This window comes from Acinetobacter sp. C26M (genome assembly GCF_023702675.1).
Classification (GTDB): Bacteria; Pseudomonadota; Gammaproteobacteria; order Pseudomonadales; family Moraxellaceae; genus Acinetobacter.
Map to the genome: position 1 here is coordinate 1,554,978 of NZ_CP098478.1, position 57,671 is coordinate 1,612,648.

Annotated in this window: 52 protein-coding genes (2 of these 52 cut by a window edge); 38 read left to right on the forward strand and 14 right to left on the reverse strand. The window is 40.8% G+C overall.

Annotation, left to right across the window (positions count from 1 at the left end; genetic code table 11):
• Together NDN11_RS06990 and NDN11_RS06995 are read left to right on the forward strand one after the other, a co-directional pair.
• Positions 1 to 158 carry the 3' portion of a helix-turn-helix transcriptional regulator gene (locus NDN11_RS06990; RefSeq protein ID WP_251111200.1) on the forward strand. The gene continues 907 nt to the left of window position 1, outside the view, so only the last 158 of its 1,065 coding nucleotides appear in the window; its start codon lies beyond the left edge, outside the window; the stop codon is at positions 156 to 158.
• Between the two features lie 81 nt (positions 159 to 239).
• Entirely contained in the window at positions 240 to 563 is a 324-nt protein-coding gene (locus NDN11_RS06995; protein WP_251111201.1) for a hypothetical protein, read from the forward strand.
• A gap of 170 nt (positions 564 to 733) precedes the next feature.
• Here NDN11_RS06995 and NDN11_RS07000 read toward each other — a convergent pair whose 3' ends face one another.
• Genes NDN11_RS07000 through NDN11_RS07010 form a run of 4 tightly spaced genes read right to left on the reverse strand, consistent with a single transcriptional unit; the run spans position 734 to position 4,779 of the window.
• Positions 734 to 2,140, reverse strand: a complete 1,407-nt coding sequence (locus tag NDN11_RS07000; RefSeq protein WP_251111202.1) for an aminotransferase-like domain-containing protein — start codon at positions 2,138 to 2,140, stop codon at positions 734 to 736.
• A gap of 60 nt (positions 2,141 to 2,200) precedes the next feature.
• Positions 2,201 to 2,323, reverse strand: coding sequence for a hypothetical protein (locus NDN11_RS18195; protein WP_266096178.1), 123 nt, complete (start codon positions 2,321 to 2,323; stop codon positions 2,201 to 2,203).
• A gap of 13 nt (positions 2,324 to 2,336) precedes the next feature.
• The gene (cydB, locus tag NDN11_RS07005) at positions 2,337 to 3,341 is read right to left on the reverse strand and encodes a cytochrome d ubiquinol oxidase subunit II (RefSeq protein ID WP_251111203.1); all 1,005 of its coding nucleotides are present in this window, start codon (positions 3,339 to 3,341) and stop codon (positions 2,337 to 2,339) included.
• A complete protein-coding gene (locus NDN11_RS07010; RefSeq protein ID WP_251111204.1) occupies positions 3,334 to 4,779 on the reverse strand; it encodes a cytochrome ubiquinol oxidase subunit I in 1,446 nt (481 codons plus the stop codon). The genes cydB and NDN11_RS07010 overlap by 8 nt, the downstream gene beginning before the upstream one ends.
• 359 nt (positions 4,780 to 5,138) lie before the next feature.
• Here NDN11_RS07010 and NDN11_RS07015 point away from each other — a divergent pair, with 359 nt between their 5' ends.
• The 5 genes from NDN11_RS07015 (at position 5,139) to NDN11_RS07035 (ending at position 10,674) form a co-directional block, all read left to right on the forward strand.
• The gene (locus tag NDN11_RS07015) at positions 5,139 to 5,957 is read left to right on the forward strand and encodes a hypothetical protein (protein ID WP_251111505.1); all 819 of its coding nucleotides are present in this window, start codon (positions 5,139 to 5,141) and stop codon (positions 5,955 to 5,957) included.
• A 44-nt stretch (positions 5,958 to 6,001) separates the two neighbouring features.
• Positions 6,002 to 6,175 (forward strand): cbb3-type cytochrome oxidase assembly protein, encoded by a 174-nt coding sequence (locus NDN11_RS07020; protein WP_167251438.1) that lies wholly within the window; start codon positions 6,002 to 6,004, stop codon positions 6,173 to 6,175.
• Positions 6,176 to 6,402: 227 nt separating this feature from the next.
• Entirely contained in the window at positions 6,403 to 8,811 is a 2,409-nt protein-coding gene (locus NDN11_RS07025) for an FdhF/YdeP family oxidoreductase (RefSeq protein ID WP_251111506.1), read from the forward strand.
• A 48-nt stretch (positions 8,812 to 8,859) separates the two neighbouring features.
• Positions 8,860 to 9,648: a formate dehydrogenase accessory sulfurtransferase FdhD gene (gene fdhD, locus NDN11_RS07030; RefSeq protein WP_251111205.1), complete on the forward strand. Its 789-nt coding sequence runs from the start codon at positions 8,860 to 8,862 to the stop codon at positions 9,646 to 9,648.
• A gap of 84 nt (positions 9,649 to 9,732) precedes the next feature.
• Entirely contained in the window at positions 9,733 to 10,674 is a 942-nt protein-coding gene (locus NDN11_RS07035; protein ID WP_251111206.1) for a Dyp-type peroxidase, read from the forward strand.
• Between the two features lie 44 nt (positions 10,675 to 10,718).
• On the opposite strand, the gene NDN11_RS07040 is transcribed toward NDN11_RS07035, so the two are convergent.
• The 4 genes from NDN11_RS07040 to NDN11_RS07055 all read right to left on the reverse strand — a co-directional run bounded on the left by NDN11_RS07040 (position 10,719) and on the right by NDN11_RS07055 (position 16,959).
• Complete coding sequence (locus NDN11_RS07040) at positions 10,719 to 11,114, reverse strand: acyl-CoA thioesterase (protein WP_251111207.1); 396 nt, start codon at positions 11,112 to 11,114, stop codon at positions 10,719 to 10,721.
• Between the two features lie 85 nt (positions 11,115 to 11,199).
• On the reverse strand, positions 11,200 to 12,600 hold the full coding sequence (adeC, locus tag NDN11_RS07045) for an AdeC/AdeK/OprM family multidrug efflux complex outer membrane factor (RefSeq protein WP_251111208.1): 1,401 nt from the start codon (positions 12,598 to 12,600) through the stop codon (positions 11,200 to 11,202).
• A 79-nt stretch (positions 12,601 to 12,679) separates the two neighbouring features.
• The gene (adeB, locus tag NDN11_RS07050; RefSeq protein WP_251111209.1) at positions 12,680 to 15,790 is read right to left on the reverse strand and encodes a multidrug efflux RND transporter permease subunit AdeB; all 3,111 of its coding nucleotides are present in this window, start codon (positions 15,788 to 15,790) and stop codon (positions 12,680 to 12,682) included.
• Positions 15,790 to 16,959: an efflux RND transporter periplasmic adaptor subunit gene (locus tag NDN11_RS07055; RefSeq protein WP_251111210.1), complete on the reverse strand. Its 1,170-nt coding sequence runs from the start codon at positions 16,957 to 16,959 to the stop codon at positions 15,790 to 15,792. Before NDN11_RS07055 ends, adeB begins: the two co-directional genes overlap by 1 nt.
• A 146-nt stretch (positions 16,960 to 17,105) precedes the next feature.
• Between NDN11_RS07055 and adeR the strand changes: the two genes are divergently transcribed.
• Positions 17,106 to 17,834, forward strand: a complete 729-nt coding sequence (gene adeR / locus NDN11_RS07060; RefSeq protein WP_167251450.1) for an efflux system response regulator transcription factor AdeR — start codon at positions 17,106 to 17,108, stop codon at positions 17,832 to 17,834.
• Positions 17,835 to 17,852: 18 nt separating this feature from the next.
• Here the strand turns inward: adeR and NDN11_RS07065 are convergent, their stop codons facing one another.
• On the reverse strand, positions 17,853 to 18,125 hold the full coding sequence (locus NDN11_RS07065; protein ID WP_167251452.1) for a transporter suffix domain-containing protein: 273 nt from the start codon (positions 18,123 to 18,125) through the stop codon (positions 17,853 to 17,855).
• Positions 18,126 to 18,272: 147 nt separating this feature from the next.
• On the opposite strand from NDN11_RS07065, the gene adeS reads away from it, so the two are divergent.
• From adeS to NDN11_RS07145, 16 genes are all read left to right on the forward strand, one after another.
• Entirely contained in the window at positions 18,273 to 19,343 is a 1,071-nt protein-coding gene (gene adeS / locus NDN11_RS07070) for a two-component sensor histidine kinase AdeS (protein ID WP_251111211.1), read from the forward strand.
• A gap of 236 nt (positions 19,344 to 19,579) precedes the next feature.
• Entirely contained in the window at positions 19,580 to 20,935 is a 1,356-nt protein-coding gene (locus tag NDN11_RS07075) for an LLM class flavin-dependent oxidoreductase (RefSeq protein ID WP_251111212.1), read from the forward strand.
• Between the two features lie 89 nt (positions 20,936 to 21,024).
• Positions 21,025 to 22,074, forward strand: coding sequence for an NADP(H)-dependent aldo-keto reductase (locus NDN11_RS07080; protein ID WP_251111213.1), 1,050 nt, complete (start codon positions 21,025 to 21,027; stop codon positions 22,072 to 22,074).
• Positions 22,075 to 22,534: 460 nt separating this feature from the next.
• Positions 22,535 to 24,031: a putative porin gene (locus NDN11_RS07085; protein WP_251111214.1), complete on the forward strand. Its 1,497-nt coding sequence runs from the start codon at positions 22,535 to 22,537 to the stop codon at positions 24,029 to 24,031.
• A 24-nt stretch (positions 24,032 to 24,055) separates the two neighbouring features.
• A complete protein-coding gene (locus NDN11_RS07090; RefSeq protein ID WP_251111215.1) occupies positions 24,056 to 25,123 on the forward strand; it encodes an ABC transporter substrate-binding protein in 1,068 nt (355 codons plus the stop codon).
• A 77-nt stretch (positions 25,124 to 25,200) separates the two neighbouring features.
• Positions 25,201 to 26,454 carry an MFS transporter gene (locus NDN11_RS07095; RefSeq protein ID WP_251111216.1) on the forward strand — a complete coding sequence of 418 codons (1,254 nt, stop codon included), beginning with the start codon at positions 25,201 to 25,203 and terminating at the stop codon, positions 26,452 to 26,454.
• A gap of 1 nt (position 26,455) precedes the next feature.
• Positions 26,456 to 27,295, forward strand: a complete 840-nt coding sequence (locus NDN11_RS07100) for an ABC transporter permease (RefSeq protein WP_251111217.1) — start codon at positions 26,456 to 26,458, stop codon at positions 27,293 to 27,295.
• A 13-nt stretch (positions 27,296 to 27,308) separates the two neighbouring features.
• A complete protein-coding gene (locus NDN11_RS07105; protein ID WP_251111218.1) occupies positions 27,309 to 28,097 on the forward strand; it encodes an ABC transporter permease in 789 nt (262 codons plus the stop codon).
• 12 nt (positions 28,098 to 28,109) lie between these two features.
• On the forward strand, positions 28,110 to 29,195 hold the full coding sequence (locus tag NDN11_RS07110; protein WP_251111219.1) for an ABC transporter substrate-binding protein: 1,086 nt from the start codon (positions 28,110 to 28,112) through the stop codon (positions 29,193 to 29,195).
• Entirely contained in the window at positions 29,192 to 30,022 is an 831-nt protein-coding gene (locus NDN11_RS07115) for an ABC transporter ATP-binding protein (RefSeq protein ID WP_251111220.1), read from the forward strand. Before NDN11_RS07110 ends, NDN11_RS07115 begins: the two co-directional genes overlap by 4 nt.
• A gap of 41 nt (positions 30,023 to 30,063) precedes the next feature.
• Positions 30,064 to 30,921, forward strand: a complete 858-nt coding sequence (locus tag NDN11_RS07120) for an ABC transporter permease (RefSeq protein ID WP_251111221.1) — start codon at positions 30,064 to 30,066, stop codon at positions 30,919 to 30,921.
• Between the two features lie 13 nt (positions 30,922 to 30,934).
• Complete coding sequence (locus tag NDN11_RS07125) at positions 30,935 to 31,957, forward strand: ABC transporter substrate-binding protein (RefSeq protein WP_251111507.1); 1,023 nt, start codon at positions 30,935 to 30,937, stop codon at positions 31,955 to 31,957.
• Between the two features lie 138 nt (positions 31,958 to 32,095).
• A complete protein-coding gene (locus tag NDN11_RS07130; protein WP_251111222.1) occupies positions 32,096 to 33,223 on the forward strand; it encodes a sigma-54 interaction domain-containing protein in 1,128 nt (375 codons plus the stop codon).
• Positions 33,224 to 33,420: 197 nt separating this feature from the next.
• Positions 33,421 to 33,636, forward strand: a complete 216-nt coding sequence (locus tag NDN11_RS07135) for a TOBE domain-containing protein (RefSeq protein WP_004654121.1) — start codon at positions 33,421 to 33,423, stop codon at positions 33,634 to 33,636.
• A 70-nt stretch (positions 33,637 to 33,706) separates the two neighbouring features.
• Complete coding sequence (locus NDN11_RS07140; RefSeq protein WP_251111223.1) at positions 33,707 to 34,531, forward strand: ABC transporter ATP-binding protein; 825 nt, start codon at positions 33,707 to 33,709, stop codon at positions 34,529 to 34,531.
• Between the two features lie 174 nt (positions 34,532 to 34,705).
• A complete protein-coding gene (locus tag NDN11_RS07145; RefSeq protein WP_251111224.1) occupies positions 34,706 to 35,638 on the forward strand; it encodes a TauD/TfdA dioxygenase family protein in 933 nt (310 codons plus the stop codon).
• A gap of 29 nt (positions 35,639 to 35,667) precedes the next feature.
• On the opposite strand, the gene NDN11_RS07150 is transcribed toward NDN11_RS07145, so the two are convergent.
• A complete protein-coding gene (locus tag NDN11_RS07150; RefSeq protein ID WP_004806319.1) occupies positions 35,668 to 36,285 on the reverse strand; it encodes a TetR/AcrR family transcriptional regulator in 618 nt (205 codons plus the stop codon).
• A gap of 492 nt (positions 36,286 to 36,777) precedes the next feature.
• On the opposite strand from NDN11_RS07150, the gene NDN11_RS07155 reads away from it, so the two are divergent.
• From NDN11_RS07155 to NDN11_RS07175, 5 genes are all read left to right on the forward strand, one after another.
• Complete coding sequence (locus NDN11_RS07155) at positions 36,778 to 37,737, forward strand: metal-dependent hydrolase (protein WP_167251458.1); 960 nt, start codon at positions 36,778 to 36,780, stop codon at positions 37,735 to 37,737.
• A 202-nt stretch (positions 37,738 to 37,939) separates the two neighbouring features.
• Positions 37,940 to 38,911 carry a metal-dependent hydrolase gene (locus NDN11_RS07160; protein ID WP_251111225.1) on the forward strand — a complete coding sequence of 324 codons (972 nt, stop codon included), beginning with the start codon at positions 37,940 to 37,942 and terminating at the stop codon, positions 38,909 to 38,911.
• Positions 38,912 to 38,949: 38 nt separating this feature from the next.
• A complete protein-coding gene (locus tag NDN11_RS07165; protein WP_251111226.1) occupies positions 38,950 to 39,774 on the forward strand; it encodes an SDR family NAD(P)-dependent oxidoreductase in 825 nt (274 codons plus the stop codon).
• A 93-nt stretch (positions 39,775 to 39,867) separates the two neighbouring features.
• On the forward strand, positions 39,868 to 41,388 hold the full coding sequence (locus tag NDN11_RS07170; protein ID WP_251111227.1) for a flavin-containing monooxygenase: 1,521 nt from the start codon (positions 39,868 to 39,870) through the stop codon (positions 41,386 to 41,388).
• Positions 41,389 to 41,483: 95 nt separating this feature from the next.
• On the forward strand, positions 41,484 to 42,362 hold the full coding sequence (locus tag NDN11_RS07175; RefSeq protein ID WP_251111228.1) for a class I SAM-dependent methyltransferase: 879 nt from the start codon (positions 41,484 to 41,486) through the stop codon (positions 42,360 to 42,362).
• Between the two features lie 68 nt (positions 42,363 to 42,430).
• On the opposite strand, the gene NDN11_RS07180 is transcribed toward NDN11_RS07175, so the two are convergent.
• Positions 42,431 to 43,207 (reverse strand): M48 family metallopeptidase, encoded by a 777-nt coding sequence (locus NDN11_RS07180; protein ID WP_251111229.1) that lies wholly within the window; start codon positions 43,205 to 43,207, stop codon positions 42,431 to 42,433.
• Positions 43,208 to 43,406: 199 nt separating this feature from the next.
• Positions 43,407 to 44,114, reverse strand: a complete 708-nt coding sequence (crp, locus tag NDN11_RS07185) for a cAMP-activated global transcriptional regulator CRP (RefSeq protein WP_004654102.1) — start codon at positions 44,112 to 44,114, stop codon at positions 43,407 to 43,409.
• Between the two features lie 148 nt (positions 44,115 to 44,262).
• Here crp and NDN11_RS07190 point away from each other — a divergent pair, with 148 nt between their 5' ends.
• Complete coding sequence (locus tag NDN11_RS07190) at positions 44,263 to 44,685, forward strand: OsmC family protein (RefSeq protein ID WP_167251467.1); 423 nt, start codon at positions 44,263 to 44,265, stop codon at positions 44,683 to 44,685.
• 72 nt (positions 44,686 to 44,757) lie between these two features.
• On the opposite strand, the gene NDN11_RS07195 is transcribed toward NDN11_RS07190, so the two are convergent.
• Positions 44,758 to 45,558 (reverse strand): M23 family metallopeptidase, encoded by an 801-nt coding sequence (locus tag NDN11_RS07195; protein WP_251111230.1) that lies wholly within the window; start codon positions 45,556 to 45,558, stop codon positions 44,758 to 44,760.
• A gap of 263 nt (positions 45,559 to 45,821) precedes the next feature.
• Between NDN11_RS07195 and clpB the strand changes: the two genes are divergently transcribed.
• Positions 45,822 to 48,401 (forward strand): ATP-dependent chaperone ClpB, encoded by a 2,580-nt coding sequence (clpB, locus tag NDN11_RS07200; protein WP_251111231.1) that lies wholly within the window; start codon positions 45,822 to 45,824, stop codon positions 48,399 to 48,401.
• A 167-nt stretch (positions 48,402 to 48,568) separates the two neighbouring features.
• Complete coding sequence (locus NDN11_RS07205; RefSeq protein WP_251111232.1) at positions 48,569 to 49,009, forward strand: hypothetical protein; 441 nt, start codon at positions 48,569 to 48,571, stop codon at positions 49,007 to 49,009.
• Here NDN11_RS07205 and rlmKL read toward each other — a convergent pair.
• Positions 49,002 to 51,206 carry a bifunctional 23S rRNA (guanine(2069)-N(7))-methyltransferase RlmK/23S rRNA (guanine(2445)-N(2))-methyltransferase RlmL gene (gene rlmKL, locus NDN11_RS07210; protein WP_251111233.1) on the reverse strand — a complete coding sequence of 735 codons (2,205 nt, stop codon included), beginning with the start codon at positions 51,204 to 51,206 and terminating at the stop codon, positions 49,002 to 49,004. The genes NDN11_RS07205 and rlmKL overlap by 8 nt on opposite strands.
• A gap of 254 nt (positions 51,207 to 51,460) precedes the next feature.
• Between rlmKL and NDN11_RS07215 the strand changes: the two genes are divergently transcribed.
• From NDN11_RS07215 to NDN11_RS07240, 6 genes are all read left to right on the forward strand, one after another.
• A complete protein-coding gene (locus tag NDN11_RS07215; RefSeq protein ID WP_167251476.1) occupies positions 51,461 to 51,832 on the forward strand; it encodes a hypothetical protein in 372 nt (123 codons plus the stop codon).
• Positions 51,833 to 52,068: 236 nt separating this feature from the next.
• Positions 52,069 to 53,085 carry an aspartate carbamoyltransferase catalytic subunit gene (locus NDN11_RS07220; protein ID WP_251111234.1) on the forward strand — a complete coding sequence of 339 codons (1,017 nt, stop codon included), beginning with the start codon at positions 52,069 to 52,071 and terminating at the stop codon, positions 53,083 to 53,085.
• Between the two features lie 12 nt (positions 53,086 to 53,097).
• Entirely contained in the window at positions 53,098 to 54,330 is a 1,233-nt protein-coding gene (locus NDN11_RS07225) for a dihydroorotase (protein WP_167251480.1), read from the forward strand.
• 198 nt (positions 54,331 to 54,528) lie between these two features.
• Positions 54,529 to 55,101, forward strand: a complete 573-nt coding sequence (locus NDN11_RS07230) for a hypothetical protein (RefSeq protein WP_251111235.1) — start codon at positions 54,529 to 54,531, stop codon at positions 55,099 to 55,101.
• A gap of 245 nt (positions 55,102 to 55,346) precedes the next feature.
• On the forward strand, positions 55,347 to 56,762 hold the full coding sequence (locus tag NDN11_RS07235) for an OmpA family protein (RefSeq protein WP_251111236.1): 1,416 nt from the start codon (positions 55,347 to 55,349) through the stop codon (positions 56,760 to 56,762).
• Between the two features lie 178 nt (positions 56,763 to 56,940).
• Positions 56,941 to 57,671, forward strand: the 5' portion of a protein-coding gene (locus NDN11_RS07240; RefSeq protein WP_251111237.1) for a DUF1311 domain-containing protein. The gene runs 322 nt beyond the window's last position; 731 of the gene's 1,053 nt are visible here — the first part of the coding sequence; the start codon lies at positions 56,941 to 56,943; its stop codon lies off the right edge, out of view.

The window sequence follows — 57,671 nt, forward strand, 5'->3', positions numbered from 1 at the left end:
AAGCCAAAAAGTTACTGCAACAGCCACAATATAGTATTCAGGACGTTGCAGCTCTGGTGGGTTATGAAGAAGCCACTAATTTTATTCGTGCTTTTAAAAAGATGTTTGGGGAAACACCGAGTCAGTATCGGAAAAGGTATTTCCCTATAGTGAGTTAATCTTTAGATTTTTTAATAATTTAGTAAGTATTGAAAAATCCAAGAAAATCGATTTATATTTTTTGTTGAGAGTGTCAGAGCATGGGTATTGCCATTATTATTTATAATGAAGGGGATAGTATTCAATCATTTTATTTAGGAAACTTTAGCGCTTTTTTCTCACAAATCACTAGCACTCAATTAGCAAAGATGCCTATATTGAGTGATTTAATTGATAATTCTAATACTGAAGATGATTTCTTTATTGAAAATATAGATTTAATTAAATTTATAGATGAAATAACACAACTTTTGAAAAGTGATGATGCTATTTATTTATCAGAAAATTTGAGATGTTCTTTACAAGAATTTTTGTTGTTTTTTAATGGCAAAGTGCTGACTGGTTATAAATTATCACTAGTTTGATGCATTTTTATAAATAAAATATTAAAAGGCTAATAGTAAAATTTAGATAAGCAACTTTTATAACGGTCATATAAGTAAAAAGTTGCTTGAAATATATTTTCTCTGGTCGTGAATGATGTTGCTGCCTATCAAACTTTCGGTATGATCTTCAAAGATCAGTTGTGTTAATCCTATACAGCATTTTGAACCGTTACAATAAAGAGTTCCAGTGAATGCTGAATCTGTTCGGTCCATTCAAAGGAACAATTCATACGAATAAAATGTTGATGTGAGGGCAACACATTAAATAAAGGGCTTGGAGCAACGCCGACCTGTTGTTGAATCAGCTGTTCATAGATTTGCATACTGCTGACTTTGTCTGGCAACTGAATCCAGAGAAAATAGCCACTTGGATAGTTATATACCTTACAGTCTTTCGGTAGATGTTGTTTGAGATATTGAAAGAATTGTTTTTTATTCTTTTCCAAAGCCCGTCTAAGCGTTCTTAAATGCTTTTCATAATGATGATGGGAGAGAAACTCCACCAGTGCATTCTGGATCAGTGCATTGGCTGAAATGGTGCTCATTAATTGCAAATGCTGAATATGTTCGGAAAATTTGCCAGCATAGACCCATCCCATACGGAACCCCGAACCCAAGGTTTTGGAAAAAGAAGAGCAGTGCAACACCAGATTTTGCTGATCGAAATACTTCATGGGTAGCGGCTTTTGATTGCCATAAAACAGTTCTTCATAGACATCATCTTCGATCAAATGAATTTGATGTTCATGCAATAGCTTGGCAATTTTATATTTGATCTCATCGCTGACGGTAAAGCCAATCGGGTTATGTGCGTTCAACATAAACCAGCACACTTTGATCGGATAGTTTTTAATGACTTGTTCAAAAGCTTCAATATCAAAGCCATGTTGTGGATGTTCTGGGAGGGTAATCACCTTGAGTCCCAAACGTTCAGCTGCCTGCCATGCGCCATAGAAGATGGTTTGCTGCAATAAAATATAATCGCCTGGTTGAGTAATCGCTTGCAGGGAAAGATTCAAGGCTTCTAAACCACCTGATGTAATGACAATGTCATCTGCATCGGTTGGAATTCCTTGCATACAATAGCGTTGCGCGATGAGTTTTCTGAGTGCTAAATTCCCAGGTGGTAGGTTGGTGGTCTGATCATAACTATGACGATTACGGGAAAGTTGCCCCATGATCTGAATCAATTTGGGCGGATAGAGTAACTGACTATCTGGAAATGCAGAACCTAGTGGGCTGACCTGTTTGGATTGGATCGATTTCAGGTATTTAAACACCAATGAGTTAATTTCAATTTTGGGGTTTAGTGAGACCACCGAATAAGCTTGTGGAATCTGGATATTATTTTGCTCAGCGACAAAATAGCCTGACTTTTCTTTGGAATAAATCAATCCTTGCGCTTCCAGTTCTTGGTAAGCGTTCATCACGGTAATTAAGCTAAACCCTGAGCGCTGCACTTGCTCTCGCAAAGAAGGCAGTTTGCTGTGTGGCTGCCATGATCCATTTTCAATGAGAAGTTTCAGGTTGTGCGCTAATTGTTCTGATTTATACATAAAGTAAAGTGAATCCATCGTGATGGAACAGCTTGGTATGCAAGCTGCTCCATCTCTTTTTTAATAAGCAAACATCAATAGCAGTCTAAAGAGACCTGCAATGATGGTGAGTGCAAAAAAACCAACTAACCATAAGATTATAAACCATTGCGTTTGGCTTAAATGCAGAGATTTAATTTTCATGCAAAGCTGCTCCTTAGTGATAACCCGTATCTCCAACCCGTACTTTATCTCTAAATACCCAGTACGACAGGATGGTATAGGCGATAATGATCGGGATCAGAATTACCGCACCAACCAATGCAAATTTCTGACTAGAATGTGGTGCTGCTGCTTCCCAAATGGTGACCGATGGTGGAATGATATTCGGCCAGAGGCTGATTACAAAACCAGTAAATGCCAAGAATACTAAGGCTAAGGTAAAGATAAAGGGCTTTAATTCCTGACGCGCTTTACATGCTTTTAAAATCAAGAATGTAAATAGCAGTACCAAAACTGGTACAGGGCTAAAATAAAGTAAATTTGGCAAAGCAAACCAACGCGCTGCAATTTCAGGATGGGTCAGTGGGGTATACAGGCTGACTCCTGCAAAGACCACAAACAAAACAATGATCAGTTTAGGCATCAGTACATACATTTGATCTTGTAGTTCATGGTCTGTTTTCATAATCAGCCAGCCACAACCAAGCGCTGCATACATGGCAACCACACCCAGCCCCGTAAATAAGGCGAAAGGAGTGAACCAATCTAAACCTGAACCAGAGAAAATCCCATTGGTGGTTTGAATCCCTTGAATATAAGCACCTAGAATTACGCCTTGCAGGAAGCTGGATAGAATTGAGCCCCAGATAAAAGCCTGATCCCATAAATGCTTGGTGCGATTGGCCTTAAAACGAAACTCAAATGCAACACCACGGAAAATCAGTGCAATCACCATCAGGGTAATCGGCATATACAAGGCTGATAACACCGTTGAATAAACCAGTGGGAAGGCTGCGAACAAACCTGCACCACCGAGTACCATCCATGTTTCATTACCATCCCACACGGGTGCCACGGTATTCATCATCACATCACGTTCTTCACGGCTTTTTATGAAAGGAAACAGAATCCCGATACCGAGATCAAAACCATCCAAAATGACATAGATCAGAACACCAAGACCGATAATGCCGACCCAAATCAGAGATAAATCAATCATGGCGGTTCTCCTTGTTCGGGTCTTGCTGATCAATGCTTTCATCAACGGCACTTAAAGGACGCATTGGGGTTTTGAAATGCCCATGACCTGCTGGCTCAAGATCAATCGCTTCAATAAACTCAGGACCTTTTTTCAGTAGTTTCAGCATGTAGTAAATACCGCTACCAAACACGATGGCATAGACCACCACGAAAATGATCAAACTGATACCGACCTGATCGGCAGTCACCGTATGCGACAAACCATCTTTGGTGCGCATTACTCCATAAATCACCCAAGGTTGACGGCCAACTTCGGTGGTGACCCATCCCGCTAGTAAGGCGATATAGCCTGTCGGCCCCATGACAAAAGCGAATTTATGAAACCAAGATGAACCATACAGCTTGCCTTTTTTACGCAGCCATAAGGCAACGAAAGAGAGCAACACCATTAACATACCAAGTCCGACCATGACACGGAAACTCCAAAACACAATGGTTGAGTTTGGTCGGTCTTCTGGGGCAAAGTCTTTTAAGCCTTTGACTGTACCATCCATAGAATGAGTCAAAATCAGACTGCCTAGATTTGGAATCGCAATCGCATATTTGGTACGTTCTTCTTGCATGTCTGGAACGCCAAATAAGTACAGTGGCATCCCTTCATCATAATTGGTCTCCCAATGACCTTCCATTGCGGCCAGTTTTGCGGGCTGATGTTTCAATGTATTCAAACCATGATTATCGCCAATCACCACTTGCAAGCACGAAGTGACCAGCACCATCCACAGACCCATTGAAAATGATTTTTTGATCAGTTCATCACGACGGCCTTTGATCAGATGCCATGCGGCAGTACCCACCACCAATAGGGAAGACACTAAAAATGCAGCAGCGGCCATATGCGCAAAGCGATAAGGGAAGGAGGGATTAAATACGATCGCCCACCAGTCGGTTGGGATAATAATACCGTTTTCAATGGTGAAACCTTGTGGTGTCTGCATCCAGCTGTTGGAGGAGAGAATCCAGAACATGGAAATACAGGTGCCGATGGCAACCATCAAGGTGGCAAAAAAATGGGCTTTGGGACTGACACGCCCCCAACCAAATAGCATGATGCCCAAGAAGCCAGCTTCCAAGAAGAACGCACTGAGTACTTCATAAGTGAGTAAGGGACCAGTCACGCTTCCCGCAATACGAGAAAATTCACTCCAGTTGGTACCGAACTGGTAGCTCATCACTACACCTGAAACGACGCCCATCCCAAAGGCAACGGCAAAGATTTTGATCCAGAATTTAAATAGATCTTTATAAATGGGGTTTTGAGTACGAAGCCATTTCCATTCAAGCATGGCAAGAAAACAGGCGAGACCGATGGAGGTGGCTGGAAAGATAATGTGAAATGAAACAGTAAACGCAAACTGTATTCGGGCTAATTCTAAAGCAGTGAGACCGAGATCCATATATCCTCTCCTATAACAGACTAAAAGCAGTCGCTAGGAAAATGTGAAAGAACGGACTTAAATGTTTGAAAATAAGCAGAACCTGAAAAAGCTGTGGTTTAGATATTTAAAGCGATTTAAGTTTTATTCATCATCCAATCTTCTGTTGTATATGAGTAGGTACAATTTCTTTTTGTTTTTTTATAACAGATGGGGTGTGCATAAATGATCTGTTATATTTTTTTAGCGAAACTCTGTAGCTATTCAGTTGTTTGTACCTGATTCAAAATAGCATCAAGCAACGATGCAGTGTGTTAAATATTGATCAAGCATTGTAAGTCGTTTGAATGACACTAATTCGGACTGAATGGCGTATGACTATGTTTATCACCCAAGAACTTAATGCGTTGACTCAGCTTTTTCAAAGCAAAGTCCCTTCGCAAGCAGTACAACAACAGCTAGGTCTTGAATATGTAAATCTTGAAGCAACCTTATTAAGAGGCAAGGTACTCAGAGATTTTTCTAAGGAGAAGGTCGCTTATATTGCTCAAGCTGAAATAGTGGAAAATGATAATAATCTCGCCTATTTATTTGCGCCATTTATTATTGCCAATTTAAATCAGCCAGTGATTTATACCACGCCAGTCTCATTCTCTGTACTTAAAATATTGAATCAATACTATCAAGCTGAGAAAAGTGTCAATCTTAAAATCGAAGATGTGATTCATAGCCTCAAGCTCTATCTCGAGCTGGTCGATTATGCAAAAGCAGAGCAAGATTTTCTGTTCCGTTGTCTAGTCAAAGCACTGTGTCGGACGGATATTTTTCATATTTTCCTGGTTACACATTTGTCTTTAGATCAGCAACAGATTCAGATCCTAGAAGATTATTTTGATGTAAAAATTGATGTGATTCAGGCTGATCGTAGGCCAAGCATGCTCAATGATGAATTGATTAATACGCGTAAACTACTATTTAAAAACAAAGATGAGTCACACAAAACTTTGTGTACTTTGTTTTCCAGTCTCAATGCAAACCTGATTGCGAAGATTGGTCAGTTTAGTCCAGCCCAAGCGGCTCATTTAATCGAGGATATGTTCTATTCCGAGCATATTTTTGAAAAGCTATCAGTCTATGCCGAATACATGCAGACCCGTATTCAAAATGGCGCCAGTTTTAAGGCTTTATCCACCATGTAGATTGTCATGAATTAAATTTTAGTCTTTGAATAGGAGTAGAGCTTATGTCTCAGGAGCAATCAAAATTCCCATATCTTGCCGTTGGAATCAGTATTTTATTAGGTTGTTTATTTTTAGTCTTTTTCTTTTTGGCTGTGAGCAATCAACCTGATTATATGCCTTCGCAACAGAAGCAAAATGCTGCTCATGTACAATCATCAGTGCAATCGAATAAGTAGGTTATATTTTTAATCTGAAGTATAGTTTTTCTCTCTTACTGGTGATCCGAGCACTCGCCAGTAAGTTTTTTTTAATGCGAAAAATTTGTATGGATATTGCTGATTGTGAGTGATTAGAAAAAAAATTCATTTATAGAATTAGACAAATCAAGAATAGAAAAGATGCATAATTCATGTTAATCCTATTTGTAGCCAATGTTAAAAATAGCTCAGATGAGGGCAGCGTGATGGATAACTCAGAACAACTCATTCATAAGCAAGAAAATACCAGTTTCGCAAAAATTGAACCTTATACCCAACCTGCAGGTGGATGGGGCGCATTACTGAGTGTCGCCCGAAACCTAAAAAGGCAGGATATTTTAAAAAAAGGGTCAATCACTTTACTCAATATTAATCAGCCTACAGGTTTTGACTGTCCTGGCTGTGCATGGCCTGAGAAGAAAGATGCACATGCCTTTAACTTCTGTGAAAACGGTGCCAAGGCGGTGGCTTTCGAAGCAACCAGTAAAACAGTAACACCTGAATTTTTCGCACAGCATACCGTCAGTTGGCTGGCTGAACAGAATGATTTCTATCTGGAAGATTTAGGTCGTTTAACCGACCCGATGCGTTATGACCCTGTGTCAGATAAATATGTGCCAATTTCTTGGGACGAAGCTTTTCAGTTAATTGCCAAACATTTGCAGGCACTCGATCATCCTGATCAAGCGGCATTTTATACCTCTGGTCGTGCCAGCAATGAAGCGGCTTTTTTGTACCAATTATTTGTCCGCAGCTTTGGGACCAATAATTTTCCAGACTGTTCCAATATGTGCCATGAAACCACCAGTGTTGGCTTAAAAGATGCGATTGGTTTAGGTAAGGGTACCGTTATTTTGGATGATTTTGATCAAGCAGATGCTATTTTCAGCTTTGGGCATAATCCAGGCACCAACCATCCAAGGATGTTGGCAACCTTAAGAGAAGTCTCGAGAAGAGGTGGTAATATTGTTGCCATTAATCCAATCAAGGAGCGTGGACTGGAACGCTTCCAAGATCCGCAAGCCCCATTGGAAATGATGACCAATGGCAGTACTCCAATTAGTCGTTATTACTTCCAACCCAAAATTGGTGGTGACTATGCCCTGATGTTTGGGGTAATGAAGCATTTATTAGAATGGGATAAAAAGGCACTTGCGAAAGGAAAACCAAGCGTTTTTGATCGTAGTTTCATTGAAATGAATACTATTGGTTTTGAGGAGATGCTGGCTGAGATTAATGGTACAGCGTGGTCTGAAATTCATAAACATACGGGGCTTTCACCTGAACATTTAGAATCAATTGCCAAGATGTATCTGGATGCCAAAACTGCTATTTTCTGTTGGGGGATGGGAATTACCCAACACCGTCATGGTACAGCCAATATTCATATGTTGGCGAACCTGATGCTGGCACGGGGACATATCGGTCGTCCGGGGGCAGGTCTCTGTCCAGTGCGAGGACACAGTAATGTGCAAGGCGATCGAACCATGGGGATTAATGAAAACCCAAGTGATGCCTTACTAGACAATATTGATCGCGTATTTGGAATTAAGTCACCGCGTAAACATGGTTTTGGTGTGGTGGATACCATTAAGGCGATGTATGAAGGTGATGTGAAAGTCTTTATTGGTTTGGGTGGAAACTTTGCTGTAGCAACCCCTGATACACCTTATACCCAAGAAGCCCTACGTCGTTGTAATTTAACGGTCAATATTACCACCAAGCTGAATCGTAGCCATTTGGTCTGTGGCAAAGATGCGTTGATGCTACCTTGCCTAGGGCGTACTGAAGTTGATATGCAAGTGCATGGCGCACAAGCCATTTCAGTAGAAGATTCGATGTCAAATGTGCATCTTTCAGCAGGACGTAATCCACCAATCTCTGAAAATATTTTATCTGAACCTGATATTGTGGCACGTATGGCGGAAGCTGCTTTACCTGAGAGTAAGGTGAAATGGCGTTGGTATATTGAAAGTTATGACCGTATTCGTGATTCAATTGCCGATGTTTTTGATGAGTTTCATGATTTTAATCAACGGGTCTATCAACCAAGTGGTTTTCATTTAGAGCATCCTGCCAATCAGCATGTCTGGAATACGCCAAGTGGTAAAGCCCAGTTTTTGATTACACCACTGGCCGAAGTTTACGAAGACAAAGAAAATCAGTATGCCGCCGCTTATAGCGAACAGCAGGTGTATACGTTGATGACCACTCGTTCGCATGACCAGTACAACACTACTTTATATGGTTTGGATGACCGTTATCGCGGTGTATTCGGGCAACGCCGTGTATTGTTTATGAATCAAGCAGATATTGATGCAGCAGGCTTTGAAGCAGACCAATGGGTTGATATTGAGAGTGTATTCTCGGATGGTGTGAAACGGATTGTACATAGTTTCCGTATTGTGCCTTATAACATACCGCAAGGCAGTTTGGCGGCTTATTATCCAGAAACCAATCCTTTAGTCGCTTTGAGTAGCCATGATAAATACGCCAAAATTCCAGCGTCTAAAAGTATTCCTGTGATTTTGCATGCAGGTAATGCACCAGCGCATTTTAATTTGAATATTGAAGTTGACCCTGAGCATGCCAATGAACGTGTTAGTAGTGCATAGCGGATAGGAAATCTATTTTTTCGAATCAGTGATGCAAATGAGGTAGGTGTGGACACAAAAACACGAGGTTATGAAACGATGCAAGTGCATCGTTTCCATCGCGAGATTTCTGAAAATGAACTGGATTATATTGTTCAGGAGTATCCTGTTGCATTAATTTATAATGGTATTTCGCATGCCGTGATGATGGCAACACCATCGGATCTAGAGGTCTTTGCCAAAGGTTTTAGTCTCTCGGAAGGAATATTACAAAATTTAAGCGAGCTGTATTCACTCGATATTCGTCAAAATGAACTGGGGGTTGAAGTGGATATGACTATTTCATCCCGTGCTTTCATGGCTTTAAAAGAGCATCGGCGTATGATTGTTGGGCGTACAGGTTGTGGCTTATGTGGTATTGAAAGTCTAAAGCAACTCTATGCAAATCTACCAGCGGTCAGTACCCATATTTCTTCAACATGGTTAAGCCAAATCCCGCATGCGATTGCCCAATTAAAAGTCAGACAAAAAATCAGTGAGCTCACTGGTGGAGCACACGCTGCAGCATGGGTCGTGAAAGGGCAGATCGTAGCGTTATTTGAAGATGTTGGTCGGCATAATGCCTTGGATAAATTATTGGGCTACTTGGCTGAACAGAAAATGGATGTGGCGGAGGGTTTTGTGGTGATGACTAGCCGTGCCAGTTATGAGCTGATTCGTAAATGTGCGCAATACAATATTGCTTTATTGGCGACCATTTCTGCACCCACCAGTATGGCGATTGAAATGGCGAAACAACTAAATCTCACATTAGCCAGTTTTTGCCGTGGTGAGAGCTTTGTTTTATATACTGAATAATGGTAAAAATTTGTGATTTGTCTAATCTCTAATGCATTGATTTGTGTAGGATATGAGCATTAAGTTTTTTTATTCCCAAATATTATGAATACACCTTTAAGACCTCAGCCTGTGATCAATAATCTTTCAGGTGAGAATGCATTATTTATTGTGCTTGGAATCAATAGCAATCCTGATCATTCAGGTGTGATTGATTTTCTTGCGAATTTTTCCGCATTGGTGCGCAGTCTGACCAATCGTTTTCCGAATAGTAATTTCAGTGCTTCTGTTGGTATTGGTTCAAATGCGTGGGACTTACTTTTTCCTGATTTAAATAAGCCGAAAGAACTTGCGCCATTTCAAGAGATCAAAGGGTCGAGACATACTGCGGTAGCAACAGCAGGCGATTTATTCTTCCATATTCGTGCCAATCAAATGGCAATCTGCTATGAACTCGCAGCAATTCTGCATGAGCAGTTAAAAGAAGATACCTATTCGATCAGTGAAACCAAAGGTTTTCGATACTTTGATGGTCGCGCCATTATTGGCTTTGTTGATGGGACTGAAAATCCTGAACATGAAATTGCCAAAGAGATTGCATATGTAGGTCAAGAAGATGCCGAGTTCCTTGGCGGAAGTTATGTATTTATCCAAAAATACCTGCATAACATGGAGATGTGGAAGGGCTTAACCACCGAAGAACAAGAAAAAGTCATTGGTCGAAAGAAATATGACGATGTAGAACTTGGAGATGATGTTAAACCGCAAAGTGCGCATAATGTGGCAAGTAAGGCACATGATGCTGATGGAAATGAGCTCAAAATCTTAAGAGCCAATATGCCATTCTCAAATCCAACTGAAGGAGAGTATGGTACCTTCTTTATTGGCTATTCTCGTTCTTTTAATATCACCAAAACCATGCTTGAAAATATGTTCTTAGGTAAAGAAACTGGGCATGTTGATCGTTTACTTGATTTTAGTACTACAGTTTCAGGCAGTCTATTCTTTGTACCGACCTTTGATTTTCTCGAAGATTTAGGTGAATAAGTTTAATCCGCTGAAATAAATTGGTTTATTTCAGCGGAAAATGCTTATTGGTTCATCAGATATTGTTGTAACTGGGCACGGAACTGATCGGGGATGCGACCTGACTTTTGTGTGCTGAAATCGAAATACACCTGAACCGCTTTGCCCCGAGCAACACAGTGATCATTTTGCCAAGCTTCATGCGCCACAATAAAAGAAGAATTGCCGATATGTTCAATCCATGTTTTGATTTCGATATCCGCACCGTAATAAATTTGGGCAACAAAATCGACTTCAACACGAGCGAGAATCAAAGGCAGGTTTTTGATTTCCATACTTGGATTGAATAAGCGAAAAACAGGTTCGCGTGCTGTTTCAAACCAGCCTGTAATCACGGTATTGTTTATATGTCCAAAAGCATCAGTTTCATAGAATCTTGGTGTAATCGAAAGTGTAAACATAGATCAACTGTTATTTTTTCATTTAAAGCTCAATACTATAAGGGCTGAATATGTAAAAATCAGCCCCAATAACAGACTTCAGCGTTTATGAATGCTGAGATAGTCCACCACCTAGAGCTTTATACAATTCAATCTGATTATTCAACTTGCTTTGTTCAAGCATGAGCAAGCCTTGTTGAGCTGCATACGCTGAGCGTTGTGCATCCAATACAGTCAGATAACTATCAATACCTGCTCTAAATCGAGCCGTGGATAATTTATAGGTGGTCTCAGTAGCAGAGACCAAACGACGTTGCGCAGCTAAACGCTCATCAATATGGGCATGCGCAGCTAACGCATCATTGACTTCACGAAAAGCGGATTGAATAGATTTTTCATAATCTGCCAGCGCAATTTGTTGTTCAGTTTCTGAAATTTTAATATTGGCTTTACGCGTCCCCCAATCGAAAATGGGCAGGTCGATACTTGGCCCAACTGACCACGAAAAACCACCTGATTTAAATAAATTTTTAAGATCGGTGGATGCATAGCCAGCTGAACCTGTTAGGCTAATCGTAGGGAACATACGTGCTTTGGCTGCGCCAATATTTGCGCCTGCAGCACGCAACTGATATTCAGCAGCTTTTAGGTCGGGACGATTATTCAGTAAATCGCTGCTTAAGCCAGTTGCAAAACTCCTTTCAGCACTAATCGTTTTTACAGCTTGACTAGGTAAGAGGTTTTGAGGAACATTTTGTCCAGCCAATAAATTAAGTAAGTTTTGAGCCTGTGACACTTGGGTTTTATAGGCGGCAACATCATTTCGGGCTGTTTCAACTGATATCTGTGCTTGACGTAACGGGACTTCACTATCAATACCGACATCAAACCGTTTTTTGTTCAGATTATAGGAATCAAGTTGAGCCTTTAAGGTTTGTTCTGCAAGATTAAGGTTGGCCTGAGCAAAGGCATAATCCAACCAAGCTTGTGAGACTTGACTGACTAAACTGATCTGCGTGGCTTCTCTTGCACTCTGGGTCGCAAAGTAATTATTTAACGCCACATCTTTTAAGCTTTTGACTCGGCCCCAAAAATCCAGCTCATAAGCCGTCATCCCCAAGCCGACTTGAAAAGTTGAATAAGGATTGTTTGGGTTCGCAGATGGATTCACCTGTCGAACAGCACTGCCATTTGCCCCAATAGTAGGCAACTGGTCATTTTTACTGATTTGATATTGCTGTTGGGCACGTTGAATATTCAGTGTCGTAGTACGTAAATCACGGTTGTTATTTAAGCTGATTTCAATCACTTGCAGTAGGCGTGTATCAGCAAAGAACTGTTTATAACCCTGAGTTGCAATTGAGTCGCCTGTGTTTGCGAGTGCAAAATTTTCTGGAATATTCGATTTGATTACAGGTTTGGGTGCCTGCAAATTCATACATGCTGTTAGGGCTATCGAAAGCGTAGACACAAGCAGGGCACGAGATAAGACAATCGCTTTAGACATGGTCTTCTCCAAATAATAAGAGGGTAAATACTGAGGAGGAGTCAGAGGGAATCAATTGATTCCCTTTGCTCGTTATCATTTAAGATGGATTTTTTTGTTTTGAGGAAAATAGCTTCTCAACTGCACCCAAAACAAAAATGAAGAACACGGGGACAAAGAAGATTGCCAGAATGGTGGCAGAAATCATGCCACCAAATACGCCTGTACCTAAGGCATGTTGGGTTTCTGAACTTGCACCTGAGGCGATGACCAATGGAATGACACCACAGGTAAAGGCAAGTGAGGTCATGAGGATTGGGCGTAAACGGAGTTTTGCAGCTGCAACGGTGGCCTCAATTAAACTCATTCCTTCTTCTTTTAGCATCTTGGCAAATTCGACAATCAAAATGGCGTTCTTGGCAGATAAACCAATGATGGTAATCAAGCCAATTTTAAAGAACACATCGTTCATCATGCCTCGGGACATAATCGCCACAATCGCACCGAAAATACCAAGTGGCACCACCAGCATCACTGAAAGCGGAATCGCCCAACTTTCATACAGTGCTGCCAAGACCAAGAATACGACTAACATTGATAATGCCAGCAGGAAGGCCATTTGCGATTCAGATTGCTTTTCTTGTAGGGAAATACCAGTCCATTCATAGCCAATCCCTTTCGGTAATTTGGCAATTAGTTGTTCCATTTCACGCATGGCATCACCTGATGAGGTATCGAAGTTCGGAATACCAGCAATGCTTAATGATGGTCGGCCGTTATAGCGATTGTATTGCTGGGGGGCTTTACTCCATTGTGGTGTGACCACTTCAGATAAAGAAACCAATTGTCCGCTTGATCCCGAGACTTTCAGATTCAAAATATCTTTCAATTGCATCCGTGATTTGGCATCGACCTGAACAATTACTTGCTGCATGCGACCTTGGTTTGGAAAGTCATTGATATACATTGATCCCATTGAGGTTGAGATAATGTCTGAGACATCAGAGAACTTCACCCCTAAAGCATTAAGTTTCTCACGATCAATTTTCAGAGAAATGTTGTCGCCTTGCGGTAAGCCTTCATTCCAGACCATATAGAACTTTTTGTTCTTGGCAGCCATTTCCATGAGTTGATCTTGTGCAGCCAGTAGCGCAGGCATTCCTAAGTTGGCACGGTCTTGCAAACGTAAACTAAAGCCTGAAAAGGTACCCAGTTCATCAATCGCCGGTGGAAGTACAGCCATCGTAGCGCCTTCCTTACTGTTTGCCATGCTGGCATTGACCGCATTGGTCATTTCAGTTGCTGTTGAAGTACGGTCTTTAAAATCAGTAAGTGTGGTAAAAGCCACAGCCACATTTTGACCTGCGCCACTAAAGCCCCAACCCATGATGGTGGTGTTACTTTGTACATTAGGATTGTCTTTTAGACTGCTTTCAAATTCATTGACCACACCTCGCGTTCTTTCAGCAGTGGCATCCGATGGCAATTGGAATGACGTCAGGAACCAGCCTTGATCTTCTTCTGGCATAAAGGCGGTAGGCCAATATTTCATACCAGCAAAGGTAATGCCTGTAATCACCACAAATATCACCATCATCGGAATGCTATGTTTGATGACTTTCAGTAGTATCAACTCATACTTTTTGGTGACTTTGTCAAAGCTACGATCAAACCATGCGAAGAAGCCTTTTTTCTGATGATGACCATCAATTGGTTTAAGAATCGTGGCACACAGTGCCGGGGTTAAAATCAGAGCGAGCAGGGCCGAAAATAAAATTGACACCGACATGGTCAAGGTAAATTGCTGATAGATAATCCCGACCGAACCACTGGCAAAGGCCATCGGTAAAAACACAGCAGCAAGTACCAAGGTAATCCCGATAATTGGACTGGTAATCTCTTTCATGGCTTTGGAAGTGGCTTCTTTTGGTGACAGTCCTTCAGTCGCCATAATTCGTTCAACGTTTTCGACTACCACAATCGCGTCATCGACAATGATCCCGATGGCCAGCACCATACCAAACATGGTCAGTACGTTAATCGAGAAACCTGCGAGTAGCATCACTGCAAAAGTACCCAACAATGCAATCGGTGCAACAATCGCTGGAATCAGGGTATAACGAACATTATGTAAGAATAGATACATCACAATGAAAACCAGAACCATGGCTTCAAGTAAGGTATGAATCACTTTTTCAATCGAAATTTTTACAAAGGGTGCAGTGTCATAAGGAATACTGAATTGCATGCCTTCGGGTAAGTTGAGTTTTAATTCCTCAATTTTTGCTCTTACTCCTTCAGCAGTTTTCACAGCATTAGCACCCGGACTGAGCTGAATCGCAGCAGCCGTTGCAGGTTTGCCATCTTCTAAAATCGCAAAGTTATAGGCCTGAGAACCGATTTCAACTTTGGCAACATCAGACAGTTTAATCACACTACCGCTGGTTTTGCTTTTTAGGCTGATGTTTCTAAATTGTTCTACATTGCCTAATTGTCCTTGTGCAGATAGGGGAACAGTAATGAGTTGACCTTGTTCAGCAGGCATATCTCCAAGACGACCTGGGGCAATTTCAATGTTATTTTCACGAATGGCATTATTGACATCACTAATAGACAAGCCATAAGACACCAGTTTATTTGGGTCAACCCAAATGCGCATGGCTTTTTCTGCACCGAAGGATTGTACTTTACCGACACCTTCAACCCGTTTCAGTTCTTCGACTACATTACGAACCAGATAATCACTCAGATCGACTTCGGAATATTGACCATTGGGTGAGTTGATTCCAACCAACATCAAGAAACCTGAAGATGATGCTTCGACCTGTAAGCCTTGCTGGCGAACCACTTGTGGCAGTCGGGCTTCAACGGCCTTGATCTTGTTCTGCACATCAACCTGTGCCATTTCGACATCAGTTCCGGGTTTAAATGTTGCAGAAATTTCTGCCGTACCCGATGTATCTGTGGTCGAACTATAATAGAGCAGGTTTTTTACACCTGATAATTCACGTTCAATCAGAGTCACAACGCTGTCATTGATGGTTTTTGCCGTTGCACCCGGATAGGTGGCACTAATATTCACTTGTGGAGGCGCGACACTTGGAAAGCGGGCAATTGGTAGTTTGGGAATACTGAGTAATCCAAACAAGATAATAAAAATCGCAATCACCCATGCGAACACAGGGCGGCGAATGAAGAATTGTGACATCATCATTGAGCTCCTTGCGTTGCAGGTGATGTGCTATTGCTCGATGCAGGTACTTTCCACGCGGCGAGTTCCAGTTTTTGATTCGGCTGTATACGCTCCATACCTTCAACCACGATCTTGTCGCCCGCTTTTAGACCCTTGCTGGCAATGTAGAACTGCTCATATTGTTGACCCAATTCGATTGGACGAATATCTGTCGCACCTTTGGCATTGATCACATAAACTTGTGGATCACCATTGATATTGCGTTGAATGGCTTGGGCAGGGACGAGCAAAGCTTGAGGAACAGAAGCGCGGTCAATATTGACGCGAACATACATGCCTGGAAGGAGTTTGCGTTCTGGATTCTGCACTTCAATTCGAATGGTGACATCGCCCGTTTCAGGATCGACATTGATGTCTTCAAATAGCATTTTTGCGCTGACGTTATAAGGATGACCATGACTATTCGAAATACGCACGGTCTTTTCATTGTTGGCTGATAACTCACCACTTTGCAGCGCAGCCTGTAGACGCTCATATTCACTAATCGATTGTTTTACATCGACATAGACTTTATCAATCTGCTGTACTGTCGACATGGTGTTGGCATCGCCTTGACTCACCAATGCACCTTCTGTCACAAAGGACTGTCCAATACGACCTGAAATTGGTGCCCGTACTGTAGCATATTGTAGGTTCAGGTTTTGACGCGTGAGCAGGGCCTTCATTTGCGCAACATCAGCCAAAGCTTGACGATATTCGGCTTGTGCATTACTGACTTCTTGCTTACTGATGGCATTGCTTGGCAGTAATTGTTCATAACGTTCTAACTGAACCTTTAAACGAACCACTTCTGCTTCTGCTTTGTGTAGAGAGGCTTGATTACTGTTCACATCGGCTTGGAAGGTTTCTGAATTAATTTTATAGAGGGCTTGTCCAGCTTTAACCTCACTACCTTGGGTAAACAGGACTTTTTCAATAATGCCACCGACTTGTGGGCGGATTTCAGCGGTACGAAACGCTTGAACACGTGCAGGCAGGTTCTCGCTAAAGTTCACCGATTGTGGCTGTATATTGAGTACTGTGACTTTTGCAGGTGGCGCTTCTGTCGGAGCTGCATCTTTGGAACCACATGCTTGCAGCACCAGTCCGATAGATAAGAATAATGGAAGTAATAGATGCTTTTGCATTCTGTCCATGCCTTGGGAGTTTTCGATGCTGACATTATTTTTCAGCAGTGTGTAACGATGATCGTTGAAATGTGGAAAAAGTGTGGAGATCAACAGATAAATCAGCGTATCATCAACTTTGACTGAACCTTTGTGCTGATTTATTCATGTTTGACGCCTCATTTTCTTTTGATTGCCGTGATAAGCAGATTCTCGTTGTAGAAGATGAATATGAGATTGGCGATATTATCGAGCACTATTTAAAACGCGAAGGCATGCGTGTGATTCGTGCCATGAATGGCAAACAGGCAATAGAAATCCATGCAGCACAATTCGTAGATTTAATTCTGCTTGATATCAAACTCCCTGAACTAAATGGCTGGGAAGTACTAAGCAAAATCCGCCAAAAAGCACAAACCCCTGTGATTATGTTGACGGCGTTGGATCAAGATATTGATAAGGTCATGGCATTAAGAATTGGTGCCGATGACTTTGTGGTGAAACCGTTTAATCCAAACGAAGTGGTGGCGCGTGTACAAGCCGTTCTGAGGAGAGCTCAACAAAACAGTCAAGCCCCAAACAAGAATCTGGTGTATAAAAACATCGAAATTAATACCGATATTCATAGTGTCTATGTGCATCAGCAAGATCGAAAAATCATGCTGAATCTCACCCTGACCGAATATAAAATTCTGCTTTTAATGATTGATCATCCATACAAAGTCTTTACCCGCAGTGAACTGATGAATCATTGCCTCCCAGATAGTGATGCTTTAGAGCGTACAGTGGATAGTCATGTCAGTAAGCTCAGAAAAAAACTGGAAGAGCATGGCTTGCAACAAATGTTGATTAACGTGCGTGGGGTCGGTTACCGACTTGATCATCCTGTGGAATGATCATACTTGAATGTTGAATTAATTGAAGTCATCAGATTTTCTGTTCTGTGACCTGACCGATTTAAACAAGCGTTTCAATCCATTTTTGATGTTTGCCCAATATTCCTTACCCAATAGGGCAATCACGATTAACAGCAGAATTTCACCCCCAATCGCCATTGCTGTCATGATCAACGCTTTATGGGGAATATCTAGGAATGGAACAATTGGAAAAGCAAGCCAGTAAGCGATGACAATGGCCAAAAGAACAAAGCCTATTTTCTTACGTAGATTGAGTTTTGGTTTTGGCATTTTGGTCACATCAATAAGATTTTGATGTTGCTATTTTTGGAAAGATTTGAGGAGGAAGGATCTTTAAAGTGTGGAAAAACTGTGTAAATCCCTCAAAAAATCAGCGTATCATGTGGAAAAGTTAGGTCAATTGATTGGAAAAATCCAATGAAGAATAAGTCGGGTATTAGTAAGCAGTTGTTTATCGCATTAAGTATCGTGAACTTGAGCGTGACGCTGTTTTCGGTTTTGCTTGGCTATTTTATTTATAACTATGCCATTGATGTGGGCTGGATCACTTTAAGTTCTTTACAGGGAGACTGGACTGAATTTCATTTTGTCGACTGGATTTGGTTATCTACGGTTATTTTTTGTGGTGGTGTCATTTCCATTATTATTGGCATGCATTTGGCTCAGCGTTTTATTAAACCGATTAATTTCTTGGCGGATGCCGCAAAAAAAATCAGTCAGGGTGATCTTTCTGCAAGGGCAGATGACAGTAAAATTCATTCCACAGAAATTGCTGAGTTGATGCAGAACTTTAATGACATGGCGCAGCAGCTGGAAAGTTCGGTTGAAAATGCGAAAGTCTGGAACGCAGCAATCGCACATGAATTAAGAACCCCAATTACGATTTTGCAAGGACGCCTACAAGGCGTCTTAGATGGGGTGTTTCAACCAGATGAAGCATTGTTTAAAAGCCTGCTTAATCAGGTGGAAGGTTTATCGCATTTGGTCGAAGATCTGCGCACTTTGAGCTTGGTTGAGAATCAACAGCTCAGATTAAATTATGATTTAGTCGATTTGAACGCGCTGGCCGAGAAAGTACTCAAGCTGTTTGAAAACCGTCTGGAGAAAGCTCAGATTGTGCCTATACTTAATGTGGTGCAGACGCCTATCCGTTGTGATAGTCGACGGATTGAGCAGGTTTTGATGGCTTTGATCGAAAATGCAATTCGCTATGCCAATGCAGGAACATTAAAAATTTCTGCAAAGCTGGTCTCGGATGAATGGATTCTACAAATCGCAGATGAAGGCCCAGGTATTGTGCAAGAATATCAACAGGATTTATTCAATCCATTTTTTAGATTGGAACAGTCTAGAAATAAAGAATTTGGTGGTACAGGTCTAGGTTTAGCTGTTGTACATGCAATTGTGATTGCGCATAAAGGTTCAATCGAATATAGCAATCCGAATCACAATAGTGTGTTTACGATCCATCTGCCTGTTCACGTTTAATCTAAGTGATTTAGACGATTGTTAGCGTTCGACTATGCTCATAAATATCTGCTATGAATAAAAGAAGTGGTGTTGATTTATCACCACCTCCTCAACAGAATCATGCTGTTGCTGAAACATCGATAAAATTAATAATTTTTAATCGATTGATATTTATAAATAAAAAACATGGCATTCAATTTGTATTAACCACAGTGAAAGATAAATTGTGTTGAATAACAAATTTGGAGCAGAACATGAGTAGAAAAATTCGATTAGGTGCATTTATCCCTGCCACTGGACAACATGTTGCCGCATGGCGACATCCAGAGTCGCAACCAAGCAAAGCAGTGGATTTTGATTTTATTAAAGAGCAGGCACAACTTGCGGAAAAAGGCTTATTTGATGCCTATTTTTTGGCAGATGGCCTAGCCGTTAATTTTGGACAAGCTGAGAAAACAGGTTATAGCGATAAAGTGGCAGGCTTTGAACCAGTCACCTTGTTTGCCGCTTTATCGACAGTGACCAAGCATATCGGTTTTATTGCCACGGCATCGACTACTTATGAAGAACCGTATTTATTGGCGCGTAAATTTGCTTCGCTAGATCATCTCAGTCATGGTCGAGCGGGCTGGAATGTGGTGACCTCAGCGTCGGAAGCAGCTGCAGCCAATTTTGGTTATGAGCAACAAATTCCGCATGCTGAGCGTTATGAGCGTGCTCAAGAATATGTCGATCTAATTAAAAAGCTGTGGGACAGTTGGGAAGATGATGCCTTTATTCATGACAAGGCATCAGGTGTGTTTTATGATCCTGAGAAAGTTCATAACCCGAATCACAAAGGTAAATACTATGCGGTGAAAGGTGCATTGAATGTCCCGCGTACACCACAAGGTTATCCTGTGATTGTACAAGCGGGACAATCTGGGCCTGGACGTGATCTTGCAGCCCGTTATGCTGAAGTCATTTTCACGGCCAATCAAAAGCTGGAAGATGCACAAGAGTTTTATCGTGACGTAAAAAGTCGTTTAGCCAAATATGGGCGTTCAGCCGATGAACTTTTAATTTTACCGGGCGTTTCTGCGTTTGTGGGTCGTACTGAAGAAGAAGCGCGTGCCAAATATCAACAGCTCACGGACCTGATTCATCCAGAAGCAGGGCTTGCCTTGTTGAGTGGGTTAAGTGGTGGCTTTGATTTTTCAGGTTATGATCTAGATGGTCCATTCCCTGAGTTAGGCGAAGGCCAAGGCATGGTGAGTCGTCCTGCTCTAATCGCAGATATTGCCAAGAAAAACAATTTCAGTATCCGTCAGTTGTATGAATGGGTGGCGGGTGCACGTGGGCATTGGCAACTAATTGGTACACCTGAGCAGATCGTCGATCAATTACAACAATGGTTTGAAAATGAAGCCGCGGATGGTTTTAATATTTTGCCACCAAGTACACCTGCTGGGTTAAACGATTTTGTTGAATTGATTGTGCCAGAGCTACAACGCCGTGGCCTATTCCGTACCGAATATGAAGGAACGACCTTACGTGAAAATCTCGGCTTGGCCCGTCCAGAAAATCAATATGTCATTGCTCGACAAGCTGAAAAAAACAAAGCCAGTTAAAATAATGTTAAAACTAAATCATGAATCTAAGCAACAAGGGCGACTGTTAAGCGTCACTCTTGTGTCGTCACAATAGAATTGAGTGAAAAATGCAATATAGAAAATTAGGTCAGACTGATATTGATGTCAGTGTCATCGCTCTAGGCACCATGACTTGGGGAGAGCAGAATTCTGAATCCGAAGCGCATGAACAGCTGGATTATGCAGTGGAGCGTGGAGTAAATCTGATTGATACGGCTGAAATGTACCCTGTACCACCGAAACCTGAAACACAAGGCTTAACTGAACAATATATTGGCACATGGTTAAAGCAGTCACAGAAACGAGACCAAGTGCTGATCGCAACCAAAGTGGTAGGTCGTTCAGGGAAATTAACCCAAGCCTCGCATTTTCGTTCGGGTCAAACCAAGTTGGATCGAGCCAATATTGAAACTGCGCTACATGATAGTCTGAAACGTTTACAGACGGATTATGTTGATCTATATCAGCTTCATTGGCCTGATCGCAGTACCAATCATTTCGGTGAATTGGGTTATACCCATGTTGAAAATGAAGATACGGTTCCAATTTTAGAAACCTTGACAGTTTTGTCTGATCTAATTCGAGCAGGAAAGATCCGACATATTGGTCTCTCCAATGAAACACCATGGGGCGTGAGTCAATTTTTAAAGTATTCCGAAACATTGGGCTTAGCGCGGGTTGTTTCTATCCAAAATCCATATAACTTATTGAACCGTAGTTTTGAAATTGGCAATGCTGAAATTGCGATCCGTGAGCAGGTAGGATTACTGGCTTATTCACCTTTGGCTTTTGGTGCTTTGACAGGAAAATACTTAGATGGTGCACAACCAGCAGGCGCACGTTTAACCTTATGGGAACGCTTTGCCCGTTATAAAGGGCAAGCCTCTGAAGATGCAATTCGTCGTTATGTGGCATTGGCCAAACAATATGATTTAGATCCTGCCCAATTGGCTTTAACCTATGTAAATAGTCGCCGTTTTGTCACCAGTAATATTATTGGGGCGACCAATTTAACTCAGCTTAAAACCAATATTGAAAGTATTGACCTACAGTTAACTGATGAGGTCATTCAGGGAATTGAGCAAATCCATCAAGCCCATCCTAATCCCGCACCTTAAGGCATAGATAATCTCCTACAATTTAATTTTCGTTTTGTTCAGGACAGTTGAGTCAATCCAACTGTCTTTTTTTATTTTTAGAACAAAGCGACTGAGTCTCTATATCAAAAAATAAGAAATAGAAACCTTGAAATGTGCTGTTTTGGTATAAGCAGGGTGTTGGAAAATCAACAGTGCTTCAACAGAAAGAAGTGGATGTTTTTTTATAAATATTGATATAAAACAATTGCTTGATATTTGGCATGCTGCTTGCAAAGATCAAAGTATATAAATCAAAGATTGATTTTATGCAGGCTGAGGAGCACAGGATGAAGATGTTGCGTTGTTGTATGGAAAGTTAATTTCTCTCTTATTTTTTAATTCATTTAGTTCGAATCTTTTTCGGTGTGATTACTTATTCAGTCACACACAGGATTTTTTTACTCAAATTTTATGGTTTTAGTTTTTAGGGGTTTTATTGGTGAAAAAACATTATCTCTCTTTATCGATTGCTTTGAGCATTGCAACACTTTTGGGAAGCGGCACAGCTCAAGCAGCAGAAGATATTGATACCACGTTAGCGCAATTACAGGCGCAATTGACTGCTCTACAGCAGCAGGTCAATGCATTAAAGCAAAAGAAGCAAGCTTCAACGGAGCTGAATGAGACAGCGCAACTTACAGCCCAAGATGATGCATCGGCAGAGGCTCAGGAGGAAAATACGGAACATAGTTTTGCGACTCAAAGTGAGCTGGCAGGTTTCCGAAGTGATTTAGAAAACTATAAATATGATCAATCACGCCAATATGAGCGGACTTCGGTGAAATCAACCCGAGATACAACCTTGTATGGCACGGTACAAGTCCGCGCACAAACACAAAGTCGCGATACCTCTGTGGGGAACCCTGCACCAGTTACACCTCGTCGTAATACTTTCGATATCCCTACGGCTTTATTTGGCGTACGAGGAAATTTATATCGAGATTATAAGGAAGGCAAAAACTTAGATTACCAATTGTCTTTTAGCTACGGCAAGCGTACGGGTACAGCAGGCAGTGCCAGCGATTTGAATTTGGCTGATGCTTTTTTACGCTATAACTTTACTTCAACCAATGGTGGTCCTGAAGTCCCACGTTTAAACGTGACGCTGGGGCAACAACTGATTCCATTTGGCTTAGACCCACAATCTCCAGAGGATTTACGACCGACCATTAATGTTGCAACGGGATTGGCGCAATTGGGTTTATTCAATCGCCAGACAGGTCTGATTGTGCGTGGTGATGTCAAACCATTTGTTGATTATTCATCAAACTATCGAGCACCGTTATTTGAATATGCTTTGGGTGTGGTCAATGGCAATGGCACCAATAAAGTCGATGACAATGACAAGAAAGATTATATCGGTCGGGTGGCTTTTACCTTACCAGTTGATTATGCCAGTTGGTTCCGTGAGTTGAAATTTGGTGCTTCCTATCTCAAAGGCAGTAAAAACGTCATCGCAGGTAGTAATGTTCTCGATGGTAACGGTCGTAATGATCGTCTGGGCTTCGATATTTATTACAACCATGCACCGTTTGGCGTGACTTATGAATATGTCAAAGGACTCAGTGATTATGCAACTGCGACAGGTTCAACCTCAGAAGTAAAGTCTGAAGGGCATACCGCAACTCTGTTTTATACCTTTGGCGATCAATTTTATAACAGCGTGAAATCCGTCGCGAAGTTTGATGATTTCTGGCCGAAATCAATTCAGAGCTTCTATCGCTATGACAGCTACAACCCAAATAAAGGCGCAGATGTCGTTGGGATTGCAGGTCATGGCTTAGGCAAAGTCGATATTCATACTTTGGGGCTAAATTTCTTCTTCGCACAAACCACCAAATTCCAATTAGGGCTGAATCGCTGGAGCTATGACCACGAGACAGCTGCGCAGAAAGACTTCTCGGAAGTACAAGCGCAATTCCAATACACCTTTTAATTTTCCAATATGAGTAATGACACAATGAAATTTTTGACGAAACATTTATTTATTGGTGCAGCAGCAGGTTTGCTGGTTGCCACCAGTTTCTCAGTTTTTGCTGAAACCAGTCCCACAGAAATTCGACTGGGAGTTCCCGGTGCAGGCGTAGGCGGAAAACCCAAAGTTGGGGGGAGTGCTTATGCCAGTGCCAATCTACGCGGCATTTTGGAAAAAGAATTTGCCAAAGATGGCATTAAGGTGAAATGGTCATTTTTTCCGGGTGCAGGACCTGCACTGAATGAAGCTTTAGCCAATAAAAAGGTCGATTTTGGTATTGGGCATGGTGATCTACCTTCGATTGTTGGACGTTCAACGGGTTTGAAATCCAAACTTTTATTTGTGACTGGGCGTTTTGGACCTGTGTATTTTGCAGTGCCATCTGATTCAGGTGCGAAAAGTCTGGCGGATTTAAAAGGCAAAACCATTTCTGTGTTTAAAGGTACTAACCAACAGCTAATCCTCGGTCGTTTATTGCGTAAATATGGTTTCACTGAAAAAGATTTCCGTGTGATTAGTCAGGACTTTTATTCAGCTCAAACCTCGCTTTCCACGGGTGATATTGATGGTTTGATTACCAGTCCATGGACATTAGAAGCACGTGGTGTAGCTAAGCGTATTTTAGAAGTACGTAAAGATCCAAATCTGAATGGCCCATTAGTGGCATGGGTGAGCGAGGATTTTGAGAAGAAATACCCACAAATTGTGCAACGGGTTGTGACCACATTTATTAAAGATAACGTGTGGAGTTCCGATGAAAAGAATCGTGATACGCAGTACAAGTTATGGGCTCAGAGTGGCGTGCCTTACCTAGACTATAAAAAAGACTGGGATGATTACTCGCTCAAAGATCGTAACTCACCATATTTTGATGATTATGCAGTGAATTCTTTAAAGAAATCGGTTCAGCAATCGATTGATTACAAACTGATTCGCCGTCCAGTGGATGTGGATTCTTGGATTGAACCGAAGTATCTCAATACCGCGATTCAAGAGCTCAAACTAGAAAACTTCTGGCCAAAATTTGATGTAAATGGCAACCGTAAAAAGTAATTGTGATTTGGGTTAGACCAAGGGTGTGTATGCCTTTGGCTAGCTAGTTTATTTGTTCACCATTTTAGGAATGACCTATGCGTCAGGAATCGGTTGCTCAGGTCGAACTGGGTCAGGGGCACTTTGTATTGGGTTTTATTGGCTTGGCATTGTGTGCAGGCTTGGGCATTGGGATTGCGAAAATCGTCACTTCTTTATATGCGGTGCAGTTAGCTGCGGATGAGTTTGAAATGGGGCTGATTGCCGCAGTACAGAGTCTAGGTATTTTGCTGATCGGATTGCCAATTGGTCTCTTAGTACAACGTTATGGACCTAAAACAATGTTTGTATTAGGAAGTTTTCTTGCAGCGCTGGTGTATGTCACGGTGCCATTTTATCCAGCAGTTTGGTATCTGATTTTAGCTACTTTCTTGGTCGGGTTATGCATGCCGATGCGGTTTGTTTCACTCAATACAGTCTATATGCAGCATTTAAAAAGCATAGGTGCTGCTCGGGCGGGATGGTTTAGAGGCACACATATGATGGGGTTCTTTCTGGTTGGCCCTTTACTGGCAGTGAGCTTAGTAACTGCGGTGGGATTCTCAGGTGCGTTTTGGTGGATTGCTGGACTTTTTCTTTTACCGATATTGTTTGCACCCTTGGCCTTTGGCGCAGGCCCAACTGAAATTAATCAGGCAGAGCGGGACGAGGCATTTAGCCTTGCTGTAATTGCCAAGCAATTGGTTTTATTAAAGCAAGATCAGGCTTTACGTCGCACCAGTTTGATTGAAATGGCGAGCAATGCGGTGATGGCGTACTACGGCTTTTTCATTATTGTTATTGCAATCAAGGATTTTGGTTTGAGTGAAACGATTGCTGCCAGTTTGGTGACGCTACAGGGAGCTGTGTTTGTCGTAGCCTTATTTACGACGGGAGCTTTGCTGACACGATGGGGAATAAAACGCTTTTATCAAACGGGTTTTGTCTTTGTTGCAGTGGCATCTGTGATGTTGGGCATACCTAAAATTTCCGCGTTGCTTTGGGTAGGGGCTGTGATTCTGGGCTTGGGTCTCGCGATGCTGCATATCGTCAATTTCACCATGTTTGCCAATGTGGGTGAACGCTTGGGAATGGCAAAGGTGTCTGGATTAACCGCGATGGCAGGACCTGCAGGTGCGTTATTGGGAAGTATTGTGGGAGGCTGGTTGGGTCATTACTGGGGCTTACAGTCGATGTTTCTTATTTCAGCGGTTTTATTTGGCGGGCTGATCGGCTTTTCTCAGCAACTTACACAAGTTTTTATAGCACCGCGGCTAGAGATTGAAATGTATTCAGAAATAGAGGGTCAATAAAATGAGTAGTATCGAAACTCAATTAGAAAATGAACACACTTGGCAGCGAATCAATTTAGCGCCTTATTTCAAGCAAATCGGCATATGGGCAGTTCGTATTGTATTGGCTCTGGTTTTACCTGCGATTGCATTGGCGGTTTGGCATTATGCCTTTCAGAAGCAATGGTTACCTGAACAAATTTTGCCTAGCCCAGCCTTAGTTTGGCAAACCACGTTGGAGCTGATTGATACGCATGAGTTACAGGATAATTTATGGATCAGCTTAAAACGGGTTGCTTGGAGTGTCTTGGTCGGGGGCAGCATCGGGTTGTTCTTAGGTTTCCTGATTGGATTATCACGTATCGCGCACAAGTTTATTTATCCAACATTTAATCTGATTGCGCAATTTCCAGTGATTGGCTGGATTCCATTACTGATGATTTTTTTAGGTATTGATGAAAGTCTAAAAATTGCAGCGATTTCACTTGCGGTATTTGTTCCTGTGCTCGTTGCGACCTATCGCAGTGTTTTGAATGTGCCTCCGCATTTATTAGAAGTTTCGCAAGTTTATCGCTTTAGTGTGTGGCAGCGATTTCGCCGTGTCATTTTGCCTTCTGCTTTGCCAAATATTGTTAGTGGTTTACGCCAAGGGATTATGCAAGCGTGGCTGTCACTGGTTTTTGTCGAACTGTTAGCCAGTAGTGAAGGGATTGGTTACCTCATCGTGTGGGGACGACAGTTGATTCAACCCGATATTATTTTTATGGCTGTCATTGTGATCGGGATTGTTGGTTTTGTTTTAGATCATATCTTGGGCTGGGTTGAACGCTGGTTTAGCCATTGGCAACGCAGTGCATTTTAAAGGGGGATTGAATATGTCTATTACGTCTACATCAAAACCAAGATTTAATTTTAATTATTTAAACGTTTACGGCTTAGTGCTCCCAATTGCTTTCATTGTATTGTGGGCGATTGCATCCAAGTTGAATTGGGTCAATCCTAAACTCATTCCAGCACCATTTGAGGTGGTGCAGATTGCAATTCATCAATTTCAGCAGCAAGAGTTTTGGACAGGTTTAGGCGCAAGTCTGTTCCGTGATCTGACGGGTTTTGTCTTGGGCAGTATTCTAGCCATTATTTTCGGCATCGTCGTCGGTGTCTCTCGCTGGGCCAATTATTTATTTCTGCCAAGTTTTAATGTGCTGCGTCAGATTTCGTTATTTGCTTGGTTACCGCTGATCACGACATTTTTGGATTATGGCAATAGCGCAAAAATCTTATTTATCGTGCTTTCTGTGTTTTATCCCGTGGCCTTACATACTATCGATGGGGTAAGACAAATTCCATTGCATCAATACGAAGTTGCCAAAGTCTACCAATTCAATGCTTGGCAAACACTGAGCAAACTGATTTTACCTGCTGCTGCAACGCAAATCTTTTTAGGCTTACAACTGGGGGTGATCTTCGCTTGGGTGGCGACCATCGGGGCCGAATTCCTATTGGCAAACTATGGTGTTGGACTAGGCAATATCGTGATTCGTGGGCGGGCTGCTTTAGATGTTGGTCTAATTGTATTTGGTTTAATTGTGATTGGTTTTATCGGTGTAGCGTGGAATAGCTTAGCCAATTTAGCTGAGCGTCGTATTTTGGTTTGGCGACGTTAGGAGAATAATAAAATGAAACAACAGAATTTTCGGCAGTTTTTCAAACGTCGTTTTAAATCGCTTGGGCAGCTTTGTGTATTAAGTTTAATAGTACTCAGTCTTATTGCATGTGGTAAACAATCTGACACTCCAGCCAATCAGGTACATGAGCTTCGCTATCAATCCTTAACCAGTGTGGTGTCATTGCCTGAGCTGGCTGAAGACTTGGGTTATTTAGGTGACTTAAAGTTGAAATATGTGGGGAGTGTGCAAGGTGGGCCGCAGGACTTACAAGCATTAACCACGGGCGATGTAGATGTGGCAACTGCTTTTGATGGTGCAATCATTAAGCTTGCTGCGGCAGGGATTAAGATCAAAGCAGTGGTTGCCTCCTATGGCAGTGATGACAAAAGCTGGGTGGGCTATTACGTCCCGAATAATAGTCAGATTCATTCAGCGCGTGATTTGATCGGCAAAAAAGTGGCAGTAAACACTTTGGGTGCCCATTACGAATTTGTTTTAAAAGACTATTTAGCTCGCCAAGGTTTAAGTAATGATGAAATCAATCAGGTTGAGTTTGTTGTTTTACCGCCAACCAATACCGAACAGGCCTTACGTGCTGGACAGGTGGATGCTGCTGCACTGGTTTCTATTTTTCAGGATAAAGCCTTAGAGCGAGGTGGCCTAAGAAAACTGGTCTCAGATACGGATCTATATGGCAGTTTTACCGCAGGCAGTTATGTCTTTACCGAGAAGTTTATTCAACAACATCCAGAGGTGGTCAAGCAATTTGTCACAGGTGTGGCCAAAGCCGTGGAATGGACCAAGCAAACACCACGTGAACAAGTGTTGGCGCGCTTTAAAAGCATTATTGAAAAAAGAAAACGTAATGAGAGCGATGTATTGATGCAGTACTGGCGCAGTTATGGTGTGGTGAGTCAAGGTGGTTTGCTCAATGCAGCACAATATCAACGTTGGATCGATTTATTTGTGAAAAGAGGCGAATTTAAACCGAATCAGGTTAAGGCGGATGCTTTATTCACTAACCAGTTTAATCCCTATGCACGTGAAAACAAAAATGTAGCTGACGATCAGCGCAATAAGGAGCATACGCAATGAGCACAAAATTAAAAATTGAAAATGTTTATAAATCTTTTGCCGCCAAAAAAGTCAAAGGCGCAAAAGTCCAAGCAGAAGATTTTGTAGCGGTTGAAAATCTGTCTTTAGATGTTAAGGCAGGTGAGTTTGTCGCCATTGTTGGTCCGAGTGGTTGTGGTAAATCGACATTATTGGATTTATTGGCTGGTTTGACGACTCCGACCGCGGGGCAAATTCTGATTGATGGGCAAGCGATTAAAAAACCGGGGTTGGACCGTGGCATTGTCTTTCAGCAATATGCACTGTTTCCATGGTTGACCGCACTACAAAATATTGAGTTTGGCTTGGATGCCAAGGGTGTCAGCAAAGAACAGCGTTATCAAACTGCAAAGTATTTTTTAAATCTAGTCGGGCTGGCTGAATTTGAACATCATTATCCAAATGAGCTTTCAGGAGGAATGAAGCAACGTGTTGCAATTGCACGGAGTCTGGCCTATGACCCAGACATTCTATTGATGGATGAACCTTTTGCCGCACTCGATGCGCAGACCCGTGAAACCTTACAGGCGGAATTGGTCAAAATCTGGCAACAGACTCAGAAGACCATCATTTTTATCACCCATAGTATTGATGAAGCCATTTATTTGGGGCAGCGCATTGCCATCATGACCTCACGTCCGGGGCGAATCAAACAGGTGATTGAAGTTCCTGCTGAGCTACGAAGCGATCAGGAGGATGTACGTTCCAGACCAGAATTCAGCCAACTGCGTCATCAGATTTGGAGCTTGTTACGTGAAGAAGTATTGAAGGCCCAAGAGCAGGAAAAACAGAAGCAGTTGGTTGCTTAAGTACAATGTATTTTAAATATTAACAAGAAGTAGAGGTGATTATGTCGAGTACAAAAGAGACATTAACGTTTCCAAAAACAATTCAGTCCAGTTCAATTTATTCCTCGCCAAAGATGAGTTCCTTTAGGTCCGATCTCAACCTAAGCTGGCTTTCCACAAGTTTTAAACGATCAGCTGCGATTTTACTATTTTTAGCCATCTGGGAAATCGTACCGCGGATTGGTTTGGTCGATTCCGCTTTCTTGCCAGCATTTTCTACCGTGTTGCTCAGTGGTTGGGGCTTGATTCAAAATGGACAACTCTTGACGCATTTGCAAGCCAGTTTAATCCGTTCTCTCAGTGGTTTTATTTTTGCGATCATTGTCGCGATTCCTTTGGGGCTGGCAATTGGTTGGTACACACGCTTTTCCGAATTTCTGAGTCCTTTATTGGAAGTGTTCCGCAACACGGCTGCATTAGCTTTATTACCCGTGTTTATTCTTTTTCTTGGGATTGGTGAAAGTTCGAAAATTGCATTGGTCACTTATGCCTGCACTTGGCCCATCTTGCTGAATACCATCAGCGGTGTTCGTAATGTTGATCCATTGTTGATCAAGTCAGCACGAACCATGGGACTGAGTTCCATTCAGTTGTTCCGTAAAGTGATTTTACCTGCTGCGATTCCAACGATTTTTGTAGGTGTACGTTTGGCAGGTTCATTCTCAGTGTTGATGTTAATTGCCGCAGAAATGGTTGGGGCAAAGGCCGGTTTAGGCTATCTGATTAACTATGCACAATATAACTTCCAGATTCCTGAAATGTTCTTTGGCATCATCAGTATTACCAGCATTGGCTTGCTGTTTAACTACAGTCTGCTTGCGATCGAAAAGCGCTTGACCGCTTGGAAAATTGAACGTTAGTCAGGAGAAGATGATGCATCAGCCAGACTGGAAAAAATATTTAGGCAGAATAAGTTCGGTGATTGCGATGTCTGTGCTCCTGTGGGGATGTAGCAAACCAGAGCCGAAAGTGGCACGAAGTGATGGTCTTGAATCTTTAGAATTTAAATATCTCGGTTCGCCAGGCATCGTTACTCCCTTAGAGCTGGCTGAAGATTTGGGTTATCTTGCACCAATTAAATTAAGCTATCAGGGTGTTTCTACAGGCGGGCCGCAAGGTATTCAATCTGCATTATCGGGAGATAGTGATATTAGCAGTCCAAGTTTTTCAGGTTCGGCGGTCAAAATGGTGGCCAGTGGCGTACCGGGAACCGTGGTGATCGCCGCATATGGCACCTTTGATGATCCCTTTGCTGGGTATTATGTCCTTGAACATAGTCCGATCCATTCTGCTAAAGATTTAATTGGCAAAAAGATCGGCACCAATATTCTGAGCGCACAAGTGGAATACATGCTCAAAAGTTATTTAAAGAAAGGTGGCTTAAGCCCTGAACAAATTAGTCAGGTGACGCTTGTGGTGTTGCCACCGGGTTCTACTGAGCAAGCCTTGCGAAGTGGTCATGTTGATTTGGCACCATTGGCAGGCCCAGCGATAGAACGGGGTGGTGTACGCCGTCTTTATCGGGACTATGATTTGGTGGGGGATCTCACCACGGGCAGCTATGTCATGGCGAATCGTTATATTGCTGAGCACCCCAATACCACCCGTAAAGTAGTCACAGGCATTGCTCAAGCGATTGAATGGTCTAGACAACAGTCTAGAGATCAGGTGATTGCACGTTTCGAGCAGATTTTGCAAAAGCGTAAACGCCCTGAAAATGGTGCGATGTTAAAATATTGGACACAGTGGGGGATTCCAAGCAGTGCAGGTAAATTTGAAGATGATGATTTTAAAATATGGGTTGATAACCTAATTGAAGAAGGTCAGTTAAAACAGGATCAGATTGATTATAAAAAGATATATAGCAATCAATATAATGAATATAGTCAAAAATAAATTTGATTTTGAGTTTAATTAATAATGGTTTGTTTCTATTTTAATAAATAGAAATAACAAAGGTGAATTATTGATTTCTATTTAAACCAATAGTCATGCAAGATAACTTCTCTTTTCGAACAATAGGGAAGTAAATGCATGTCATTCATTACTTATCCACAAAACCATACCTTAACGCGGACTGAGCGTGCGACAGCCATGGTTTTTGAAGATCAAAAATCAAGAGATTTGCTAGATCGTATTGAACAGATTGCACCGAGCGAGGCCAGTGTTCTGATTATTGGTAATACAGGAACAGGTAAGGAGTTGGTTGCAAGGCAAGTACATATTATGAGCCAGCGTAGTCGAGGTCCTTTTGTGGCAGTGAATTGTGGTGCATTTACCGAGTCATTGGCGGAAAGTGAACTTTTCGGACATGAAAAAGGCGCATTTACAGGGGCAATCAATAGTAAGGCTGGTTGGTTCGAAGCCGCCAATCACGGTACCTTGTTCTTGGATGAGGTGGGAGATTTATCTCCAGCAATGCAGGTTAAATTATTAAGAGTGTTGCAAGAGCGTGAGATTGTTCGGGTGGGCTCACTTAAGCCGATTAAACTCAATGTTCGTGTGATCGCAGCAACTAATGTGCATCTGGATGAAGCAGTACAGGCCGGAAAATTTAGAGAAGATTTGTTCTATCGTTTGAATGTGGCCTTATTGAAGGTATCACCTTTGGCAGAACGTCCAGGCGATATTCTACCTTTAGCAAACTTCTTTATTGCACAGTATTGTAAACGTTTGGGTTATCCAGTTGCGAGTCTGAGTCCAAGTGCAATACAGAAATTGTTGAGTTATAACTATCCAGGCAATATTCGTGAACTCGAAAATGCCATTCATCATGCCTTATTAGTCTGCAAGAATCATCAGATTCAACCCACCGATTTTTGCTTTGCATCCTTATCCAGTAGTTTGAATTTAAGACAAATTTCGGACTTGGAAAAAAGCACCCAGACCATTCCACGGACAGATCTACTGCCCAAGCAAATGCTGCAACATGCGTTGTTGAATCTGTTTGAATCCTCACATGCATTGAAAAATGAAAATCTGGATCGGTTGATTGAAGAGGCGACCATTCGTATTGCTTATGAATATTGCCATCGCAATCAGGTGCAAACGGCAAAGTTATTGGGGATTAGCCGTAACATTGTGCGTGCAAGATTAGTCAAATATGGATTGGTGGGAAACGATAAAGTGGTGAATATTATGTTAGAGGAATTATTAAATTAATCAGAGTCGATAATCAGGTGGCAGAGGTTCACCTTTTTATTGCTTTAAAATTACTTTGCGGAAAAAATAATAATAAATGAAGTAAAATAAATATAACTTTTTAATCAAAAAATATTAAAAAATAATAGTTCTAAATATTAGTGCTTTGCCTAATATAACAATCACAATTTATTGAAATCGTTATAAAGTGGTGAAAAATGAGTATTCCTCAAATTAATGTGCGTAATCAGTTTCGTGGTGTGGTAAAAGAAATTATTGAAGGAAGTGTTGTTTCTGAGGTGGATGTGGAAACGCCGGCTGGGGTATTTACTTCCGTGATTACAACACGTTCAGTTAAAAATCTAAACTTAGAATTAGGTAGTGAAGTGATCGTCTTAATTAAGTCGACAGAAGTTGCATTGGCAAAGCTGTAGTAAATGATGGATAAATATAATAAATCCATTTTTATTATATTTTTAATTCCTATATTGTAGGGGGTTTAAAATGACATCATTTAATGTCGGATCAGTGCAAATTAATCATCTTAATAAATCTTATGGTCAGTATCAAGATCATGCACTTAAGGTTTTAGATGATGTTTCACTCAATATTCAAGCAGGAGAATTCGTCAGTATTGTGGGTAGTAGTGGTTGTGGGAAATCAACTTTACTCCGTTTGCTGGTTGGTTTGGATGATCAATTCGAAGGAAAAATTCTGGTTGATGGTCAGCCGATTGATGGCACCAGTTTGAAGCGAGGAATTGTGTTCCAAGATCACCGCTTATTTCCGTGGCTGAATGTGCAGGATAATATTCGGGTTGCGTTATTAAACAGTCAACTCACAAGAACGGAGCAGGATCAACTTATTGATGAACATATTGAGCTAGTTGGGTTGAACAAGTTTAAAGATGCTTATCCAGCACAGCTTTCAGGTGGGATGAGCCAACGTGTTGCCATTGCCAGAAGTCTGATTAATCGACCCAAAATATTGTTACTAGATGAACCTTTTGGCGCATTGGATGCCCTGACTCGAGCCAATCTGCAAAAGGAGTTACAACGAATTTGGCAGACTGAAAAAATTACCATGATTATCGTGACGCATGATGTGGAGGAGGCTGTATTCCTTGGTGATCGTGTGGTGGTGATGCAACCGAATCCAGGTCGAATCAAGCGGATTGTTCCTGTTCATTTACCACACCCACGTGTTCGTGAAGATGTCCGACTTGCTGCGATTAGAAATGATATTTTGACTGATTTTAGTCATGCAGTCGAAGATCATTTAATAATCCCTATTGTTAATGATTTTAATAATTTTCAGTTTGCTTGGTAATCCCGGGTAAGCTGAATTTTATAATCATAAAAATAAATAAATTAATATAAAAATATTGGTTCTTATATTTCACGGTTTGCATATATTTAACTAGATCACTAATTTTTGTGATTGGGGAATCATGGATAAAGCTCGATGCTTTGAAAATATAATGAATGATCTGTAGGAAATAAAATGACCGTACTCACACAGCTTTCAGCCGCGATTGAAAATGCACCGCGTTGGCATGAATACAAGAAACATAGTTTAGATACCGTACAAATTACACCAATCGAAGGTGCATTGGGAGCGATTGTGACTGGATTAGATGCTAGCAAACCACAAAGCGGGGAAGTGATTCTCAAACTAAAAAAGGCATTGCATGAACATTTAATTTTGGTTTTCAAGGCACAAGACTTGGAAGACAATGACTTACTTGCGTTTGCCAGTTATTTTGGCGGAATTTTCCGGCCACCAACAGATGTTCCTGTATTGGCAACGCGTAACGATACCAATGCACCACCTGATATTGTACCCGTATCCAATGCGGTTGGAGAAGGTGATTATACAGGTCATGGGGAACTCACCCCGCATAGTGACCATCACTGGACACCACAGCCTTCTAGTGGATCTTTGCTTTACGCAATTGAACTTCCAAAAGATGGTGGTGCCACCAGTTGGTATAATACTGTTCAGGCCTATGAAGACCTTGATCAGGAAACCAAAGATGAAATCGAAGGGCTGCAACTGATTACGTATAATCCATTTTTACGCTTAAAGGATAAAAGCCCGATTCCAAAATATCGCTTTTCTAATCAACCGATATTAGGTGCTGCATTTCCGCATCCATTGGTTCGTACGCATTCTGAAAGTGGTCGTCGTGGTATTTATCTGGATGCACAAACCGAAGTTGAAGTTGTCGGATATGATGATCAAAAAGGTGCTGCATTGATCGAACGCTTAAGAGCCCATATTGTACAACCTCAATATCGTTATGAACATCAGTGGGAAATTGGCGATATTGTCTATTGGGATAACCAACTGACCTTACATTCGCGCACAGCCTTTCCCGCCGAGCAACGCCGTTTATTGAAACGTGTTAGTTTGGCGGGTGCAAGACCATTCTAAAGTTAAACTGAGCCAGCGAAAGCTGGCTTTTAATTTCCTGCTTTTGCCAATTCTGCTTCGATATAACTAATAATCATGGTGCTTAAACCTTTAACCATTTCATCAAAGCTAATCTGTGGGTTGGGTAAGATCAAGTGACGGGCTACATTGAAAATACTACTATTAATACTAATATAAGCGGTCACGCTAAGATTATTAACTTTTAAATATCTCGGATGACGGATCATGTATTTCATCAAGACCTCCATCAGTGCCATCTCAATTTGACCTATATATTTTTCATACTTAAGCTCAGTCGCATAGCGTAGACAGATCAGATAGCGATCATCATCACGTGTTAACAAATCACGAAAGGTATAAAAGATCATTTCAAATAAGGGCTCTAACTCTTGCTCAATCATGATAGGTGTCAGTTCTTTTACCATGTCCAAAACTTCTTTGACGAAAGTTCTAGCCATCGCATCATAAATTTCTTCTTTATTTTTAAAATACTCATATAAAGAGCCAACACTGACCCCTGCAATATCAGCAATATGCCGTGTGGTGGTGCCACTGGTACCATTGGTTGCAACGGCAATAAAGCCTGCTTCAATAATCGTATCTACTGTCACTTTAGAACGTGACTGACGTGGTTTGCGAGTTGCCATAATACTTTATTATTAAAATCCGAACATAACATCAGATTAACATGTCGCTTAAAATGAGGAAAGTAGGGGAATTAATCCGAACAAATAAAATTTATCTCTTTTTCATATTAAATTTTTATCTGTAATGATCCTATTTTTTAGGGAGATGCTTTATATGGAAACAAGGTGTTTGTTAGAAATTTAATTTAAATATATGTTTGATATTTAATATTAAATTATATTATAAGAGGGATCCTTAAAAAATTAAAAAAAAAGAAACGTACTGAGCATTGATATTGGATAGCTAAAAATATCTAAAAAAATTACCCGAATTGAATCCGAACATAAGATCGGTTTACAGTGGGTCTAGAAGAGGAACTGGTTCATAAAAATCTCCCGAATGTTTTTTCGTAACCAAGCGCTTGCTTTTTTTAGAAATGCGAAAAGAGATGAACCATATTCAAAGAATGCTAAAGGGCAAATGAGGCTCAAGTGAAGTAGGTAGGTGTAGCCATGATTAGCAGCACATTAAAGAAAGGTTTAAGTTTATTTAAATCTAACCCAATAACTGAGCAAATCGATTTTGCGAGTAAAAAAAGTATCCCAATTCGTCACCTGGCTATCGGATTTGAAGGGAAACAAGTTGATCTCTCATTTTATATGAATAATCAATTTGCCACGATTTTTTTCGCGACACTTTCAGTATTTTTAACCTATGGTGAAGATTTGGTGATTGAAACAGCACGTCATCACCGCGATCAATTGAAAGACCCGATTTTAAGACAGCGTGTGACTTCATTGATTGGTCAGGAAGCAATTCACTCAAAACTACATAATGAGTTTAATGATGCAATTGTTGAACTCGATTATCCAGTAAGACTCTATCGTTTCTTGGGTGAACAATTTTTTGAACACATTTTCTTGAAATTCCCGCAGCCTTTGAAGTTGTCATTGATGGCTGGGATTGAGCATTTTACTGCTGTACTGGCAGAGTACATGATGGCGCATGAGCAGAATTTCTATTTCTCTGATGATGCAAAAACCCGTGCATTATGGATGTGGCATATGCTTGAAGAATCAGAGCATAAAGATGTTGCCTATGATGTTTATCAAACACTGAATGGTAACTATGCCTTACGTGTTTCAGGCTTCTTCTTGGCTTATTTCACCATTCTTGGATTGATCCCGTTTTCGGCAACCATGGTTCCTATTTTACGTAAACCACAAGAAATGCTGACCTCGAAATTTTGGAAAGATGCGCGTCGTGGCATCAAGCTGATTTTCAGTCCAGTGGATGGTGTGTTTGGTAGCACCCAAAGTCGAATTTTTGATTATCTACGTACTGATTTCCATCCGAATGATCATGATGCATCTGCATATTTTGAATATTACGAAAAGAAACTTTTATCCGAGGGCGGTGCATTGCATCCATTCTTTGTAAAAGAGTTCACGCCTAAGATTCAAGCGGCTTAATTTTGAATTCAGCAGGTAGTTGCATGTAGCGAAATTTCACTAGGTGTTGGCAAAAAAGTTCAATCGTTGATGAGCAGTTTTGTTCTTGTTGCACTTATTTCGCTCATGCACTATGCAAATAATCTTATTCAGTTGCTGTGTAGAGACATATACAAGCTGGCTAAGTCTTTTAAGTTGTGAAGCAGTTTTAGGGGATCAAGATATGGTCGCTCAAGTTCTTCGAAATGTCTTTTCAGACAAACTCAGTACCAAATACCGAGGCATTATTCAAAATCTTGCGAATAAGTCACCGATTCCAATTCGCCATTTTGATTTTAAGTTCGATCCTGAAAGCTTGGATATCAAGTTTTTAATGCAGAAGGAATGGGCAACTGCGTATTTTGCTGCTCTATCGATTTTTCTCACTTATGGTGAGGATTTGGTAATTGAAACCGCACGTTATCATCGTGATTTTATTGATGACCCTATCTTAAAGCAAAGATTAACTTCTTTGATTGGACAGGAGGCAATTCATTCAAAATTGCACAATGAATATAACGAAATCATGATTCCAAATGATGTACCTGTTCGCTTATATCGTTTTTTGGCAGAGCAAGTATTTAATTATACTTTTTTAAAATTTCCCCAACCGCTCAAGCTGTCGTTGATGGCAGGGATCGAGCACTTTACTGCTGTGCTCGCTGAGTTCGGTATGAAGCATGAATATATTTTTCAATATTCTGATGATGAAAAAGCATGTGCTTTGTGGATGTGGCACATGCTTGAAGAATCTGAACATAAAGATATCGCTTATGATACTTATCAGGTGCTCTCTGGAAATTATGCATTAAGGATTCTTGGCTTTTTTCTGGCGTTTATTACCATAGGGGTTGGTGTTGGAGCTGGTGGTTTGTTTTTACCATTTTTCCGCCGTCCGAGTAATTTGATTAACCTCAGTTTCTGGAAAGAAGCGGGTGCAAGCTGGTCTGTACTTTTTAGTTTAAAAGATGGCATGTTTGGTAGCACATTACCTCATATCTTTGATTATTTACGTCCGGATTTCCATCCCAATGATCATGATACAACAGCCTATTTGGAGTACTACAAAGAACGTTTATTAAACCCTGAAACTGGCTTATTAAGCCCTTATTTCCTTAAAGAGTTTGTACCACCTGTACGTGCAGCGACTGCATAACTTGGTCCATATCCATACGAGACGATTGGAACATAAAGATGAAATTATTTGGAAAAAAATCCAAGCCAAGCCAAAAAGCATTCGCTGTGGTGACTGGTGCAGGAAGCGGGATTGGTCGTAGTTTTGCACTTGAACTGGCAAAACGTGGCGGTACAGTGGTGTGTTCGGACATTAACCTTGATGCAGCAAAAGAAACGGTCGGTTTGGTTGAGGCAATTGGAGCCAAAGCCTTTGCTGTGCAATGTGATGTTGCTAAAGAAGAGCAAGTCAATCAGTTGGCAGAACAGGCCCAACAATTGATGCAGAACCCAGTCACATTGGTGATTAATAATGCAGGAATTGGTTTGGGAGGCAAGTTTGATGAAATGTCTTCTGAAGATTGGCATTGGTGCATGAATATTAATTTATGGGGTGTAATCCACGGCTGCCGCGCTTTTGTGCCGAAGTTTAAACAACTTGGACATGGTGCAATTATTAATGTGGCTTCCGCTGCATCTTATACTGCAGCACCAGAAATGACCGTCTATAACGTATCTAAAGCAGGTGTTCGTGCCTTGTCAGAAACACTTTCGGCTGAACTGCGAAAATCGAATATCAAGGTCAATGTGCTTTGTCCAACTTTAGTACCAACCAATATCATTAAAAACGGCAAAGTCCCACATAAAGGGCTTTTAGATTATGCCCTCACCAATTTGGCTTTTACCACCAGTGACAAGGTGGCCAAGCTGACTTTGGATCGTTTGGATAAAGGTGAGCTTTATACCATTCCACAAATCGATGCCAAGTTATTTTGGTTGATGAAACGTACTGCACCAAATTTGTATGCAAAATTCTTAGGTACCTCGTACCGATTTATGAAGTAGTTACCTCGGATAAAAGATTTTAAACACTGAAATAAGAAGAAACGCGATTAGCAATAGGCTTATTTCAGTTGAATGAATAAAGGATATTTTTAAATGACAGCTCAAGCAAAAAAATTAAACTCAGCTGAAGGAAAGGCGCTACCACAACATATCTATGATACCTTTATTGTAGGTGCTGGTATCTCGGGTATTGCAACTGCAATTCGTCTTGATCAAGTGGGTTATAGCAACTACAAGATCATTGAGAAAGCGACACGCGTTGGGGGAACTTGGCGTGAAAATACCTACCCAGGTTGTGGATGTGATGTTCCGTCTGCGTTGTATTCATATTCATTTGCACCAAGTGCAAAATGGAGTCATTTATTTGCACGTCAACCTGAAATCTTGAGCTATTTAGAGGAAGTAAGTGAAGATTTTGGGGTGAGCTCAAAAATAGAATTTGGTACAGAGTTGGTTAACGCTGCTTGGGACAATGAGCGCAATTTATGGGTTATGGACACCAATAAAGGGCAATTCTTAGCACGTACCACAGTTTTTGCAACAGGACCAATTACTGAGGCGCAAATTCCCAAACTCGAAGGCTTGGAAACGTTTAAAGGTGAAATGTTCCATTCCGCCAAATGGAATCATGATTACGATCTAACAGGCAAACGTATTGCAGTCATTGGGACAGGTGCTTCTGCAATTCAGTTTGTTCCTCAGATTCAGCCTTTGGCTAAAGAACTCTACGTCTATCAGCGTACGGCACCGTGGGTGGTACCAAAGCCAGATACTGATTTAGGTGATATCAGTAAAGCCCTGATTGAAAAATTTCCACTCATTCAAAAAACATGGCGTAAAACAGTAGCTCAGTCCTTGAATGCGATTAACTTCGGCTTACGCAACCCAGCAGTGTTAAAACCTGTGGGTGAATTAGCCAAACTGATTTTACGTTTCCAGATTGAAGATCCTGAATTACGCAAAAACGTAACACCGAACTTTACCATAGGCTGTAAACGTCTATTGTTCGCCAATAATTACTATCCAGCATTGCAACAAGCGAATACCAAACTGATTCCACATGGATTGGTGAAAGTAGAAGGCAATACCGTCGTGTCTGCAAATGGTGAACGTCATGAAGTAGACGTGATTATTTGGGGTACTGGTTTTGAAGTCTCTCATCCGCCTATTGGTAAGCGTGTGACCAATGAAAAAGGTCAGATATTAAATGATTTGTGGAAAAGCAGTTCACCAGAAGCATATTTGGGTACCAGTATTGAAAATGTCCCGAATGCGTTCTTAGTTTTAGGACCAAATGTCTTGGTTTATGACTCATTTATTGGTTTGGCTGAAGCACAACTTGATTATATCGTTGATGGTTTACTAAAAATCAAAGAAAAAGGCATCAGTAAGCTGAATATCAAGCCTGAAGTGATCAAGCAGCATAATGAATTGGTACAAAAACATCTAAAAACCACTGTGTTTAACGCGGGTGGATGTAAGAGCTATTACTTAGATGCCAATGGTCGTAACTTTGCTGCTTGGCCTTGGTCGTTGAAAAAGTTAAAGCAACGTTTGAAGCGCATGGACTTAAATGATTATCAAGTGACGTATCAAACTGAAAAAGCTAAATAATTTTCATTTAGTCATTAATAAGCAGTAAATTTTGTCTAGCGATGGAATTTGCTGCTTATTTTTTGCAAGATAGCAATAAAAATGGGGGAATCAAAATGAAAGAAGGACAATCGAGTCGCACGGCTGAAGCAGCCGCAGCATTGCGTGCCAATCATTTTCAAAATGCTGAAAATCCAGTCTTTTCAGACCCTTTTGCATTTGAATTAACCAGTAAGGGCTGGAAGAAACTGTTAACCACTTCATTGACCGTGAAAGTAATGAATTCTGCTATGTTTAATCGAACCTTTGGCTTATTAACAGGTCAAGTGGTAGGACGTTCAAGATATGCAGAAGATCTACTTGAGCAAGCAATCTCGAAAGGGTTGCAACAATATGTGTTAGTCGGTGCAGGGTTAGATTCTTTTACCTTGAGACAGGCCCAGAAGTACCCTCAGTTAAAAATTTTTGAAGTGGATCATCCAGATACTCAAGCAGCAAAACAAAGCAAATTACGCCAATTGGGAGAGCTTCCAGCGAATGTTGAATTTGTTGCGATTGATTTTGAAAAAGAATCGATTGCTGATGCTTTAGTGCGGAGTATGTTTAAGCAGGATCAAGCTGCTTTTTTCTCATGGTTAGGGACGACCCATTATCTGGAACCAGCAACGACTTTAAATACCTTAGCCAGCATTGCACAGATTGCTGCACAGGGTAGTGAGGTAGTGTTAGACTACTCAGTTGACTATCGCGAGTTGGAAGGCATAGAGCGTTTGGGAACCTTGTTCGTGTCGCAATTTACCCGTTTTTTAAAAGAACCATTGAAAGGGCAATTTAGACCGAAGATATTGCATCAAGCAGTAGAACAAATGGGGTATAACATCATTGAGGATTTATCAGGGGATGGCTTAACTGAACGTTATTTTCAGGCACGACCTGATCATATCCGCCATACTGTTGCGACACATATGTTGCATCTGAAATTGATCAAAGCTTAATTTTTTATTCTGTTGCTATAAAAGAAACAGCCCTTTAATTCTATACACCGAATTAAAGGGCTTTTTGCTTAGCGGCGTTTATTATACAGCGCTAATGCCGCTGGTAAGTTTTTACGCATATCACTAATACGTTGTGTATTTGATGGATGCGTTGACAAGAACGAACTGCCACCAGCACCATCTAAACGATTCATTTTTTCCCAAAGACTAATTGCTGCATTTGGGTTATAGCCTGCTTTTGCCATAAGCATTAAGCCACCGTAATCGGCACGGCTTTCTAGATTACGTGAGTAAGGTAGACCAACACCGACTTGACTGCCCAAATCGATTGCAGCGTTACCTAGATCACCTATGCTGCTACCTGCGTATGATTTACCAATACCTATCGCAAGATTTGTTAAAGCCTGAGCACCAATTTTACTTTTTGCGTGTTCTTCTAAAGCATGTGTCATCTCATGACCCATAATTGCCGCAATTTCATCATTGGTTAAATTCAGCTTGTTGACAATACCTGTATAGAAAACAACTTTACCACCTGGAGCAACGTAAGCATTGACTGTATCTGATTTTAATACAGCCAACTGCCAGTCAAAGCGTTGCCCAGTTTGGTTCATTTGGTCTGCATAAGGTTTTAAGCGTTGAAACACAGTATTAATACGTTGATAAGTACTTGAGTTGCTATCTAGCTGGTTCTTGGCACGCGCTTCTTGTGTCATTTTTGCGAAGCTTTGTGCGGATTGAGCATTCAAGGTTGCACTGTCTGCACCCGCCATATCTGCGAAAGATGCACAGCCAGAAATTGTCATCACGGTGACTGCACAAAGGCTCAAAGCTAATTTCTTCATACTTATTCTCTCCAAATCAGTATCTTATGAATATAGTCTTAATTAGGTGGGATTATAAAAAATGTTTACAGCAGTTAACATTCTGAATACCTCTATAATCATTGTAATTATGTAATCAACCAACCCTATATTTTAGCGCAAAAAATAAAGCCAGTGACAGGCACTGGCTTTATTCGAATTCATTCGATCTTAGATCAAATTAATCTTCGTCATCATACTCATCTTCAGAGAAGGTATTTTCTTCTAAAGAAGCATCAAAAATTAAGATTGCTTTACCATCAGTTTGGATCATGCCTTGATCTTCAAGTGTCTTGAGGACACGTCCAACCATTTCACGAGAACAACCGACGATACGACCAATTTCTTGGCGGGTGATACGAATCTGACGACCGTTCGGCAAAATCATTGCTTCTGGTTGAGCAGATAAGTCAATTAGGCAACGTGCAATACGACCTGACACATCAATGAAGGCCAAATCAGTCACTTTACGTGTTGTATTTTTAAGACGACGTACCAATTGAGCAAACACAGCATAGCTTAAATCTGGATATTGTTTGCTTAACTCGTGGAAATTGTCGTAAGAGATTTCTGCAATTTCACAGACATCTCGTGTACGTACTTCTGCGGTACGTTGAGGGTTCTTTTCAAAAAGCCCCATTTCACCAAAGAAATCGCCTGGGTTTAGATAGGCAACAACAATTTCACGTTCGTCATCTTCACGTAAGATAATTGACACTGAACCTTTTAATATTAAATACAGTGATTTTGATTCCGTTCCAGCGTCAACAATCGTGGTGCGTTTAGGGTATCTATTAATATGAGCACGTTTTAGCAAAGCTTTAACTGATTCAGGTAGTTGACCTGGAGACAAAGCATCAGTGCTAAGTTGTGAAAAATTTGAAGTCATGCTTAAAATTTCCGAATTTGGATAAAACCGATCGCACAGGCCCTTGGTAGAGCCTTTTCTACACAGAAGAGATGAAATTCCTTATCAACTCATTTTATGTTAGTGTACAAGAACAGAGTAAATTTATAACGTTTTTCGGGTAGTTGCAATGCAAACAAGTGTACATTGGTTAGAGAATGTTGCTTTTGAGGCAAAATCAGAAAGTGGCCACAGTGTGGTGATGGATGGTTCTGCTGAATATGGTGGTGAAAACCGTGGTCCACGTCCTATGGAGTTGATTTTAATGGGACTTGGTGGGTGTGCTTCGTTTGATATTGTGACCATTTTAAAGAAATCTCGCCAAGATGTGACGGGTGTTGTATGTCAGCTCAAAGCAGAAAGGGCTGATTCGATTCCTGCGGTATTTACTAAAATTCATTTACACTTCATTGTCACTGGCAAAGCGGTAAAAACGAAGCAAGTTGAGAAAGCGGTTGAACTCTCTGCAGAAAAATATTGTTCGGCGAGTAAAATGCTTGCAGATGGTGGTGTTGAAATCACCCATGATTTTGAAATTATTGAAGCAGTTTAAATATTAAATTATTAAGTTTTGCTAAAAAGTGATCTATTTTTATAGATCACTTTTTTTTATAAGCTTTTCTTTTTATTTTAGAAATAATTGTGGGTCTACCCGCGCATTATTCAGGCTCATGCCCCAATGTAAATGTGGTCCAGTGACGCGACCGGTCTTACCTACCAATCCGAGTGTTTCACCCTGATGAATCTGCTGTCCCTTCGCCACATTAATTTTACTCAAATGACAGAACATGCTGATTAAGCCCTGACCGTGATCAATCAGTACAGTATTGCCATTAAAGAAATAGTCACCCGTTTGTACGACGATCCCATCTGCAGGTGCTACTACTATCTGTCCAACTGGGGCTGGAATGTCTAAACCAGAGTGAGGTGCCCGTTCTTCACCATTGAAAAAGCGTTTTCTTCCAAATGAGTTACTGAATTTACCCGCAGTCGGTCGAATAAAATTTGGAAATTGCGTCCATGTGCTTGTCGTAAAGGAGCTATAAATATCATTTTGCTCTTTGGCTTCTTGTGCATAACGATCCAATTGATCTTGATTTGGATTGACATAGTCTTGGTTTTTGACCGCCAAGCGTTGTTCTGCATAGCGATATGGGCTTACTTCGATTTGAATCGGTGTGCTATTGGTTGTTAAAGTCAAATTGCCTAGCGATGCTGAGAGTGGAATACCAAAGATGGCATAACGCTGAGTCCCTTGTTGTGTAATCAATACTGGTTTTTGTTCGTAAAAGACCTGTGTGGTTGTTGTCGGGAGTTGAATCACGGCAATACCACCGGCACGTCTTGAGTCCTGTGGCAGTTGTGCAAAAGCTGCATGAAGTGGAAGCAGGGAAGCCACGCTGAGCAAAATTGTTTTTAGAGACATGATAAGCAATTTTAATTGAAGCAAAGCGCTAAGCTAAAACGTTCACCTTAAAATCACAATAAGGATTTTGTGCAAAACGGAATAGACGGAAAAATTATACAAAATATACTTGAAATAGATTGTTTATACACCCATATTACTAATGAGTTTTGTCTCTTAAATTTTTTATAAAATATTGAAAAATATATAAATTTTATTTGAAATTTTAAAAAACGTTCCCATCTAAGTGATAAGTTAAGAATTTGTTGTGAGGAATAACAAGAATGCGATTTGAAAAATTTACAAACCGTTTACAGCAAGCACTCTCAGACGCACAATCATTGGCAATGGGTAAGGATCATACTGCAATTGCAGGAATTCATATCCTGTCGACTCTTTTGAAAGAACCTGCCAATCTGAGTTTATTGCAACAAGCGGGTGCACGTTTACCAGAGTTAAAGCAAAAATTGGAACAAGCATTAGAAAATGCTCCTACTTTGGCGAATCCTACAGGTGATATCAATCTGAATCCTGAAGCGGTAAAGGCATTGAATTTAGCTGACCGTTATGCACAAAAAGCAGGTGATGAGTTTTTATCAACAGATTGGGTGTTGTTAGGTTTAGCTGAAACGGGCGAAACCAAAACTATTTTAAACAGCGTGGGTGTAACACCAGAAAGCTTACGTAAAGTGATTGAAAATATTCGAGGAAATGACAAAGTTATGAGCAATAATCACGAAGATCAACGTGACTCACTCAATAAATACACCATTGACTTAACTGAGCGTGCTTTAGCGGGCAAGCTTGATCCTGTGATTGGCCGTGATGATGAAATTCGTCGTACCATTCAAGTTTTATCACGTCGTACTAAAAATAATCCTGTCCTGATTGGTGAACCTGGGGTCGGTAAAACAGCGATTGTCGAAGGATTAGCACAACGTATTGTCAATGGCGAAGTACCTGAAGGGTTGAAGAATAAGCGTGTACTGTCATTAGACTTAGGTTCATTGCTTGCAGGTGCAAAATATCGTGGTGAGTTTGAAGAGCGTTTAAAAGCTGTATTGAAAGACCTTGCTAAGCACGAAGGCGAGATCATCCTATTTATTGATGAGTTACATACGCTCGTTGGTGCTGGTAAGGGTGATGGCGCAATGGATGCAGGTAATATGTTGAAACCTGCTTTAGCGCGTGGTGAACTTCGTTGTGTAGGTGCAACGACTTTAGATGAGTATCGTCAATACATCGAGAAAGATGCTGCGCTTGAACGTCGTTTCCAAAAAGTGTTGGTGGATGAACCAAGTGTTGAAGATACCATTGCGATTCTACGCGGTCTAAAGGAAAAATATGCCACCCATCATGGTGTGCAAATCTTAGACTCAGCGATTATTGCTGCAGCGAAGATGTCTCATCGATACATTACAGATCGTCAACTACCTGACAAAGCTATCGACCTGATTGATGAAGCAGCATCGCGGATCAAAATGGAAATCGACTCGAAGCCAGAAGCTTTGGACAAACTTGACCGTCGCTTAATCCAATTGAAAATGCAATTGGAAGCGGTGAAAAAAGACCAAGATGCGGGAAGTAAAGCCGAGGTGAATCATCTTGAGCAGCAAATTGCTGAAAAGCAAAAAGAGTACAACGATCTCGAAGAGATTTGGAAAGCTGAAAAAACGCTGGTCGAGGGGGATAAGAAAGCACAAGTTGAATTGGATCAGGCACGCGTCGCTCTGGAAAAAGCTAAACGCGAAGGTGATTTGGCAGAAGCAGCACGTTTGCAATATGGTGTTATTCCAGAGTTGCAGAAGCGTTTAGAGCAAGCTGAAGTTGCAGAGGAAAATGAAGAACCGAAGCTAATTCGTACCAAAGTCACTGAGAATGAGATTGCCGAAGTGGTGAGTGCCGCAACAGGTATTCCTGTGGCGAAGATGTTGCAAGGTGAACGTGAAAAACTTCTAAATATGGAAGAGTTCTTGCATAACCGTGTGGTCGGACAAGATGAAGCAGTAATTGCTGTTTCCAATGCGGTACGTCGTTCACGTGCAGGCTTGTCTGACCCGAACCGTCCTAGTGGATCATTCTTGTTCCTTGGACCAACTGGTGTAGGTAAAACCGAGTTGACTAAGGCTTTGGCAAACTTCTTGTTTGACAGTGATGATGCCATGATTCGTATTGATATGTCTGAATTCATGGAAAAACACTCGGTCAGTCGTCTGGTTGGTGCGCCTCCTGGTTATGTCGGTTATGAAGAAGGTGGTGTTTTAACTGAAGCGGTACGCCGTAAACCTTATAGCGTGGTGCTGTTTGATGAGGTGGAAAAAGCCCATCCAGATGTGTTTAACATTTTGCTACAGGTGTTGGATGATGGGCGTTTAACCGATTCGCAAGGTCGTGTGATTGACTTTAAAAATACGGTTATTGTAATGACCTCGAACCTCGGTTCACAAGATGTACGTGAGCTGGGAGAAGGCGCAACCGATGATGAAGTTCGTACTGTGGTCATGAATGCGGTAACCCAGCATTTCCGTCCAGAGTTTATTAACCGTATTGATGAGTTGGTGGTTTTCCATTCATTACAGAAAGCGCAAATTCGTGGAATTGCCGATATTCAGTTAGATCGTTTACGTTCACGCTTGAGCGATCGGGATATGGGCTTAACCGTGGATGATACTGCTTTCGACTTATTGATCGATGCCGGTTTTGACCCTGTGTATGGTGCACGTCCATTAAAACGTGCCATTCAACAGCAAGTGGAAAATAACTTGGCTCAGAAAATCCTTTCAGGTGAATTTCAGCCGGGGGATAACATTTTAATCAAAGGTGAAGATGGTCATCTTGTGTTTGATAAAATGAAACTCAGCTAAGTACAATTTTAACGATTGGCTAAAAAGATGGTGATCAAAATCACCATCTTTTTTTGTATTGGTGTTATTGGTCAGATTTTTGCTCGAATATTACCAATAACATTGCGACTTGATTAAAAACTTGATAGCTTCGGAACAAATAAGAAAAAAATTCAGGATGAATTGCAATGGAAAACAACAGACATCATTGCACACATGCTTGTGTAATTTTGTTGTTAACGGCCTTATCTTCGATGGCGAATGCTGCACAGCCATTGAATGAAGGATCGCTCGCTTTACAAACAGGTATGCTGAACAATGCACTGCCTAGTATTATCATTAAAGCTCAGCAAGATGCTTTAAAGCCTGAAGAAGAGCGTTGGCGTTCACAACGGATCCTTAGTGATAAATACTTGGGTGATATTCGTGTTAGTACTATCTTGGGAGGCGTGTTATCTCCTCACGAAGAACAAAAAAAAGTACTGGCCGTTGATAATCGAGATAAGCGGGCTGCGACCATCAAACCACATGAACAACCACCTGACCGTTACATGATTTATGAATTCGAGTCAGGCAATGTTCATGTGACTTATAACGATGATGTTAAAGCCGAGCTCGTAATTAAATAGTGGGATGCTGAATTTTCCAAGCACGATGAATTTTTTGATTACGTTTAAAATCTAAACCAATCGTTTCAGAGGTGATTTCTTCAACTTGATACATCGCCTCTAACTCTTCATCTAGTTCAAAGCCACGATAGTTATTTGAGAAATACAAGGTTCCATCACTGGTTAAGCGATTCATAGCACGTTTAAGAAGTGAAACGTGGTCACGCTGTACGTCAAAAGTTCCATAGAACTTCTTTGAGTTTGAGAAGGTTGGTGGGTCAATGAAAATCAAATCATATTGCTCATGACCTTCTTTTAGCCACTCAAAGCAATCACTTGCAAAGAACATGTGTTGTTCATCTGCATGATCTACAGTTAAACCGTTTAATACAAAGTTTTCTTTTGACCAATTCAAGTAAGTATTGGATAAATCGACACTGGTCGTACTTGCTGCGCCACCTAAAGCAGCATGTAGGCTTGCTGTAGAGGTGTAGCTATAAAGATTGAGGAAATGTTTGCCTCGTGCTTCTTTGGCAATTCTTAAACGCATCTGGCGGTGATCCAAGAATAGACCTGTATCTAAATAATCGGTCAAATTCACCAAGATACGAGCATTGCCTTCCTGAACGATAAAACGTTTCGATGCCGTACTTTGTTTAGTGTACTGGTTTGCACCCGCTTGTTTTGCACGTGTTTTAATAAAGATTGCATCACGACCTAAGCCTGTTACAGCGCGAATGGCAGCTAGCGCAAGGTTAAAACGTTTTTTTGCTTTTTCTGGATCAATGGTTTTTGGTGGCGCGTATTCTTGAACATGCAAACGATCCCCATATAAGTCGACTGCGACGTTAAAGTCTGGCAAATCGGCATCATATAAACGTAAACAGAATATATTTTCTTTGACTGCCCATTTTTTCAATGTTTGCATATTTTTTTGCAAACGATTGGTAAAGTCTTCTGCACCTTCAATTTTTTCAAATTGTTGTGGTTGCCAAGTGGCAAGAAAAGGTTGTGTCACTGTTGCAGGTTTAACGGTACCAAAACGGATATAAATTGGTAATTTACCATTCATCAAACGTAAGGTTTGAGGATCATTAATAGCAAGCACATCTGCCTGTTCAATTTGTGCTGCAATGACAGCAACAGACTGATTTGGGAAATTCTTTTGTAACAGTCCCGATAAACCTAAATAGAATGAACGGCTAGAGGCTTTATCACCTAAACGTTCGCCATATGGGGGGTTGGTCACGATAAAGGCTTTTTTACCTTCGGCATGGAAGTCATCCCAATCTGCTAGGGTACGTTCTTCAATTTGGATTTGATCAAGTAACTTTTCAAAACCAGCAGCAATGATGTTTTGGCGCGTTGCTTTTACAGCTTCCCAATCAGCATCATAAGCATAGAATTTAGGTAGGGGCTGTTGTAAAGCTTTCTCATGACGTTCAGCAGCTTCAGCTTTCAGTGACATCCAGAGCTCATGGTCATGGCCATGCCAACCATTAAAACCAAAACGGCGCACTAAACCAGGCGCACGGTCTGTCAAAATGAGGAGAGATTCGATAATAAATGTGCCTGAGCCACACATTGGGTCAAGAATAATATCAGGTTGATATTTTGATAATTGGGCTTTTTGTAGAATCGCTGCAGCCAAGTTTTCTTTAATTGGTGCATCGGTCATATAACGACGATAGCCACGCTTATGTAAAGAATCACCAGATAAGTCTAAGCAAAAAGTATGTTCCGTCTTACCTGCAAGGGCATACAGGGTAATTTCAGGTTGCTTAATATCAATGCTCGGACGCTTGCCAACGGCTTCCATAAAGGAGTCCACTACACCATCTTTAACGCGTAGGGTCGCGAACTGTGTATTAACCTTAATTTCACGTTCTACGTGCAAGCGAACGGCAAAGGTACTTTGTGGTGCAAAAATCAAAGACCAGTCAAAACTAATCGCGCCTTCATAGAGTTCTTCAGCGACATCACGCGCATCATGGGTATGTTCAAGCTCGTGGGTATGAATCGGTAAAAGTACGCGAGAGGCAAGGCGTGACCACATACAAACGCGGTATGCATTTTCAAGCGTGCCTTTAAACACTAAGCGACCAGCAAAACGTTGGATATTTTGAATGCCTAAATCTTCAAGCTCTTGTTGTAATAAGGTTTCAAGCCCGTCCGCACAGGTCACCCAATAGTCTGTTAGACGTTGTTTAGCATTCATTCAAATTTCCAAAAACATTTTTAGCAATCGGCTATTTTAACTGATTTTTGTTTGCTCTGTCGGTGCATATTTGTGTGATTGTCAGCTTTATTCTGAATTAATCGATATTTTTTTAATAATTTGATCTGTATTTAGGAGATTCAAAAAATGTGATCGAGTACATTTTTATTTTTTTATTTTAATAGTTGGTACAGCTTTTGCATTTCTCTAAATGAATAATCAATAAATATTTCTCCCAATGATGTGAGGACTTTATGAAAGAAAGCATGAATAACGAAGTACTGGTCAATGCCGAAGCTTTTACGATTGCAACTCAAATGTATGTCCGTTTAAGACGTGTCTGTGGTCGTGTGATCGATGTAATGTATCTCGTTAACAATAAAGATTATGCCAAGCATGTACTGGATATTGCTTTAACTACTCAGGACCCAGAGTTGGAACGTTTTGTACATCGTTTAAGCCCATTGATTGATTTATATCCTGAGCCAAATCCATTGGTTGTGGAGACAAAAACTGCGATTGAAAAACAATCGGTTGAGGTTTTAGATACTTATTCCATGGAAGTGACAGACGAAGAAATTTATCAAGCGCAGGTGCATCATCACTATATTGGTGCACTAAGGTAAATTATAAGTCATTAAAAAATAGAAAATTAAAAGGATGTAGCGTTGATGTTTACATCCTTATCCTTTTTTAGGATATTCATATATAGACTAATATTCAGAATTGATGTTCTGATAGTGCATAAAAAATAAGATCAAGTAAAAGAACTAAAATTTTTTACTTAAGTGCTGAAAACTTCAACTACGAATGAAATCCAAAGTCTGTATAATGCCTTAACTTAACGTGTTAGGAATCTCTTATGCACTTGGCGGCATTGCATACTTTGAGTCAGATCCAGCTCAATCAACAAGGAAATCTCAAGCACTTTTTAACAATCGAGGGTCTTTCTAAACAAACCCTGACCAAAATTCTAGATACAGCACAAAGCTTTTTAGATGAAAATAATAATTTGATCAACCGTCCACTACTTGAAGGGTTGACGGTGATGAATCTGTTCTTTGAAAACTCCACGCGTACCCGTACCACTTTTGAGGCTGCAGCGAAGCGTTTATCTGCCAATGTCTTAAATATTGATATCGCACGCTCAAGCACATCTAAAGGTGAAACGTTACGTGACACGCTTTGGAACTTGGAAGCAATGGCGGCAGATATTTTTGTGGTCCGCCATTCATCTTCAGGTGCAGCACATTTTATTGCTAAAGATGTTTGTCCTAAAGTTGCGATTATTAATGCGGGTGATGGTCGTCATGCGCATCCAACCCAAGCAATGCTGGATATGTTGACGATCCGTCGTGAGACTAAAAAACCTTTTGAAGAATTAACCGTTGCCATTATTGGTGATATCAAGCATTCACGTGTTGCTCGTTCAAATGTGGCAGCATTGCAAACATTGGGTTGTAAAGACATTCGTGTAATTGCACCAAATACCTTATTACCAGTAGCTTTTGATGAATATGGTGAGCATGTCCGTCTGTTTAACAAAATGGATGAAGGTGTAAAAGACTGCGATGTGATTATTGCATTACGTATTCAAAATGAACGTATTGATTCACCTGCACTATCTTCACAGGCTGAATTCTACAAAATGTACGGCTTAAACAAAGAGCGTTTGGCTTTAGCCAAGCCTGATTGCATCGTGATGCATCCTGGTCCAATGAACCGTGGCGTTGAGATTGATTCAAGTGTTGCGGATGGCGATCAATCTGTCATTTTAAAACAAGTGACCAATGGTATCGCAGTTCGTATGGCGGTACTGGCACTTGCGATGCAAGGGCAGTTACAAGAACAAGGTTTAATTGAAGCGATTGCACTGTAAGGGATAGATCACATGAGTATTGTAAAAATTGAAAATGTCCGTGTGCTCGATCCAATTCAAAAAACTGATCAAGTCAAAACGGTTTATATCGAAAATGGTAAGTTGATCGATGCGGTAGGCCAAGTCGATGAAAGCATTGATGGGCAAGGCAAGTGGTTAATGCCGACCATGGTTGATTTATGTGCACGCTTACGAGAGCCAGGTCAACAACAACATGGGACTCTAAAGTCGGAAGGTAAAGCAGCGCGCGCCAATGGTATTTTGCATGTGATTACACCACCTGATTCAAAGCCAATTGTTCAAGATAATGGTGCTTTAATTCATGGCTTGATTGAAAAAGCACAATTGGATGGTGGTATTTATCTGCAAATTATCGGGGCCCAAACACAAGGTCTGAATGGCAAACAACCTGCTAATATGGCGGGATTGAAGAAGGGTGGATGTACTGCGGTTTCAAATGCCAATGCAAGCTTTGAAAATGATGATGTAGTAATTCGTACACTTGAGTATGCAGCAGGTTTGGGCTTAACTGTCGTGTTCTATGCAGAAGAGCCTCAGATTGCCAAAGATGGCTGTGCACACGAAGGCTTTATTGCTTCTCGTCAAGGTTTACCGATGATTCCAGCAATTGCTGAAACAGTTGCAATTGCAAAATACCTAATCATGATCGAAGCAACAGGAGTGAAAGCCCACTTTGGACTGCTGTCTTGTGGTGCTTCAGTTGATTTGATTCGCGCAGCAAAAGAGAAAGGTTTACCTGTTACTGCGGATGTTGCGATGCATCAACTGCATCTTACTGAGCAGCTGACCGATGGCTTTAACTCACTAGCGCATGTACGTCCACCGTTACGTTCTGAGCAAGATAAGGCTTTATTACGTCAAGGTGTCAAAGAGGGCGTGATTGATGCAATTTGTACCCATCATGAACCATTAAGCAGTTCTGCGAAAATGGCACCCTTTGCAGAAACACAACCAGGGATTAGTGCTTTTGATACCTATGTAGGTTTAGGTGTACAGCTGATTCAGGAAGGTGTATTTGAACCTTTAGAGTGGGTTGAAAAAGTCACGTCGATTCCAGCACAAGTTGCCAATATGACGGAATGCTGGCAGCAAGAAGCGGGTTGGGTTTTGGTTGATCCAGAACAAGTGTGGACTGTTTCCAAAGAAACAATCGTCTCTCAAGGTAAAAATACGCCATTGCTTGGACAGCAGTTAACCGGCAAAGTTATTACGATATTTGCTTAAAATGATATAAAAGCAGCAGAATAAGACGATGAAGTCTTATTCTGCTTTGTAAAGTGTGATGTAGATTATTGTATTTAAATTTTACAAAATAGATAAAAACAAAAAAATTAGATTAAAGTAAGAAAATAAATGAGATGTGCTTTACATAAAATTATAAAAAACGAGAAATAAATGAGTTAAATCATTGGAGCTAAACATATGGCTATAAATCCAATGGAGCTACTTAAGCAAAAAGTATCCTCTATTATTGTGAATGACCAAACTTTTTTGGTGAATGAGAAAAATGATGTTTTATCCAGATTTTATCCCATTTTTCTGCATCGTTTTTTGCAAAAACCAGAACTTGTTGATCAGTTAAAAGAGAAGCTAACACCTTCTGTTTTTGACCTGTTGGAAGAAAATGAACGGGTAAAAAATGCATTACTCTTGAGGTTAGCAGCAGGCAAGGTTTCTGTTGCAGAGGTAGAAATCACATTAAATCGGGCAATTCCGAAAAGTCTGGCGGTACTTTCAAATGAAGTCGGCAATGATGCAATAAGCATTATTCATTACCTACGTGAACATCAACAATCTATTCATGCTTTATTGCCAAACTGGTCTGAGGAAGTACTTGCATTGTTAGATGAAGTTCCAATTGTAGCTGAATCCTTGGAACAAGTTACTGAGCCAGTTGAGATCGCAACCGAAAAGAAATCCTATCGGTTATTTCCTTTCCTGACGCTCATTTTCGCCAGTTTTTCCTTACTTTTTCTATATCAATTAAGCAAATAAAAATGTTTTATGAGTGATGAAATTATTCGCTATGGCAGTACTTACAATTCAAACCAGTAATAAGCTAAGGTCAATTGGTTTTAGCCAGGTTTGTAAAGTGTGATGTAAGTATTGTATTTAAATTATATAAAAACGAATAAAAAATACACAATTGATTAGAATAAAAAAGCGTCAGCTTGCTTGTGTTCTGCATATTTCTTAAGCGATCTGAATATTATAAATTTAATGTGTTGGAGTGAATAACAATGTCAATAAACCCAATCGAACTACTAAAGCAAAAAGTGACTTCTGCAATTGTAGGCGGTCAAGACGGTTTAGCGAACGAGAAAAGTGCGCTGCTATCCAAATTTTATCCGATTTTTCTTTCAATTTTAGCCGCGAAACCTGAGCTAATCCAAAAACTAAAAGAGTCTATTTCACCTTCATTATTCGATTTATTTGGTCATAATGATCAAGTCAAAAATGCGCTGTTATCCAACCTAGCGGGCGGGCAGCTTCCGACTGCTGAAGCAGAGCAAACCATAAATCAAGCACTTCCAGTAAGCCTTGCTGCTTTAACAAGTGAAGCGGGTAATGATACTCAAAGCATTGTCAATTATTTAAAACAGCATGCGGACACCATTCGCTCACTTTTACCTGCATGGGCAGTCGGGTTGCTTGCGCCATTAGGGCTGGTATCAGGTACGTCTGCTTCAGTTTCTAATCTAGCCAATAATGCAGCCGCTACGGCAACTAAATCACGTGCTTGGTTGCCGATAGTGGCAGTGATTATTTTAGCGCTTTTGGTGGCATGGTTATGGAAGTCTTGTCAGCATAAACAGATGGCTGTTCCTTTAAATAATGACAATTCTGCTGCATCACAAGTAACCTCAGATGCTGCACCTGCGAGTTTAGCATTAAGCACGGATGCCAATGGTAATATGGCCCAATGTCAAGTCGGTGTGGGGGACCAAGGTTTCTTGGCGAGTATTCAGGCCAAAGTTAAAGAAGTTTTTGCTTCAAGTCAGGATTGTACAGTAGACACTGCTACAACGCATGCAGCTACATTTACTGATCAGACTGGTCTAGCGGGCGTAATAGGGCTACTTAAAGGCGTTCCAAATGTTTCATTGGATTGGGTAGGCGACAAGATTACTTTGAAAGGTGCTGACGCAACCAAACTGAATGAGCTACTTGGTAAAATCAAAGCGCTTGTACCAAATACAGAGGTGGTTGTAGAAGCACCTGTCAGTGCAGCTGATTCTGTAAGCAATAGCTTAAATGCAGCCCAAGATGCTTTGGCAAATATTGATACTAATCAGGTTGATATTAATGCTGTGATTAAAGCTTTAAATCTACAGATTATTAATTTCTCAACAGGTTCGAATCAGATTCCAGATGAAAATAAAGCCATCTTGGATAAAGCAGCAGCTTTAATGAAAAATATCAAAGATGCAAAACTAACTGTTGCAGGTTTTACCGATTCAACAGGTAATGCTGACAGCAATAAAGCGTTATCACAAAAGCGTGCACAAGCAGTGGTGGATTATTTGGTCAGCCAAGGCGTTGATGCGGCTCAACTTACAGCTGTAGGTCATGGTGCAGATAATCCTGTTGCAGATAATGGGACAGAAGAAGGGCGTTTTAAAAATCGTCGTATTGAGTTTTCAATTACACCTTGATTAACTGCTTGTTGATTTAAAGGAGTTATTATTGCAATAACTCCTTTTATTTTAATTGCTTATTTGAATGAATAAGATTTTAGATCTGATCGTTTGAATAAAATCATAGAAAAGACTCGAAAGTATAGTTTTAAATTGAGTAGAATGTGCTCGAAAAACAAGATAATAGAGCATTAATATGAATAAGTTTTTTATATTCACAACATTAACTGCAGCTGTTTTACTAACAGGTTGTGATAAATTCAAACCAAAAGATAAAGTTGAAGATACCGATGCTGCAGCTGTTGCTGAGTGGAGTTGTACCAATCAAGATAACTTGAATAACATTCAGGCGGCACTAAAGAAAGCATATTTAAAACAAATTGAGCGTAGTTTACGTGAAAGTGAATATCAGGCCGACTACGATATTTTAGACAAGATCAATAAAGGTTTGAAATTCGAGATCAAAAATGTCCGTACATTGGATGCAGCTGAAACAGAGCAAACTTCAAAGACCCTATTAAGTTGTGAAAGCCAGTTGGTCGTTTCTTTCCCTCAAGGCTTACAGAAACGTGCAGAGAATGCTTACCTCGAAGAACAAAAATACCAACACGATGGTGAGGATGAAGATCCAAGAACGTATACCTTAAGTGATTACTTCTCGGATGGAGATTACCCACTAACGCTCGAAAATGATCAGTTACGTGGTGAGTTTTCTTATAATCTAACCAAAACTGATAAAGATGGCTTAGTTTTCAATATTCCAGATCAAAATTCTGTGATCGATGGCGTGGTCTTTATGGCAACCAAAGCTGTGCAATACGTCGCTTACTTAAAAGAAAATCGTTTGATGGAACAAAGTAGTGAAAAAGCACAGCAAGAGTATGATGCGGAATCCTCTGCTCAAATGAATTTGGCACAAAAAGCAAT

Coding starts and splice junctions, on each gene's coding strand:
- NDN11_RS06995 (WP_251111201.1), top strand. CDS start 240: ATGGGTATTGCCATTATTATTTATAATGAAGGGGATAGTATTCAATCA.
- NDN11_RS07000 (WP_251111202.1), bottom strand. CDS start 2,140: ATGTATAAATCAGAACAATTAGCGCACAACCTGAAACTTCTCATTGAA.
- NDN11_RS18195 (WP_266096178.1), bottom strand. CDS start 2,323: ATGAAAATTAAATCTCTGCATTTAAGCCAAACGCAATGGTTTATAATC.
- cydB (WP_251111203.1), bottom strand. CDS start 3,341: ATGATTGATTTATCTCTGATTTGGGTCGGCATTATCGGTCTTGGTGTT.
- NDN11_RS07010 (WP_251111204.1), bottom strand. CDS start 4,779: ATGGATCTCGGTCTCACTGCTTTAGAATTAGCCCGAATACAGTTTGCG.
- NDN11_RS07015 (WP_251111505.1), top strand. CDS start 5,139: ATGTTTATCACCCAAGAACTTAATGCGTTGACTCAGCTTTTTCAAAGC.
- NDN11_RS07020 (WP_167251438.1), top strand. CDS start 6,002: ATGTCTCAGGAGCAATCAAAATTCCCATATCTTGCCGTTGGAATCAGT.
- NDN11_RS07025 (WP_251111506.1), top strand. CDS start 6,403: ATGGATAACTCAGAACAACTCATTCATAAGCAAGAAAATACCAGTTTC.
- NDN11_RS07035 (WP_251111206.1), top strand. CDS start 9,733: ATGAATACACCTTTAAGACCTCAGCCTGTGATCAATAATCTTTCAGGT.
- NDN11_RS07040 (WP_251111207.1), bottom strand. CDS start 11,114: ATGTTTACACTTTCGATTACACCAAGATTCTATGAAACTGATGCTTTT.
- adeC (WP_251111208.1), bottom strand. CDS start 12,600: ATGTCTAAAGCGATTGTCTTATCTCGTGCCCTGCTTGTGTCTACGCTT.
- adeB (WP_251111209.1), bottom strand. CDS start 15,790: ATGATGTCACAATTCTTCATTCGCCGCCCTGTGTTCGCATGGGTGATT.
- NDN11_RS07055 (WP_251111210.1), bottom strand. CDS start 16,959: ATGCAAAAGCATCTATTACTTCCATTATTCTTATCTATCGGACTGGTG.
- adeR (WP_167251450.1), top strand. CDS start 17,106: ATGTTTGACGCCTCATTTTCTTTTGATTGCCGTGATAAGCAGATTCTC.
- NDN11_RS07065 (WP_167251452.1), bottom strand. CDS start 18,125: ATGCCAAAACCAAAACTCAATCTACGTAAGAAAATAGGCTTTGTTCTT.
- adeS (WP_251111211.1), top strand. CDS start 18,273: ATGAAGAATAAGTCGGGTATTAGTAAGCAGTTGTTTATCGCATTAAGT.
- NDN11_RS07075 (WP_251111212.1), top strand. CDS start 19,580: ATGAGTAGAAAAATTCGATTAGGTGCATTTATCCCTGCCACTGGACAA.
- NDN11_RS07080 (WP_251111213.1), top strand. CDS start 21,025: ATGCAATATAGAAAATTAGGTCAGACTGATATTGATGTCAGTGTCATC.
- NDN11_RS07090 (WP_251111215.1), top strand. CDS start 24,056: ATGAAATTTTTGACGAAACATTTATTTATTGGTGCAGCAGCAGGTTTG.
- NDN11_RS07095 (WP_251111216.1), top strand. CDS start 25,201: ATGCGTCAGGAATCGGTTGCTCAGGTCGAACTGGGTCAGGGGCACTTT.
- NDN11_RS07100 (WP_251111217.1), top strand. CDS start 26,456: ATGAGTAGTATCGAAACTCAATTAGAAAATGAACACACTTGGCAGCGA.
- NDN11_RS07105 (WP_251111218.1), top strand. CDS start 27,309: ATGTCTATTACGTCTACATCAAAACCAAGATTTAATTTTAATTATTTA.
- NDN11_RS07110 (WP_251111219.1), top strand. CDS start 28,110: ATGAAACAACAGAATTTTCGGCAGTTTTTCAAACGTCGTTTTAAATCG.
- NDN11_RS07115 (WP_251111220.1), top strand. CDS start 29,192: ATGAGCACAAAATTAAAAATTGAAAATGTTTATAAATCTTTTGCCGCC.
- NDN11_RS07120 (WP_251111221.1), top strand. CDS start 30,064: ATGTCGAGTACAAAAGAGACATTAACGTTTCCAAAAACAATTCAGTCC.
- NDN11_RS07125 (WP_251111507.1), top strand. CDS start 30,935: ATGCATCAGCCAGACTGGAAAAAATATTTAGGCAGAATAAGTTCGGTG.
- NDN11_RS07130 (WP_251111222.1), top strand. CDS start 32,096: ATGTCATTCATTACTTATCCACAAAACCATACCTTAACGCGGACTGAG.
- NDN11_RS07135 (WP_004654121.1), top strand. CDS start 33,421: ATGAGTATTCCTCAAATTAATGTGCGTAATCAGTTTCGTGGTGTGGTA.
- NDN11_RS07140 (WP_251111223.1), top strand. CDS start 33,707: ATGACATCATTTAATGTCGGATCAGTGCAAATTAATCATCTTAATAAA.
- NDN11_RS07145 (WP_251111224.1), top strand. CDS start 34,706: ATGACCGTACTCACACAGCTTTCAGCCGCGATTGAAAATGCACCGCGT.
- NDN11_RS07150 (WP_004806319.1), bottom strand. CDS start 36,285: ATGGCAACTCGCAAACCACGTCAGTCACGTTCTAAAGTGACAGTAGAT.
- NDN11_RS07155 (WP_167251458.1), top strand. CDS start 36,778: ATGATTAGCAGCACATTAAAGAAAGGTTTAAGTTTATTTAAATCTAAC.
- NDN11_RS07160 (WP_251111225.1), top strand. CDS start 37,940: ATGGTCGCTCAAGTTCTTCGAAATGTCTTTTCAGACAAACTCAGTACC.
- NDN11_RS07165 (WP_251111226.1), top strand. CDS start 38,950: ATGAAATTATTTGGAAAAAAATCCAAGCCAAGCCAAAAAGCATTCGCT.
- NDN11_RS07170 (WP_251111227.1), top strand. CDS start 39,868: ATGACAGCTCAAGCAAAAAAATTAAACTCAGCTGAAGGAAAGGCGCTA.
- NDN11_RS07175 (WP_251111228.1), top strand. CDS start 41,484: ATGAAAGAAGGACAATCGAGTCGCACGGCTGAAGCAGCCGCAGCATTG.
- NDN11_RS07180 (WP_251111229.1), bottom strand. CDS start 43,207: ATGAAGAAATTAGCTTTGAGCCTTTGTGCAGTCACCGTGATGACAATT.
- crp (WP_004654102.1), bottom strand. CDS start 44,114: ATGACTTCAAATTTTTCACAACTTAGCACTGATGCTTTGTCTCCAGGT.
- NDN11_RS07190 (WP_167251467.1), top strand. CDS start 44,263: ATGCAAACAAGTGTACATTGGTTAGAGAATGTTGCTTTTGAGGCAAAA.
- NDN11_RS07195 (WP_251111230.1), bottom strand. CDS start 45,558: ATGTCTCTAAAAACAATTTTGCTCAGCGTGGCTTCCCTGCTTCCACTT.
- clpB (WP_251111231.1), top strand. CDS start 45,822: ATGCGATTTGAAAAATTTACAAACCGTTTACAGCAAGCACTCTCAGAC.
- NDN11_RS07205 (WP_251111232.1), top strand. CDS start 48,569: ATGGAAAACAACAGACATCATTGCACACATGCTTGTGTAATTTTGTTG.
- rlmKL (WP_251111233.1), bottom strand. CDS start 51,206: ATGAATGCTAAACAACGTCTAACAGACTATTGGGTGACCTGTGCGGAC.
- NDN11_RS07215 (WP_167251476.1), top strand. CDS start 51,461: ATGAAAGAAAGCATGAATAACGAAGTACTGGTCAATGCCGAAGCTTTT.
- NDN11_RS07220 (WP_251111234.1), top strand. CDS start 52,069: ATGCACTTGGCGGCATTGCATACTTTGAGTCAGATCCAGCTCAATCAA.
- NDN11_RS07225 (WP_167251480.1), top strand. CDS start 53,098: ATGAGTATTGTAAAAATTGAAAATGTCCGTGTGCTCGATCCAATTCAA.
- NDN11_RS07230 (WP_251111235.1), top strand. CDS start 54,529: ATGGCTATAAATCCAATGGAGCTACTTAAGCAAAAAGTATCCTCTATT.
- NDN11_RS07235 (WP_251111236.1), top strand. CDS start 55,347: ATGTCAATAAACCCAATCGAACTACTAAAGCAAAAAGTGACTTCTGCA.